The sequence below is a fragment of the Clostridium sp. MT-14 genome (assembly GCF_042436595.1).
In the GTDB taxonomy this organism is placed as follows: domain Bacteria; phylum Bacillota; class Clostridia; order Clostridiales; family Clostridiaceae; genus Clostridium_B; species Clostridium_B aromativorans.
The window spans coordinates 1-57,671 of sequence record NZ_JBHMIY010000026.1 but is presented as its reverse complement, the minus strand read 5'-3'; the positions used below and the strand labels follow the sequence as shown (position 1 = coordinate 57,671).

General features: G+C 33.1%; 49 protein-coding genes, 1 tRNA gene, 1 pseudogene, 1 riboswitch and 1 other annotated feature (1 of these 53 running past the window's edge). Of the genes and pseudogenes, 20 read left to right on the top strand and 31 right to left on the bottom strand.

Going from position 1 to position 57,671, the window contains the following annotated elements:
• Positions 1 to 299: part of an exosporium glycoprotein BclB-related protein coding region (locus ACFHWD_RS15695; RefSeq protein WP_378062658.1), annotated on the top strand (this coding region is incomplete at its 5' end). 421 nt of the annotated region lie to the left of the window's left edge; the window shows 299 of its 720 annotated nt.
• An 81-nt stretch (positions 300 to 380) separates the two neighbouring features.
• On the opposite strand, the gene ACFHWD_RS15690 is transcribed toward ACFHWD_RS15695, so the two are convergent.
• Positions 381 to 1,637: a hypothetical protein gene (locus ACFHWD_RS15690; RefSeq protein ID WP_378062657.1), complete on the bottom strand. Its 1,257-nt coding sequence runs from the start codon at positions 1,635 to 1,637 to the stop codon at positions 381 to 383.
• A gap of 641 nt (positions 1,638 to 2,278) precedes the next feature.
• Between ACFHWD_RS15690 and ACFHWD_RS15685 the strand changes: the two genes are divergently transcribed.
• On the top strand, positions 2,279 to 3,082 hold the full coding sequence (locus ACFHWD_RS15685) for a hypothetical protein (RefSeq protein ID WP_150356787.1): 804 nt from the start codon (positions 2,279 to 2,281) through the stop codon (positions 3,080 to 3,082).
• Between the two features lie 349 nt (positions 3,083 to 3,431).
• On the opposite strand, the gene ACFHWD_RS15680 is transcribed toward ACFHWD_RS15685, so the two are convergent.
• From ACFHWD_RS15680 to ACFHWD_RS15665, 4 genes are all read right to left on the bottom strand, one after another.
• Positions 3,432 to 3,644: a hypothetical protein gene (locus ACFHWD_RS15680; RefSeq protein ID WP_150356788.1), complete on the bottom strand. Its 213-nt coding sequence runs from the start codon at positions 3,642 to 3,644 to the stop codon at positions 3,432 to 3,434.
• A 161-nt stretch (positions 3,645 to 3,805) separates the two neighbouring features.
• Entirely contained in the window at positions 3,806 to 4,570 is a 765-nt protein-coding gene (gene aroD / locus ACFHWD_RS15675) for a type I 3-dehydroquinate dehydratase (protein WP_179978423.1), read from the bottom strand.
• A gap of 66 nt (positions 4,571 to 4,636) precedes the next feature.
• Positions 4,637 to 5,152: a GNAT family N-acetyltransferase gene (locus tag ACFHWD_RS15670; RefSeq protein ID WP_179978422.1), complete on the bottom strand. Its 516-nt coding sequence runs from the start codon at positions 5,150 to 5,152 to the stop codon at positions 4,637 to 4,639.
• An 11-nt stretch (positions 5,153 to 5,163) separates the two neighbouring features.
• Positions 5,164 to 5,550, bottom strand: a complete 387-nt coding sequence (locus ACFHWD_RS15665) for a MarR family winged helix-turn-helix transcriptional regulator (RefSeq protein ID WP_150356826.1) — start codon at positions 5,548 to 5,550, stop codon at positions 5,164 to 5,166.
• Positions 5,551 to 5,825: 275 nt separating this feature from the next.
• Between ACFHWD_RS15665 and ACFHWD_RS15660 the strand changes: the two genes are divergently transcribed.
• Positions 5,826 to 6,500 (top strand): NAD(P)H-dependent oxidoreductase, encoded by a 675-nt coding sequence (locus ACFHWD_RS15660; RefSeq protein WP_150356791.1) that lies wholly within the window; start codon positions 5,826 to 5,828, stop codon positions 6,498 to 6,500.
• A gap of 74 nt (positions 6,501 to 6,574) precedes the next feature.
• On the opposite strand, the gene ACFHWD_RS15655 is transcribed toward ACFHWD_RS15660, so the two are convergent.
• Together ACFHWD_RS15655 and ACFHWD_RS15650 are read right to left on the bottom strand one after the other, a co-directional pair.
• Complete coding sequence (locus tag ACFHWD_RS15655; protein WP_150356792.1) at positions 6,575 to 7,348, bottom strand: SDR family oxidoreductase; 774 nt, start codon at positions 7,346 to 7,348, stop codon at positions 6,575 to 6,577.
• A 53-nt stretch (positions 7,349 to 7,401) separates the two neighbouring features.
• Entirely contained in the window at positions 7,402 to 7,728 is a 327-nt protein-coding gene (locus tag ACFHWD_RS15650; protein WP_150356793.1) for a helix-turn-helix domain-containing protein, read from the bottom strand.
• A 109-nt stretch (positions 7,729 to 7,837) separates the two neighbouring features.
• On the opposite strand from ACFHWD_RS15650, the gene ACFHWD_RS15645 reads away from it, so the two are divergent.
• Positions 7,838 to 8,626: an amidohydrolase family protein gene (locus ACFHWD_RS15645; RefSeq protein ID WP_150356794.1), complete on the top strand. Its 789-nt coding sequence runs from the start codon at positions 7,838 to 7,840 to the stop codon at positions 8,624 to 8,626.
• Positions 8,627 to 8,870: 244 nt separating this feature from the next.
• Here the strand turns inward: ACFHWD_RS15645 and ACFHWD_RS15640 are convergent.
• Together ACFHWD_RS15640 and ACFHWD_RS15635 are read right to left on the bottom strand one after the other, a co-directional pair.
• Positions 8,871 to 8,946, bottom strand: a tRNA-Trp gene (locus ACFHWD_RS15640).
• Positions 8,947 to 8,992: 46 nt separating this feature from the next.
• The gene (locus ACFHWD_RS15635; RefSeq protein WP_236035277.1) at positions 8,993 to 9,931 is read right to left on the bottom strand and encodes a metal ABC transporter substrate-binding protein; all 939 of its coding nucleotides are present in this window, start codon (positions 9,929 to 9,931) and stop codon (positions 8,993 to 8,995) included.
• 230 nt (positions 9,932 to 10,161) lie between these two features.
• On the opposite strand from ACFHWD_RS15635, the gene ACFHWD_RS15630 reads away from it, so the two are divergent.
• The 4 genes from ACFHWD_RS15630 to rimI are packed head-to-tail and all read left to right on the top strand — an operon-like array spanning position 10,162 to position 13,097.
• Entirely contained in the window at positions 10,162 to 11,481 is a 1,320-nt protein-coding gene (locus ACFHWD_RS15630; protein ID WP_378062656.1) for an HD-GYP domain-containing protein, read from the top strand.
• Positions 11,482 to 11,937: a tRNA (adenosine(37)-N6)-threonylcarbamoyltransferase complex ATPase subunit type 1 TsaE gene (tsaE, locus tag ACFHWD_RS15625; protein ID WP_150356816.1), complete on the top strand. Its 456-nt coding sequence runs from the start codon at positions 11,482 to 11,484 to the stop codon at positions 11,935 to 11,937.
• A 4-nt stretch (positions 11,938 to 11,941) separates the two neighbouring features.
• Positions 11,942 to 12,655, top strand: coding sequence for a tRNA (adenosine(37)-N6)-threonylcarbamoyltransferase complex dimerization subunit type 1 TsaB (tsaB, locus tag ACFHWD_RS15620; RefSeq protein WP_150356817.1), 714 nt, complete (start codon positions 11,942 to 11,944; stop codon positions 12,653 to 12,655).
• Positions 12,648 to 13,097, top strand: coding sequence for a ribosomal protein S18-alanine N-acetyltransferase (gene rimI, locus ACFHWD_RS15615; RefSeq protein ID WP_150356829.1), 450 nt, complete (start codon positions 12,648 to 12,650; stop codon positions 13,095 to 13,097). Before tsaB ends, rimI begins: the two co-directional genes overlap by 8 nt.
• Before the next feature lie 79 nt (positions 13,098 to 13,176).
• On the opposite strand, the gene tyrS is transcribed toward rimI, so the two are convergent.
• The 3 genes from tyrS to ACFHWD_RS15600 all read right to left on the bottom strand — a co-directional run bounded on the left by tyrS (position 13,177) and on the right by ACFHWD_RS15600 (position 16,342).
• Entirely contained in the window at positions 13,177 to 14,397 is a 1,221-nt protein-coding gene (tyrS, locus tag ACFHWD_RS15610; RefSeq protein ID WP_150356818.1) for a tyrosine--tRNA ligase, read from the bottom strand.
• 252 nt (positions 14,398 to 14,649) lie between these two features.
• A complete protein-coding gene (locus ACFHWD_RS15605; RefSeq protein ID WP_150356819.1) occupies positions 14,650 to 15,060 on the bottom strand; it encodes a hypothetical protein in 411 nt (136 codons plus the stop codon).
• 133 nt (positions 15,061 to 15,193) lie between these two features.
• A complete protein-coding gene (locus tag ACFHWD_RS15600; protein WP_150356820.1) occupies positions 15,194 to 16,342 on the bottom strand; it encodes a helix-turn-helix domain-containing protein in 1,149 nt (382 codons plus the stop codon).
• 302 nt (positions 16,343 to 16,644) lie between these two features.
• Here ACFHWD_RS15600 and ACFHWD_RS15595 point away from each other — a divergent pair, with 302 nt between their 5' ends.
• On the top strand, positions 16,645 to 16,806 hold the full coding sequence (locus tag ACFHWD_RS15595; RefSeq protein WP_150356821.1) for a zinc-ribbon domain-containing protein: 162 nt from the start codon (positions 16,645 to 16,647) through the stop codon (positions 16,804 to 16,806).
• A 70-nt stretch (positions 16,807 to 16,876) separates the two neighbouring features.
• Here the strand turns inward: ACFHWD_RS15595 and ACFHWD_RS15590 are convergent, their stop codons facing one another.
• A complete protein-coding gene (locus ACFHWD_RS15590) occupies positions 16,877 to 17,437 on the bottom strand; it encodes an ECF transporter S component (RefSeq protein WP_150356822.1) in 561 nt (186 codons plus the stop codon).
• A gap of 441 nt (positions 17,438 to 17,878) precedes the next feature.
• Between ACFHWD_RS15590 and ACFHWD_RS15585 the strand changes: the two genes are divergently transcribed.
• Positions 17,879 to 18,865 (top strand): phosphatase PAP2 family protein, encoded by a 987-nt coding sequence (locus tag ACFHWD_RS15585; RefSeq protein WP_150356823.1) that lies wholly within the window; start codon positions 17,879 to 17,881, stop codon positions 18,863 to 18,865.
• 116 nt (positions 18,866 to 18,981) lie between these two features.
• Positions 18,982 to 20,574 carry a peptide chain release factor 3 gene (locus ACFHWD_RS15580; protein ID WP_150356824.1) on the top strand — a complete coding sequence of 531 codons (1,593 nt, stop codon included), beginning with the start codon at positions 18,982 to 18,984 and terminating at the stop codon, positions 20,572 to 20,574.
• Between the two features lie 89 nt (positions 20,575 to 20,663).
• Here ACFHWD_RS15580 and trpS read toward each other — a convergent pair whose 3' ends face one another.
• From trpS to ACFHWD_RS15555, 5 genes are all read right to left on the bottom strand, one after another.
• Positions 20,664 to 21,677 carry a tryptophan--tRNA ligase gene (gene trpS / locus ACFHWD_RS15575; protein WP_150356825.1) on the bottom strand — a complete coding sequence of 338 codons (1,014 nt, stop codon included), beginning with the start codon at positions 21,675 to 21,677 and terminating at the stop codon, positions 20,664 to 20,666.
• Between the two features lie 418 nt (positions 21,678 to 22,095).
• A complete protein-coding gene (locus ACFHWD_RS15570) occupies positions 22,096 to 22,470 on the bottom strand; it encodes a desulfoferrodoxin (protein WP_150358134.1) in 375 nt (124 codons plus the stop codon).
• A gap of 80 nt (positions 22,471 to 22,550) precedes the next feature.
• Positions 22,551 to 31,169, bottom strand: a complete 8,619-nt coding sequence (locus ACFHWD_RS15565; protein ID WP_378062655.1) for a GH36-type glycosyl hydrolase domain-containing protein — start codon at positions 31,167 to 31,169, stop codon at positions 22,551 to 22,553.
• Positions 31,170 to 31,266: 97 nt separating this feature from the next.
• Positions 31,267 to 32,562: a diaminopimelate decarboxylase gene (gene lysA, locus ACFHWD_RS15560; RefSeq protein ID WP_378062654.1), complete on the bottom strand. Its 1,296-nt coding sequence runs from the start codon at positions 32,560 to 32,562 to the stop codon at positions 31,267 to 31,269.
• Between the two features lie 33 nt (positions 32,563 to 32,595).
• A complete protein-coding gene (locus tag ACFHWD_RS15555) occupies positions 32,596 to 33,798 on the bottom strand; it encodes an aspartate kinase (RefSeq protein ID WP_150358137.1) in 1,203 nt (400 codons plus the stop codon).
• Positions 33,799 to 33,878: 80 nt separating this feature from the next.
• Positions 33,879 to 34,094, bottom strand: a riboswitch (Lysine riboswitch).
• A gap of 158 nt (positions 34,095 to 34,252) precedes the next feature.
• On the opposite strand from ACFHWD_RS15555, the gene ACFHWD_RS15550 reads away from it, so the two are divergent.
• Entirely contained in the window at positions 34,253 to 35,323 is a 1,071-nt protein-coding gene (locus tag ACFHWD_RS15550) for an ATPase (protein WP_150358138.1), read from the top strand.
• 68 nt (positions 35,324 to 35,391) lie between these two features.
• On the opposite strand, the gene ACFHWD_RS15545 is transcribed toward ACFHWD_RS15550, so the two are convergent.
• The 3 genes from ACFHWD_RS15545 to proS all read right to left on the bottom strand — a co-directional run bounded on the left by ACFHWD_RS15545 (position 35,392) and on the right by proS (position 41,051).
• On the bottom strand, positions 35,392 to 37,533 hold the full coding sequence (locus ACFHWD_RS15545; protein WP_150358140.1) for a UvrD-helicase domain-containing protein: 2,142 nt from the start codon (positions 37,531 to 37,533) through the stop codon (positions 35,392 to 35,394).
• 22 nt (positions 37,534 to 37,555) lie between these two features.
• The gene (gene ftsH, locus ACFHWD_RS15540; RefSeq protein WP_179978414.1) at positions 37,556 to 39,439 is read right to left on the bottom strand and encodes an ATP-dependent zinc metalloprotease FtsH; all 1,884 of its coding nucleotides are present in this window, start codon (positions 39,437 to 39,439) and stop codon (positions 37,556 to 37,558) included.
• 172 nt (positions 39,440 to 39,611) lie between these two features.
• Entirely contained in the window at positions 39,612 to 41,051 is a 1,440-nt protein-coding gene (gene proS / locus ACFHWD_RS15535; protein ID WP_150358820.1) for a proline--tRNA ligase, read from the bottom strand.
• Between the two features lie 71 nt (positions 41,052 to 41,122).
• Positions 41,123 to 41,348 (bottom strand) — a binding site (T-box leader).
• Positions 41,349 to 41,499: 151 nt separating this feature from the next.
• On the opposite strand from proS, the gene ACFHWD_RS15530 reads away from it, so the two are divergent.
• Complete coding sequence (locus ACFHWD_RS15530) at positions 41,500 to 43,107, top strand: GxGYxYP domain-containing protein (protein ID WP_179978413.1); 1,608 nt, start codon at positions 41,500 to 41,502, stop codon at positions 43,105 to 43,107.
• Between the two features lie 76 nt (positions 43,108 to 43,183).
• Here the strand turns inward: ACFHWD_RS15530 and ACFHWD_RS15525 are convergent, their stop codons facing one another.
• Positions 43,184 to 45,001: a cell wall-binding repeat-containing protein gene (locus ACFHWD_RS15525; RefSeq protein WP_150358818.1), complete on the bottom strand. Its 1,818-nt coding sequence runs from the start codon at positions 44,999 to 45,001 to the stop codon at positions 43,184 to 43,186.
• 380 nt (positions 45,002 to 45,381) lie between these two features.
• Here ACFHWD_RS15525 and ACFHWD_RS15520 point away from each other — a divergent pair, with 380 nt between their 5' ends.
• From ACFHWD_RS15520 to ACFHWD_RS15510, 3 genes are all read left to right on the top strand, one after another.
• Positions 45,382 to 45,885: a hypothetical protein gene (locus tag ACFHWD_RS15520; RefSeq protein ID WP_179978412.1), complete on the top strand. Its 504-nt coding sequence runs from the start codon at positions 45,382 to 45,384 to the stop codon at positions 45,883 to 45,885.
• 170 nt (positions 45,886 to 46,055) lie between these two features.
• Positions 46,056 to 46,703, top strand: a complete 648-nt coding sequence (locus ACFHWD_RS15515; protein ID WP_150358432.1) for a hypothetical protein — start codon at positions 46,056 to 46,058, stop codon at positions 46,701 to 46,703.
• 391 nt (positions 46,704 to 47,094) lie between these two features.
• Positions 47,095 to 47,484 carry a cell wall-binding repeat-containing protein gene (locus tag ACFHWD_RS15510; RefSeq protein WP_326839075.1) on the top strand — a complete coding sequence of 130 codons (390 nt, stop codon included), beginning with the start codon at positions 47,095 to 47,097 and terminating at the stop codon, positions 47,482 to 47,484.
• Between the two features lie 215 nt (positions 47,485 to 47,699).
• Here ACFHWD_RS15510 and ACFHWD_RS15505 read toward each other — a convergent pair.
• From ACFHWD_RS15505 to ACFHWD_RS15495, 3 genes and pseudogenes are all read right to left on the bottom strand, one after another.
• Positions 47,700 to 47,939: pseudogene (locus tag ACFHWD_RS15505) on the bottom strand (integrase core domain-containing protein); the annotation flags it as partial.
• A 38-nt stretch (positions 47,940 to 47,977) separates the two neighbouring features.
• Positions 47,978 to 48,454 (bottom strand): ISAs1 family transposase, encoded by a 477-nt coding sequence (locus ACFHWD_RS15500; protein ID WP_190972252.1) that lies wholly within the window; start codon positions 48,452 to 48,454, stop codon positions 47,978 to 47,980.
• 153 nt (positions 48,455 to 48,607) lie between these two features.
• Entirely contained in the window at positions 48,608 to 49,366 is a 759-nt protein-coding gene (locus ACFHWD_RS15495; RefSeq protein WP_150358436.1) for a Fic family protein, read from the bottom strand.
• Positions 49,367 to 49,582: 216 nt separating this feature from the next.
• Between ACFHWD_RS15495 and ACFHWD_RS15490 the strand changes: the two genes are divergently transcribed.
• The gene (locus ACFHWD_RS15490; protein ID WP_179978409.1) at positions 49,583 to 50,275 is read left to right on the top strand and encodes a GDSL-type esterase/lipase family protein; all 693 of its coding nucleotides are present in this window, start codon (positions 49,583 to 49,585) and stop codon (positions 50,273 to 50,275) included.
• Positions 50,276 to 50,289: 14 nt separating this feature from the next.
• Here the strand turns inward: ACFHWD_RS15490 and ACFHWD_RS15485 are convergent, their stop codons facing one another.
• Both ACFHWD_RS15485 and ACFHWD_RS15480 read right to left on the bottom strand, forming a co-directional pair.
• Positions 50,290 to 51,312: an acyltransferase family protein gene (locus tag ACFHWD_RS15485; RefSeq protein ID WP_229981349.1), complete on the bottom strand. Its 1,023-nt coding sequence runs from the start codon at positions 51,310 to 51,312 to the stop codon at positions 50,290 to 50,292.
• A gap of 187 nt (positions 51,313 to 51,499) precedes the next feature.
• Positions 51,500 to 52,417, bottom strand: coding sequence for a dual specificity protein phosphatase family protein (locus tag ACFHWD_RS15480; protein ID WP_179978408.1), 918 nt, complete (start codon positions 52,415 to 52,417; stop codon positions 51,500 to 51,502).
• 153 nt (positions 52,418 to 52,570) lie between these two features.
• Between ACFHWD_RS15480 and ACFHWD_RS15475 the strand changes: the two genes are divergently transcribed.
• Both ACFHWD_RS15475 and ACFHWD_RS15470 read left to right on the top strand, forming a co-directional pair.
• The gene (locus tag ACFHWD_RS15475; protein ID WP_179978407.1) at positions 52,571 to 52,723 is read left to right on the top strand and encodes a hypothetical protein; all 153 of its coding nucleotides are present in this window, start codon (positions 52,571 to 52,573) and stop codon (positions 52,721 to 52,723) included.
• A gap of 15 nt (positions 52,724 to 52,738) precedes the next feature.
• Entirely contained in the window at positions 52,739 to 52,870 is a 132-nt protein-coding gene (locus ACFHWD_RS15470) for a hypothetical protein (RefSeq protein ID WP_378062653.1), read from the top strand.
• A gap of 94 nt (positions 52,871 to 52,964) precedes the next feature.
• Here the strand turns inward: ACFHWD_RS15470 and ACFHWD_RS15465 are convergent, their stop codons facing one another.
• On the bottom strand, positions 52,965 to 53,381 hold the full coding sequence (locus ACFHWD_RS15465; protein ID WP_378062652.1) for a winged helix-turn-helix transcriptional regulator: 417 nt from the start codon (positions 53,379 to 53,381) through the stop codon (positions 52,965 to 52,967).
• A 128-nt stretch (positions 53,382 to 53,509) separates the two neighbouring features.
• On the opposite strand from ACFHWD_RS15465, the gene ACFHWD_RS15460 reads away from it, so the two are divergent.
• Positions 53,510 to 53,911, top strand: coding sequence for a pyridoxamine 5'-phosphate oxidase family protein (locus ACFHWD_RS15460; RefSeq protein WP_378062651.1), 402 nt, complete (start codon positions 53,510 to 53,512; stop codon positions 53,909 to 53,911).
• A gap of 161 nt (positions 53,912 to 54,072) precedes the next feature.
• On the opposite strand, the gene ACFHWD_RS15455 is transcribed toward ACFHWD_RS15460, so the two are convergent.
• The 3 genes from ACFHWD_RS15455 to ACFHWD_RS15445 form a co-directional block, all read right to left on the bottom strand.
• Positions 54,073 to 55,182 (bottom strand): 4-hydroxybutyrate dehydrogenase, encoded by a 1,110-nt coding sequence (locus ACFHWD_RS15455; protein WP_378062650.1) that lies wholly within the window; start codon positions 55,180 to 55,182, stop codon positions 54,073 to 54,075.
• An 85-nt stretch (positions 55,183 to 55,267) separates the two neighbouring features.
• On the bottom strand, positions 55,268 to 55,768 hold the full coding sequence (locus ACFHWD_RS15450) for a GNAT family N-acetyltransferase (RefSeq protein WP_150358442.1): 501 nt from the start codon (positions 55,766 to 55,768) through the stop codon (positions 55,268 to 55,270).
• 46 nt (positions 55,769 to 55,814) lie between these two features.
• Entirely contained in the window at positions 55,815 to 57,191 is a 1,377-nt protein-coding gene (locus tag ACFHWD_RS15445; protein ID WP_378062649.1) for an APC family permease, read from the bottom strand.
• Between the last annotated feature and the right edge of the window lie 480 nt (positions 57,192 to 57,671).

The following is a 57,671-nucleotide window of genomic DNA, read 5'->3' as shown; positions in this document are numbered from 1 at the left end:
TCAGCACTAGCAATTCATTTTCATTAGGAGATGGCTCAGCAACTATTAAGGCACAATTATACAGTTCAAATACTCCAAATAATAGTTTTGCACCAATTCCAGGTGCCAGCGTTATACTGCCACCTATAACTGGGCAAGTTGTTGATATTGATACTATTACAAATAATATTAATACTAATTTAAATATACCAATTGATTCACAAGCTCGTTTATTAATGGTATTTTCAATAACAACATCAGGTATTTTCTGCAGTAGTATAATAGAAGGTTATGCAAGCGCAGGTATTACTATAGAGTAAGGTAACATTTTTAAAACCATCAATAAATTTATTCTTCAAAAATTTAGGGAAGTTTGTTCTATTCAAACTTCCCTTCAACATTTATAAGCCATGATCTTTTTTCCCAAATAATTTTGCCACGAATGACTGATTCTTTTCAGTTTCCAATTGATCCTTAAGTTTTTTATTCTCTTCAATCAGATAATCCACCTTTTTCTTTAGTAACTGATTATTTTTTTCTTTCTCCTCTAATTTATCCTGTACACTCTTTGTAATTATTTGCTGACTTGAAAACTGACGTTTTACTTCATCCATTTGTTTTTCGATATTTTTTTTGACCTCCATAAAAAAATTTAAATTTTCTTCTAATCTCTTTTTCTGTTCAATAATTCTAGAAAGTTTATTTTCATATTCATCTGCAACATGTTTTTTATTTTGTAAATAAACACTAAAAGAATCAATCTTCTCCTTAAGGATAATATTCTCATGACAAATACTTTTAAATTTTTCCTTTATTTCTTCAATGCTTTCATCCTCTTGGCCAATATTCAAGCTTTCGCCGCTTACCTCTTCTTTCAACAACTTTATAATATTTTCTGCCAAATCTGCAGGCGAAAAAACAAATAATCCATCTTTTTCTGTTCCATAAACTATATATGACTGTTTACTTTCTCTAATATTAATAAAATTATATATCTTAATTTCAGTTTTTGAATCTTTATTGAAGGGAATATGTCGACTCCATTTTCCAAATCTGTAACTTGAGCAAAGCACATTATTATTTTCTTGCCAACAAATAAAAAGTTTATTATTTTCATAAAATATGATTGGTTCAATAGGTTTTATTTTGCTTTTATAAACTTCACACTTTTTCATATAAATGTCACTTTCAATACAAACATGTTCAAGTAAATATGTTGATCCTTCTTTAGTCCTATTAATTATATTAAACATACCAGAATCACTCGCCACTTTGAACAATATATTATCGCCTTGTAATCCATAAAGCCTCTTATCCGAAGTCCATAAATTGCTTTCATATTTACAATAAGATAATGATATTTCATCTCCACTATCTGAAAGGAAAAAGACATTAATGCAATCATTATTGCCTATTTCTATATCATAGTATTTGTCAACTTTACTCGATAAAACTATATTCTGAATAGTGTAAAATTTTATTTCTTTTCCATCCCATATGTAATGCTTTAAAATTCCATGTTTACTACCATCAAATGCTTTAAGCAAATAAAAAAAATTTAATTTACCCTTTAAAATTACAGCTTTTAAGCTTTCAATTTTAAACTGATTTTTATCTATATGATAAAGTAACCTTCCGAACCATTTACCATCCTTCATAGTACAATATCTCATCTCATATTTCTTGTTAACATATATAATATGAATCATTTCATCTTCAACACAGACAGCGAATTCAATTACTTCCACATCAATAAATTTCTCTTTTGTCCATTTCCCCTGATCATGTATCAATTTATACATCAATACATCAGTATCGTTTAAATAGATTTTCCACATATCATTATTGATATTAAATATCCACGGATATATATTTGCCATAATATCTTTCACCCCTTTAAATTATATTTTTGTTAATATAATTTATAACCCACATTTTATAAAATTTTATTAAATATATTATGTTTGGATATCACAACTATGATACTCAAACATAATATATAATGTAAGACGATATAACTTTTTCTGTACAAATCGTTCAACTTTTTACATTAATGAAGAATATTAAAAATTCTCAAATAAAAACAGAGACTTCATAAATCATCTGTGAAAATATTGATTACTTCATGTTGTTAAAACAAACTATATCTTTCCTCCCAATGAGTTATTACATTGTATCGTATCAATTTATCTTCTCATAGTGGAGAAAAATATAAAAAACTAATGGTAAAAAACAGATAAACAAATGCCTACGGTATACCGCGGACAGTTAAATTATAATATTTAAAGGAGGAAAATCTATGTCCATAAATTTTAATAAATTTGTGCCCCGTCCAGGCCTCGTAAACAAACAAGGGCATTTACCAGATCCTTCAGAATTAGTTTGTGTAGAAGTTCCTAAAGTTTTTGATCAATGCTTGATTAAAAGATGCATTTCCTATTGTGAAGGGCCCGATACAGCTACAACAGATTATGAATTGAGAAGCAATCCATTAGATAATCCAAAAATATACATTGGCTGTAGAGATTTTAAAATTACATTGACATCAATAGAAAAAATACCACTTTCATGTGAGAATGGCTTCAAAAAATTAATCATTTGTTATACTATTTCATTTTATGCAGATTATATCGACTGTAATGCAGTAAATAAAAGCGAGCTATTCGAAATAAACAGACAAGATGTAATTGGCAAATTCTATTGCCCAGATTCATTGTCTAAAGTATCCTGCAACCAATCAAACAGTTCAAAAGATGAAATAGACAACATTATAAAACTCGAAATGGTGGCTGATGTACTTCAAGCCGTATTGCATGAAGATGAAAATAATTGCAAAGTTTTAGATATCACTTTGGGATACTATATAATTGTAAAATGTGAACTTATAGTACAGCTGCTAATACCAGCTTACAGCTACTGTCCAGTTCCTAAGGAACCATGCGAACCTGAGCCTGAAGAAAATGTATGCGACAAATTCAATAGATCACCAGTGCCAAAGTTTTATCCAGATCAAAACTTGAGTCCATTATTCCCTGATTCTGAAACAGATTATGAACCAGAGCACCAGACAAATTCCAAAGAAGATAATGGGTGCAATAATTGATTATAATCACAGATATATTTAAATTAAGTGCTGTACTTTATCATTTAAAACAGATTTCATAATTCTCGTTATAAAATTTTGAATAAAAATGGCCTCAGGTCTCAGTAAATTTTCTACCTTAATAGAGAAGCATATTAGTCAAATTATTAAATATTTATCTTATGGCTGTTATTGCCAATTCCCCCAGATTCCCGAGAGTGGAAGATGATAAATAATGTTACATTTATAGATAAATTTCTATAGGCTTCAGATGATAAAAAATATTCTATACGTACAAAAATTTCATCCGAACCTGAGAATCACTTGATATGCTTCTCTATTTAAGTACATATTATCTTTAGTTTTATATTTATTCTTCCAGTGTAACTACGTATTTTTTGTATTTACAAGGTTCAATTGAAGATATATTATTTATATTAATGATTACTCTATTATTATTCCTACAATCTTGAATTTCCAAAAACTTATCTTCTATACACCCATAATCCGAAATAACTCGTTGGGGATCTTTATCTACAAAATACTCAGTACCGCTGTTCATAATTATTTTAGATCTATCCATTTCAAATTTCTCCTCTGTCAATTATTTTTAAATCAACATAAAAAAATGATTTAAGAATAATATACCCTATCTGGCGTCTATATATTTTATTGTAGATATCTGTATCCTATCAATCTTCATTAAAGTGATAACATACACAATTATGCCAATCCTATAGTTACCTATTTGCAGGCAATAAGTCGAAGCACTTTATATAACTCACCTGCTTCTAATTGTCCCGGAGCAGAGGCGGATTTAGCTGATCCAAAAGTAACTGCTGAACCAAAAATTTCACCTGCTATTCGGCTGATGATACCTAATGAGCCCATAGATATAGTGATAACCGGAGTTTGGCCATGACAGCATACCATCTCATTAGTAGCAGCTAATAAATCAAGCACATCTTGGGCACTGGAAGGCATTACCGCAATTTTAGGTAAGTCCGCACCTAGATACTGCATTCTGCACATCTTTTCCACCAACGTATTCTTCTCAGGTGTATTTTCAAAATCATGGCTGGAAATAATAACTTTTATACCATGTCGGTGCACTGTACCCACCATTTCCCTCACCAATTCATCACTTCCAATGGACAATTCAATATCAACAATGTCAACATCGCCAGTAGCTGCAATTGACTCTATAAGTTTTTTATAGTATTCCACTGTAATTTTCTTTTTTCCACCTTCTTTGGCAGTTCTAAGAGTAAAGATCAGAGGAATATCACCTAAAACTTTCCTAATCTTTGCAAGGATTTTTTTCACTTTTCGAATATTATACACATCCTCATAATAATCAATTCTCCACTCCGCCAAGTCCAAATTGATTGTTTTTAAATATGTTATTTCCTCAACAATATCTTCATCATTAGAACCCATAAAAGGTACTGCAATCTTAGGAATTCCGTCTCCCAACTTCACATTTCTTACTCTCATTACATCTTTCATTTTTCTTTCCCTCTCTGTCATTATTAGCAAACTCCATCTGAACCTGAGAATCATTTGATAATTATTTTAAATAACATACTTATCCGGATCTAATATCTTTTCATAACAGTTAAATGGCTTTTCCTTTCCTAAAAAATTAATCTCCCCAATAAATTTGTAATCACACTTTTTAAATAATGAATTCATCTTTGTATTTACTGAATATGTATCAGTTTTTAAATATCTGACATTGCTTTTGAGTGCAAGTCTCTCAGCTAATTTCAGTAATTCAGTGCCAATGCCAATTCTTCTATAATTTGAGTTAACAGCCATTCTGTGAACAATCGCAGCCTCTTCATTTAATGTCCAATTTAAATCACCATATTCAGCTGGTTCCACTTTATTAATACATACAAAACCAGCTAAATGCCTTTCTCTTTCCAACACAAATAAACTCTCTTTTTGAATGTCATTTATAAAATCCTCTTTCCTTGGATAATTTTCATCCCATTGAGTATTATTGTAGGTATGCATTTCCTCAACGGTCCGTTTTATAATTTTCATTATATCCTCTATATCCCTCACATTTGCCTTTCTTATCATAATACCACTCCTTAAAAATTTTTTGATTTTTCCCAGACACTCTCAACATTTTCCCTCATTTTTTTTACTAATTTATAGGCTAACTTTTTTTCTCTTTCATCAAGATTGCAGAAACAAATTTGGATATATTTATTTTCTTCATCAATAATGAAAGAATATATATCCAATGCCCTTTTACTTGGATAAAGTCTCCACATTCTTTTATCCACATCGTCTCTTTTTCTATCTATATAATCAGCTTCAACGAGTTTTTGTATGGCTTTTGTAGTAGTTGTTTTATCTACTTTCAAAAGATTTGATAAATCCACCTGATTAATTCCAGGATTCTCACATATCCTGGTAAGAAACATAAATTGGCCTTTTTGCAATTTTATCTCCTTGAATTTAACATCACTCATAAAATGAATACAACGTGACAAAGCTCCTATCTCTCTCAATATACAGCTATATAAATTTGTTATATCTTTCACCTCTCATAAATACAATTGAAGTCTTCACTATAATCAGTTTATCATTTTTTAGTTGAATGTTCAACTATATTGTTCTACAGTTATAAATTGTTTAATATTACAATTATATTTTCTTAATATTCAAAATCTTATTTTCTTGCTAATAAAATAAAGTATAATAAATATATAGAATGCATTAAATTTATATAAAAAAGGTGATCATTATGGATAAAGAAAATATTAAAGAACAGGTATTAAAAGCATATAAATTCAGACACGCTTGCAAAGAATTTGATGGTACAAAAAAGGTTTCAGATGACGATTTCAATTATATACTTGAAGTAGGCAAATTATCCCCCAGTTCTTTTGGGTTCATACCATGGAAATTTTTAATACTTCAAAATAGAGAAATCAGGCAAAAAATATCTCCTGTAAGCTGGGGTGCAAAACTCAAACTCCCTGATGCAAGTCACTTTATAGTAATACTATCGAGAAAAACACCAGATCTGATATACAACTCCAAATATATATCACATATCATGGAAGATGTCCAAAAACTTCCTCAAAATGTAATTGATCAAAGAAAAAGGGGATATGAAAACTTCCAGAAAAACGATTTTAAATTACTGGAAAGTGACAGGGCCATGTTTGACTGGGGATGCAAGCAAACTTATATAGCTCTTGGAAATATGATGACAGCAGCTGCCCTTATAGGAATTGACTCTTGTCCTATAGAAGGATTTAACAGAGATCAGGTAGAAGAAATTCTGGCAAAAGAGGGGTTACTGAACAGAGAAAAATTTGGAGTTTCCTGTATGGTAGCTTTTGGATACAGGAAAAAGGAACCAAGGCCCAAAACCAGGCCGTCCTTGACAGATTTAGTTCAATGGATCAAGTAACATCATTTGGTATCAAAACAGCAGATTCTAATAGGATCTGCTGTTTTGATCAATCACTATTTTTATCCAATTATCTATAGTCTTCTTATCAACTCCCACAACCATATCATGATCTCATGGGGAATAAATTTGGCCACTATTCTGTGAATAAAACATACTGGTCCCGGAGTAGATACCGGCAGCCCAATCCTGCTGTCATTAAGTGCTATAGCTGCCACATTTTTTGCCCTACCTGCAAATATAAAATTTCTTATTTTTCTACCATCCCTGCTATGTTTGGCTTTGGGAATAAATTCAGTATCTTTAATCCAGTAAGGGCAGACTGCTGTCACATGAATGCCTCTCGGCAGTAATTCTATTCTCAGAGCCCTGCTGTACCTATAAAGAAATGCCTTGGTAGCAGCATATACATTCAGGTATTGAAATGGCTGAAATGCAGCTGTTGAGCATATTTCAATAATACGACTTCTCCTTTTCATGTATGGCAGCACCGCTACAGTCATATCGACGGCAGCACGACAATTCAAATCTATCATATTGTCACTGTCCAGAAGACTTATATCACTATAACTTCCAATTTTACCAAATCCAGCTGCATTTACTAGTATATCCACCTGTGGTTTTTGAGCTTTCAAATATTCTATAAAATAATCAATACTTTCTCTTTTAATAAGGTCAAGGGGCAAAAGCTCAATTGGAACGTCAACTCTGGCAGTCAATTCCTTAAGGCGTTCTTCCCGTCTGGCAATGACCCAAATTTCACTGATATTTTTCTCTTTAGAGGCAATCTGATAAACAAACTCTCTGCCAAGCCCACTTGAAGCACCGGTTACTATGGCAATTCCCATTTTATCCCCTCCTCATGATTAATATATTCTTTATTATTCTTAAAAAATTCCTGTTAGATACCATGATTCCTTCCCCATTGACACATGACTTTTACAAGGGGTATGAGACTTTTTCCCTTTTTGCTAAGAAAATATTCTACTTTAGGAGGAATCTGCATATACTGCCTTCTCAGTACAATACCTTTATTCTGCAGTTCTTTTAACTGTGAACTCAGCATTTTATGGGTAATTCCATCAATATTTTTTTTCAATACACCATATCTTACAGTTCCCATGCAAGCCAGCAAATAAATTATCTTCAATTTCCATTTCCCATTTATAATTGACAAAGTGTACTCAAAGGGCTCCTTATTTCCTACATAACAAAGCTTTTCTGACATATCATTACTCTCCTTTATGATAGTATAACACAAAAAAGTGCATACTATTATTTGTATTTATACCGGATATAATAGAGATAATCAAATTTTTAAAACTAGGAGTGATACTATGATTATCGATGGACATTCTCATCTTACTTTACCTGTGGAAGAACATATAAAAATCATGGATTGTGCGGGGGTGGACAAGACAGTGTTATTTTCCACGTCATTTCATCCTGAATTGGATAAAAATACACAGGAGGTAAAAGCCTCAATGAATTATCTCAATGAGCTGTTGGCCGGTAAAAAGGGAAATATGACAGAAATACGTAAAAAATCAATTGAAGAACTGGTAAAAGCTATTAATTTGTATCCTCATCGCTACATTGGATTTGGTGCTGTACCTCTAGGATTGGATTTGAGCACTACAAGGCAATATATCTCAGATAATATTGAGAAAAATCATCTGGCAGGAATGGGTGAATTCACCCTTGGAAGTGGACAAATTCCTCTTTTGAAAAATATCTTCAAACTATCAGGTGAATTCGGAAATCTTCCAATTTGGATACATGCTTTTTTCCCACTTACATTACAGGATATTAAAGAAGTATCCAATTTTGCACGGAAATATCTCTCTACTCCTGTTATTCTCGGACACCTGGGTGGAATCAACTGGCTTGAAACAATGGATATTGTAAAAGAAACCTCCAACTTATTTCTCGATACCTCTGCATATTACTCCACACTTGTTTTAGGAGCTGTTATCAACGAATTACCTGATAAATGTATTTTTGGAGTGGACAGGCCTTTTGGTGACCTTGATCTATCCAAGGAAACCATATTGAAGGTTGCCAAGTCACAGTCCATTGCAAAAGCAGTATTGGGAGAAAATATAGCACATATACTGAAAATTTAATTTAAAGCACAAGGTACATATATGAAACATGGCTCGGTATCAAAGTAAAAATAAATAATTCTGAAAAAATAATAGACAGCCCTTCTCACAAGCTATCTATTATTTAAACAAATAAATTTTATAAAGCAGACTAATTCACCCTGTCTATTACTAATAGTGCACCATTAAAAAAAAGAGCCTATATTAAATTAGCTCTTCAACTTTTGCACCTTGTGCGATTTCTGTACGGTTTTCATTTTAAAAATGGCAGGGGTAGAAGGCTTCGAACCCTCAACCAACGGTTTTGGAGACCGCTACTCTACCAATTGAGCTATACCCCTAAGACGTTATTTATTATATAATATAAAATAGTAAATTGCAAGTTTTTTATCTCTTGTAAATATTTCCCAAATTTTTAATATTGTATTTGAGAGTATCTTCATATGTAAGATCTCCGTCATAAATTTCTATTTTTACCGCCTTTATATTATAATCTTTCAATATTTCAGCATTATCTTTTAATATAGCTTCATCATTATATAAAAATATTATATTACTATTTTTTAATTTTTGCTCTAAACTTTGCTTTTCATCTGGATCTTTGGGAATTATACTGCCATTTTCCCCGGGATTTATCTCCAGAGCATTTAAATTGTTGTATTTTACAAAATAGCTCAGTTGATCTTCAGCCACAATAAAATTATAGTCACTCAGTTGATCATCTACAGATTTTAAATCATTTTTATAACTATTAAGATTCTTCAATGCTTCAGAAAAGTTCTTCTCATAAATATCCCTATTCTGTGGATCCTTATCTTGAAGTGCATTTTTTATATTCATAAGCATTATTCTATAATTATCAATATTAGTAAAATAATATGGATTATACTTTAAAATCCTGCCATCATATTTTACTGTTTTATTATAAGTTAAAAGCTGCACTCCTCTAGAAACGTTAGTTACTCCAACTTTGTTCTTATTTAATTTATCTACAAAACTATCTATCCAAGGTTCAAAACCTGCTCCTACGTAAAAAAAGAGATCTTTTTTAGATATATTGTTTACACTATCTTCTGTAAATTTAAAATTCATTTCACCTGACCTATTATTAAACATGTATTCAACTACATGTCTATCTTTAACTATGGATTTTACCATATTGTACAAAAGTTTGTCAGTAGTTACTATATTTAATTCCACATCTTTTCTCACAGCCAATTTATTAACACTTTTATCTGTTTCATTATAATTCTTGCCACTACAGGATGCAAAAAATATTATCAAAAAAAGCATAATTAAACTTACTAATCTTTTCAAGTTTTTCACCTTTCTCCCTACATTTTAAAATAAAATAGTAGTACCTTGATCAAGTGATTCTCAAGTTCGGATAAATTAGATAATAACAAATATATTTTACATAAAGTGATCTAACATTGCAAATTACTTTTATAATTCATAAATCACTCTTTATGTGCTTAACTATAATATGTTTATCAGATCATTTTATTGTGATAGAATTATATATAGTTAATATACCACTAAATGGAGGTTTAACCATGAAAGTTAGTATCGATAAAACAATAAGATCTATGGCAATAGCTCTTGATTTAGCCCAGATAAGCTCCAATTATAACAATTTTCCGGGAAATGATCCTATTATTGAAAATATAACCAATGTAAATTATTCCGATCATAAGTTCATGCATCATTCCCAGAGAACTACATACATAGCACTTGAAATTGCAAATCAAATAAATCTAGACCAAAAATGCAAAGATAGAATCTACGTATCAGCATTATTGCATGATATAGGGGCAGCAAACTTTCTTTATGACAAAAGCCACTCTGCCAATCTTTTTATAAAAGAGCACTGTAAAATTGGAGCCAAAATAACAGAACACTTTCCCATATTCAAGAATCTGTCCACTATAATATTATATCATCATGAAAATTTTAATGGCAGTGGACCTATGAAATTATCTGAAAATGAAATTCCCATAGAAAGTCAAGTAATAAGAATCTCCGATTTAATAGAAATATTATATAATGAAAATTTGTCTAACTTTCAACAAAAGGATAATATTATAAAATGGGTTAAAAATAATTGCAACAAAATTTTCTCCGAAACAATCGTAAGTGCTTTTTTAAAGAGTGCAATGCACGATATATTCTGGTTAAATCTTCAAAACATATCTTTTGCCAGTTTCATATTAGATAAAATGCATCCAAACCTAAACATGTTTATGGGCATAGATGAATTTGAGGATATATCCATGATATTTGCAAATATAATAGATAATAAAAGTAAATTTACTGCAACTCACTCCAAGGGTATAGCAAGTTTAGCCTACAGGGTCTCAAAACACATTGGATATCCTGTAGAAAAATGTCGTGAGATGAAAATTGCAGGTCTTCTTCACGATATAGGTAAGTTAGCTATTCCCCTATACATATTGGATAAAAACGATTCTTTGACAGATGAGGAATTTAATATAATAAAATCCCATGCTTATTACACCAAAATAATTTTAGACAGAATAGAGGATATACCCAACATAAGCGAGTGGGCATCAAATCACCATGAAAAATTAAACGGCAAGGGATATCCGCGTGGTTTAAAGTCGGATGATCTATCTGAAGAATCCAGAATTATGGCGGTATGTGATATATATCAGGCACTTACGGAAGATAGACCTTACAGAAAGGGCTTATCTTCTGTGAAAGCTTTTAGTATAATGGATAATATGGCACTTGAAAATTTTATATGTTCTAATGCACTAAATTATTTAAAAGAAGTTATATATATTTCCTCACATTCTTCTAAAAAATATATAGCAGCTTCTTGTAAGAAGAAAGATACTCGGGAGATGAAATAATTGGAATACGTTTCAAAAAGTGTGGAAGATACCATGGATTTGGGAAAAAGATTGGGAAATTTATTGAATGCCGGTGACATAATCTGTCTTAAAGGTGATCTTGGCACTGGTAAAACCTACTTTACCAAAGGTATAGCATCGGGTCTTAAAATAAACACCACTATAACAAGCCCAACTTTTACTATAGTAAATGAATATGAGGGAAGACTAAAACTCTTTCATTTTGACGTGTACAGGGTGAACGATATAGACGAAATATCATCTATAGGATTTGATGAATATATTTTCAGTTCTGCTGTAAGTGTTATAGAATGGGCTGATTATATTAAAGAACTAATACCAGAAGAATGTATATGGGTAAGTATTTATAAGATGCCAGAAAAAGGTCTTGACTTCAGAAAAATAATAATAAAATACCATGGAAATAGATATAATTATATAAAGGAGTTAAAATAGAAATATGAAAATTTTAAGTTTGGATTCTTCTACCGAATCAGCAACATGTGCTATACTGGATGAATATAAACTATTTGGTGAAATTACTTTTAATTATAAGAAACAACATTCTACAGTTCTAATGCCTATAATAGATAGACTTTTGAAAGACTTAAACATAGACATAAACTCCTTAGATGGATTTGTTGTTTCCAAAGGGCCTGGTTCCTTCACAGGTCTCAGAATTGGAGCCGCTGTAATCAAGGGACTAAGCCAGGGTACGGGAAAACCTTTTATTGGGGTATCTTCTCTAGATGCTCTAGCCTATAATTTATGCTATACTCCAGGTATTATATGCCCAATACTGGACGCTCTCAGAGGAAATGTATACACTGCAATTTATAACTTTGTCAATGATAATTTAAATATTATGAGCAGATATATGATTATCTCCATTGATGATCTAATTGATCTGCTAAATCGCCATAATAAACCTATATACTTTATAGGAGACGCCATACCAAAATTTAAGGAGAAATTAACTTCAGAGGTAAAAGATTCTCATTTTGCACCTGTGCACTTAAACTTAGTAAAAGCCTCTTCCTTAGGCGAACTAGGGTTAAAGCTCTTAATTTCTGGTCTACAAGATGATCTTTACAAATTTGCCCCTTTCTATTTGAGAAAATCCCAGGCAGAAAGAGAATATGAAAAAAAATTGGGGTCTTTTAAAAATGATTGATGTGGAAATATGTCCTTTAAAGCCAGAATATATTGACAGCGTACTTGCAATAAACAATATGTGTTTTCCCACACCCTGGTCAAGGGAATCTCTTGAAAGAGAAATTAAAAGCAATACCCTTGCTAAATACGTAGTTGCTAAAAAACTTGACATACTAATGGGGTATGCAGGTATGTGGCATATATTAGATGAAGGACACATAACAAATATAGCAGTCCATCCTGAATACAGGGGATTTGGTATTGGAAGTGCTCTGCTAGATGCACTCATAGAAATATGTAAAATTGAACTCATAACCAGCATGACTTTAGAAGTAAGAAAGTCCAACCTAATTGCTCAAAATCTCTATAAAAAATATGGATTTGTAGAAGAAGGTATAAGAAAGTCATATTATATGGACAATAAAGAAGATGCCATAATAATGTGGAAACATAATATTTAAAGGCTCATCCAGGACAAAATTTGTTTAATATGATTTACAAATCTATTAAAACAGCTGTCCTGGATAAGTTATATCCTATTTATTTAAGTGCAATTCTATTATAATTTTTCTTACCTTTCCTTACAAGCATATATCCATTTTTAAAGTCATCTTCTGTAACAATAAAATTAGGATCCCCGACTTTCTTATCATTTACAGTCAGACCATTCTGATTTATAAGTCTCCTGGCCTCACTTTTAGATGGCAATATGTGCAGTTCAACTAAAAATTCCACTATAGAACACCCTAAAGAATTTTTAGTTGTTTCCACTGTAGGTATATTTCCCATATCATGACCACCAACAAACAATGTCTCTGAAGCCTTTTTAGCTTTTTCAGCCTCATCCTTTCCATGTACAAGCTTAGTAACTTCATAGGCCAAAGTTTTTTTAGCTTCATTTATCTTCTCTCCAGGAAGTGCTCCAAGTCTTTTAACTTGATCCATTGGAAGGAAAGTTAAAAGCGTCAAGCATTTTTCAACATCAGCATCATCTATATTTCTCCAATACTGATAGAAATCATAAGGTGATGTTTTTTCCTTGTCTAACCAAAGTGCTCCACCTTCAGTTTTACCCATTTTCTTGCCATCGCTTTTAGTCAAAAGCGTAAATGTCATTCCATAAGCAGGTTTATGCTCTTTTCTTCTAATCAGATCTACTCCTGCAATAATATTTGACCACTGATCATCTCCTCCAAACTGAAGTACACAATTGTACCTTCTGTTTAATTCTAAAAAATCATAAGCCTGCATTAACATATAATTGAATTCAAGAAAAGACAGTCCCTTTTGAAGCCTCTGTTTAAAACATTCCGCTGTAAGCATTTTATTTACAGAAAAATGAACTCCTACCTCTCTTAAAAAATTTATATAGTTCAGATTCAAGAGCCATTTGGCATTGTTCTCTATAATGGCCTTTCCGTCTTTTAAATCTATAAGTCTTGAAAATTGTTTTTTAAAGCATTCAACGTTATGTTGTATCTGTTCAGGAGTCAACATTTTTCTCATATCAGTTTTGCCGGTTGGATCGCCCACCATACCTGTGCCTCCACCAAGCAGAGCTATAGGTCTATGCCCTGCTTTTTGCATATAAGACATAACCATCATCTGTAAAAAATGTCCTACATGAAGGCTATCTGCGGTAGGATCAAATCCTATATAAAACGTTATTTTTTCTCTTCCCAATAATTCTCTTATCTCTTCTTCATGAGTAGTTTGTTTTATGTAACCACGTTCTAATAATATGTCATAAACATTAGTCAATCAAAATCACAACCTTTCAAATAATAAGTACAGCTGTTATAATGTATAGTATATATTCAAAGCTTATCTTTTTCAATATTTTACCCAGATATTGCAATTTTACAACATTGGCATTATTTATCACCTGATGATTTCAAAAAATTAGAGACAATAGCAATGATATTTGTCAGATAAAATATTAAGACTGGAAACCTTTCCAGTCTTAAGTATATTATAAAGATTAAATTGTTTTCGCATCAATAAGCAGCTCAATTAGGCCACATACTTCATAATAAATTCTGGTATTTTTTCCTCTTCTTCATTTATGCTTATATAAAAATTCACTCTATATTCTGCCGATAATTTTTCAATATTATAAAACAAATGCGACATATCTTCAAGATTCCCATCTATAATATTAAACAACCCATCAACAAAGATTGTATCAATATCATAGTCCTCTGAAAGTATGCCGCACAAAAAACCATAAAAAGTTTCCATCTTTTTTAATTTAAAATCACTTGTAGCTATAAACCTTATTTCCCTGTTTAATTGAAATGACGGTCGTTTGTCATCATCTACATAAACAATATGCCCCCTTCCTATATTTGCTTTTTCATTAGCCAAATTAATCAGCTCTTTTGTTTTTCCTGAACCTCTTTTGCTGCAAAACACATGAATCATTTCTATCACCCCTTAATTTAATATTTAGGTGCCATCCTTATACATAGATTATATAATGTTCAGAATATTTTTTCAACAGCTATATAATAATTTATAATAAAAATCACTACATTTTTTGCATTACCACCTCACATCATTTGAAATTTTTAATGCCGGGATAAATTACTTTAAAATTATAATTCTTCATAGAATTTATAAATTTAACCTTTCCCTTATTTTTAAACTTTTTCCGCATTCTATTAAAACCAGATGAAATATTCACAGATCTCTCTTTAGTATCAAGAGCTATTATCTTTTCATATATCCACATATTCCTATTTAAATAATTATAAAAATTTGCATTCCTTCTATTTATTAAAATACCCGGACTGGTTACCACCATGCTATTATACCCTAACACAACCTCTATTCCCCTGGAAAAATCCGAATAATCTCTATACACTATAGCTTCTCTTATTCCTTCATTTACCGCTTCCACAGGATATGATTTCACATTTATAATCTCCTTAACTGTCTCCTCTGCTTTGTCCATCATAGAGAGCAAATCCCCTTGAATTACAACAACGGATTTAAAATTTTTATTAACCTTATTGACTATTTTTATCATGTTATGGGGCACACATATATTATTAACTCTGGAGAATACCAGCAGCCCACCCAAGGTGGCCATATATTTCCCCGAATTTTTGTCCATATATATTATTGAAGCGTTCTCCATTAACTCTATTTTATTGTCATCAATAATCTCTATTCCCTGGGATAAAAAATATCTGCGTACTATGTTATCATCTATGCAGTTCAAATCACTGTGGGGTATTGGACAAAGTTCCACATCTATAATTAGATTTTCCTGAAGAGCAGAGATTATTTCCTGTTTGCGCATAGTATCATTAGTTGAGCCTCTTCTTATATAAAAAGCTCCATTGTCTCTCATCTGGTAGGGTCTTTGGGGACTGTTATATATATTTATAACAGCTATATTTTTGTTATTATACTTTAGGATTTGGAGTGACACCGGTATTGGAGGATCAATTCTAGAACTAATTATCTGTTGTATTTTTTCCTCGCTAAAATTTATTTTATCAACACCAAGTATTCTTTTTGTTTTATCTTCAATTCCTATTATGAGGTAGCCCCTACCCCCTCTAGAATTAGCTATAGCACATATATCCTTGGCCAGTTCTTTTCTTCCACTATCATTTTCAACATTTATGCACTGTTTAAAATCCAATTTAGGTCCTTCTGATCTTTTCAACAAACTAAGAAATTTTTTTATATCCATAAAAACAACCTCAATTTTAACATATGCCTTTTATTTTTTATTATATATTACTCTTGTTAAAATTCCAAATGACTCTTACTGCTATATATTCTGTATTTCAGTTATATCAATAAATTGGGGAAAGCAATATTCTTCTAAAACATTGCTTTTTTATTAGAATATGGTATAATGTGAATAGAGTTTTACTCTAATTATAATTTATGTATATTAGGTCAAATTTTTTCAAGGTACTATATTCTCCTTAACCCTAGGAGGTAGATTATCAAGAATAAAATTAGTCCTGGTTAAGGAGGTTTATTTAAATGGCAGATAAGACAATCATATGTAAGGACTGTGGAAAGGAATTCGTGTTTACTGAAGGTGAACAGGAATTTTATAAAGAAAAAGGATTTGAAAATGACCCTGTAAGATGCCCAGAATGTAGAAAGAAGAGAAAAGCGGAGAAAAACAGAATGAGAAGATAAATAAAGAGAGGTTTATCCTCTCTTTTACTTATTTACCGTCAGCAACTTAGCTGCATAATTCCCAACATTTCTATTTTACCAAATTTACTCTTTTTAAAACTTTTGCCAGTGGAAGTGCTATAGCCATTCCCACAATGCTCTGTGCAATATTTCCCGGAATTTCTGCCGCTGATAATACAAGTGCCTGGGAGAAACCTATATTGGTTATGTAATGCATCATTAAAACTCCGGCTGTATAATACGCTGCTATCATCCAGACGCAAGCCATAGCAAATGCTAGTACATTATTCCACAGCTTTTCCCCATTATATTTTCCTCTATAGGCAATTGCTGCCGCAATCCACGCCATAATACCCTTTATAAAAAAAGTAAAGGGCGCCCAAATAGCATAAGGTGAAAGAATATCAAATAAACTCATTCCTATAGCAGCTGAAAAAAAACCTTTTTTTCTTCCCAAAAGTACTGCTGCTAAAAGTACCATGCTGTCTCCCAGATGTACGACTCCCCTAAACACAACTCCTGTCGGTATATTGATTACAGCTGTAGCAATATAGGTTACCGCTGCCATAAGTGCTACTTGAATGATATCTCGAACTTTTAGATCACTAATGCTTAATTTTTTTTGTTCCATTACGGTCAATCCTTTCTCTAATTATAAGTTAGTACTATTATATTTTTGTTTACAAAAAAGTCAAAATGTATGGGTACAATTTTATTTTATAATAACTTTGCTCAATAAGGGTAATAATATATATTGAATAATAGATTTAAGAGGAGGAAACAATGACATTTTTCAAATGGCTTTGTAATCTTATAGTTATATTATTTTTCATAGGATTAATGTTAAGAATAGGAGCAATATCTATAAACATTTTGCTTTTAATATGTATCTCTGTCTTTACATTGGATCTATTAGTTACCAGGAAAAAACACACATAAATTTACAATTTTTTATGATTTTCACCAACCTCTCTATGTACTTTAAAAAACAGTAAGTATATGCGAATATCTTATATACTTACTGTTTTACTCATGATATAATTTATCTTGTACATAGGGAGGTTATAATTTTATGCAAAAATTAGTAGAAAAAAAAATATGGAGAAGAGCAAAATATATATGCCTAGAACTTCTGGAACTATTAAAAAGGTACTATTTTGTGCTTATAGGTTTATTTTTTTTACACAGAGCCCTGCACATAGCACCTTATTCATCCATCAGTCTAACCAGCAAAATATATTTATTTATGCTTGCTTTAATATGTTTTACTGTTTATAAAGACATTAGACACGATGTTAAATTAATTCCATTTCTATTAATATGTACTGTTTTTTTCCTGTTTATATTTTATATAAATAAACATGGATATGGATTCTGGGGTAAAATGTTACGATGGCAGATTAAAAAAGATATAATAGTAAATCTAAATCCCATTTTCAGCAGTATACCTTTTAATGACGGAAGTTTTGCAAGAGTATACAAATCAGAAACTCTAACCTGGTTCTTCAGAATAGTATACAACAATGGTTTTGTACTTCCCGTTCTATTGGCATTATACAGATCTGCATTAATTATGGATTTAAAAAAGATGCTTCGTTATACATTATCCGCCCATGTTCTGCAAATATTCTTGATAACTCCATTTTACCTTACCTTTCACCTGCAAGAGGTATGGTATGTACTTGGACAACCTGATGGACTGGCCAGACACTTAAGTTCTAAAGCTGCTGCTGGAATTACACTCAATTGTTTTCCTTCTATGCATACATCTATATGCTTTGCCATGTTCTTATTGGCACTTAGGGAAAGAAATAAAATATTCAAATTTATCTTTGGATTTTTTTGCCTGAGCGTAATATATTCAACCCTGTATCTTGAAATTCACTGGGTAATAGACATAATTGCCGGTATGATTTTGGCATATGTAACTGTAAAATTGTCAGATTTTATATTGGACAAGGCTAAAATATTATTTGAAAAACCTTTAAATATATTCTACTACAAAAATAGAAAACCTATTTATGTTAATAATTATTATTTGTACACCATGAAAAACTAATTTGTTTTTAAAATACACTTGTCAACACTATATTTATCTGAAGTTGACATTAATATATAATAAAGTTAAAATCAGTAATGGAACTAACTAATAGAGAGAATAGGAGAGAAAATGTAGTGGCAGACTTAAGAAAAGAGATAGAAAAAAGAAGAACTTTCGCAATAATATCTCACCCGGACGCTGGTAAAACAACCCTTACTGAAAAGCTGCTATTATACGGTGGTGCCATAAGACTTGCAGGTTCAGTTAAGGCTAGAAAAGCTACAAAACATGCAGTATCAGACTGGATGGACATTGAGAAAAAGAGAGGAATTTCTGTAACTTCATCGGTAATGCAATTCAATTACGATAATTACTGTATAAATATACTGGATACACCAGGACATCAGGATTTTAGTGAGGATACATATAGAACTTTAATGGCCGCAGACAGTGCTGTAATGGTTATTGATGCTGCAAAGGGAGTTGAAGCCCAGACTAAAAAACTTTTTAATGTATGCAGTTTGAGAGGAATTCCCATATTTACATTCATAAATAAGATGGATAGAGAAAGCAAAGATCCTTTTGAACTAATGGAGGACATAGAAAATGTACTTGGTATAAAATCTTACCCAATGAACTGGCCCATAGGATCCGGTAAAGATTTTAAAGGTATATATGACAGAAAAAAAAATTTAATAGAAGTTTTCAATGGAGGCAATCATGGTCAAACTGCAGTAACATCTGTAGAAGGTACGGTGGAAGATGCCGTATTTAAGGATCTTCTAGGAGAACCTCTCCACAAAAAGCTTCAGGAAGATATAGAACTTTTGGATATAGCTGGAGATAAATTTAATATGAAAGAAGTTAGAAAGGGTATGCTTACTCCCGTGTTTTTCGGCAGTGCCCTTACAAATTTCGGGGTAGAGCCCTTCTTAAAAGAATTTTTAAATTTAACCTCACCGCCATTGCCCAGAAAATCTGACATTGGGGAAATAGACGCTTTTGATCCCAGGTTCTCAGCCTTTGTATTTAAAATACAGGCCAATATGAATCCCTCTCATAGAGATAGAATTGCATTTATGAGAATATGCTCTGGGAAATTCAAAAAAGGAATGGAAGTATTTCACATACAGGGAAAAAGTAAAGTCAAACTCTCCCAACCACAGCAATTTTTAGCTCAGGACAGAGAAATAGTAGAAGAAGCATATGCCGGGGACATAATAGGTGTATTTGATCCAGGGATTTACAGTATAGGAGATACCCTCTGTTCTCCTGATAAAAAATTTAAATTTGAAAGTATTCCCGTTTTCGCACCCGAACATTTCGCCAGAGTTAAAACCATAGATACCATGAAAAGAAAACAGTTTATAAAGGGAATAACAGAGATCTCACAGGAAGGTGCAATTCAAGTATTTAAGGAATTAAATATAGGCATTGAGGAAATCATCATAGGTGTAGTGGGATTACTCCAGTTTGAAGTATTAGAATATAGGATGAAAAGTGAATACAATGTGGATATAAAAATAGATGTCTTACCTTACAGAGCTATAAGGTGGATAGAGAACTCTAAAACAGCATTAGAAAATTTAATTTTAACAAGTGATACAAAAAAAGTAAAGGACTTAAAGGGAAGAGATATATTGATATTTCAAAGTGAATGGAATATCAGCTGGGCACTGGAACACAACAAGGGCCTTGAACTGTCAGATATAGGAAAAGTAGAATAAATAACTTTTATCAAGGGCAAATTAGATGCTGTTTTACAGCGGTAATTTGCCCTTAATTTATTGTACCTAAAATTCATATACCAGATCTTTTATTTTGACACAGGTATGAATCCTATTTTTTTCTGCATTTTCCTCAAGACTTTACTGGACACATAGTATGCTTTTTCTGCACCCTTCTTATATATTTCCTCCAGATATTTTTTATTCTCAAGAAATTCATTTACTTTGTTCTGTATGGGAGAAAGTTCTCTTATCAAGGCTTCTGCTACATCATTTTTAAATTCGGCATAACCTTTTCCCTTATATTTAGCTTCTATTTCACCATGACTCATTCCAGCAGCTGCAACCAATATATTTATGAGATTTTTCACACCCGGCTGATCATCTGTGTATTTCACCACACCTACACTGTCCGTAATACACCTACTTATCTTTCTTCTTATCACTTCAGGAGGATCCATAATCAGTATGTAACTGTTAGGATTGCTGGATGACTTAGACATTTTTTTTGTAGGATCCTGCAGATCCATTATCTTGGATCCTCCTTCTGGTATATACCCCTCCGGTAAAGTAAACGTAGGACTATAGGCATTATTAAATCTTTCAGCTATATCCCTAGTAATTTCAATGTGTTGAGTCTGATCTTTTCCTACAGGTACAAGATCTGCATTGTAAAGCAATATATCTGCGGCCATCAGTACAGGGTAATTGAGGAGTCCTGCACTTACACCCTCTGCCGTATCCCCATACTTTTTGGCCTTGCTTTTATACTGAGTCATTCTCTCAAGCTCTCCCACATAAGTAAAACAGTTTAAAAGCCATGCTGCTTCACTATGAGTAGGAACATGAGATTGAATAAATATGGTATTTTTCTCAGGGTCTATGCCTGCAGCCAGATATATGGCCAGTACTTCAAGTGTCCTTCTTCTCAAATCCTTTGGTTCCTGCCTTACAGTTATGGCATGTAGATCCACCACACAAAAATAACAGTCGTATTTATCCTGAAGCTTTACCCAGTTCTTCAAGGCTCCAAAATAATTTCCTATGGTTAAATTTCCCGAAGGTTGAATTCCACTAAATATTACTTTTTTCTTATTTTCCATAATTTTACCTCCAAATATTACAATATTTTTGATTGATAAAAAGCGCCCTATGATTTAAATCATAGGGCGCTTTTAACGCTGTACCACCTAAATTCAAGAAGCTCAAAGAACCTTCTCCTCAAAATGGATCACAAAATCCTATCTCATAACGCAAGAATTACGGTTAAAACTACTAAAAATTAATTTAATTCATTTTACTCCTCTGGAACCCATTCAATTTAAGCATAATTATTGTACTTTCACCATATACAACTCTCTATAAATCTGTTTTTAAATTTACTTGCTTCCCTTCAAAGGATTTAATTTATATTAAATATTATTATATATTTTACTATAAATATTCTAAAATTACCATAGTAATTTATTTTATTATAAAAACCTCCCCAAATTTATGGGGAGGCTGGAACAAAATACGGTATTATTTTTTCCAAAGTCCATGCAAATTACAATATTCTCTTGCCATTACAACTTTTTCATCCAGTTTAAATGTAGCTTCCGGTTTTTCACCTGGTTTCAAATATTTTCTATAGATTTTATTTTCAGTATGGACTTCGATCCACTGAATATAATGTTCTGGTGTCATAGGATGTTCAACTGATCCAACTTTAACTTTTACTCCGCCATCTATTTCTTCAATTACAGGTACATGTTTTTCAAGAGCAGCATCCACAGTATTCTCCTCTATCAATTTCATGGGTTTGCCACAACATACTAAAGTTCCACCACCTTTATAGAGAACCTCCACTATATTGCCACATACTTCACATTTGTAAACTTGTTTGACTTCTATCATGATCAATTCCTCCTATTAATATTATTATATAATATAAATTCTCTATACATAGTAGAAAACCCTTCTAAAAATTTTATATTTTATATATTTATTTTAACACTATGCTGTCCATGCTTAAAAAATGGTATTATTCCATCCTCAATTTTATCACCATCAACCCATGTTCCCTTTTCCTTTTCCCTGATCACCTGTATATCATAGACACAATCATCTCTGTTATATCGTATGCTGTAATCTTTCCATTCCTCTGGCACGGAAGGCGTTATGACAAAGCCTCTGTTTTCCTTAAATGTCATTCCGAGTATGGTCTCTACACCTGCTCTATAAAGCCATCCTGCCGCCCCTGTATACCAGCTCCATCCTCCTCTCCCCACATAGGGCTCTACTGCATACACATCTGCTGCCACCACATAAGGTTCTACCTTATAGACATGACAATTCAAATAATCTTTAGCATGGTTTATAGGGTTTATCATAGAAAAAGTTCTATAGGCTTTCTCCCTATCTCCTATTTTAGCAAAAGCCATAATGGACCATATGGCTGCATGGGTATACTGTCCTCCATTTTCTCTTACTCCAGGTATATATCCTTTAATATATCCTGGTTCCAGAGAGGATTTGTCAAAAGCCGGTGTAAGCAGCAATATGATACCCTTATCCTTTTTTATAAGATTCCTGTCCAGGGCATGAACTGCCTCTTTAGCTCTGGATTCCTTTGCAGCCCCGGATATAACTGCCCAGGATTGAGAAATTGAATCAATCTGACATTCTTCATTTTTCACAGACCCAAGCGGAGTTCCATCGTCAAAATAAGCTCTTTTATACCAGCTTCCATCCCAGGCATTTTTCTCTAGATTTTCCTTTATAAATTCCTTTAATTTAGAGTATTTTATGATCTTTTCTTCATCCTTCATAAATTTGCACAGCGGAATGAGCTTATCCAATATACTGTATAAAAACCATCCCAGCCACACACTTTCTCCCTTTCCTTTATTTCCCACGGTATTCATTCCATCATTCCAGTCTCCTGAACCCATGAGTGGAATATTATGCTCTCCAAATCTACATGATTTTTCAATAGCTCTTATACAGTGATCATAAATAGTTCCACTTTCCTCGGATACGGGGGATATACTGTATCTTTCATATTCATCATCTTTTAACTGACTGTCATTAAGATATGGTACCGCTTCATTCAATATGCTATAATCTCCCGTATTCTTTATATAATCCTCCACTACATAGGGCATCCAAAGCAAATCATCGGAAAACTTGGTCCTAATGCCACTTCCTACATACGGGTGCCACCAATGCTGAACATCCCCTTCTAGATACTGTCTGGATGCACTGTAAATTATGTGCTCCCTGGTTATATCAGGACGTATATATGATATAGCACTTACGTCCTGAAGCTGATCCCTAAAGCCATAGGCACCCCCAGATTGATAGAATGCAGTCCTGGACCAGTACCTGCAGGATATCACCTGATACATAAGCCATCCATTTAACATTATATTCATTGAATCGTCAGGAGTATTGACCTGTATAGTTTCAAGTGTACTTTTCCAATAATCCTGGCTGTTTTTTAACTCCTGCTGAATGCTTCCGGCATTACTGTACTTCTCTATGACTCTGTTGATTTCCTCAAAATTATCCTCCTGCCCAAAAAGAACAATAATTTCCCCTTCTGAGTTGGCATCTAATTCCACTTTTACATTTTGAGCCATACAGGGATCAAATCCAGCTCCCACCGTATTAGAAAGGTTTTTAAGGCAGAGTCCTTCAGGCCTCCACACGTTCCCCTGGCGCCCTATAAATTCCGTTCTAACACCTGTATAGGACATCTGCTTGCCGCCCAATATCTTCAAATAACATATTCCATCTTTGAAATACTGGCTATATGGATTCTTAGCATATATATACTCATGCTCCTTGTCAACTCCAGTATATATATACTGCGCAGTTTGCTCATGGCAGACCCCTAATACCAATTTTGCATAGTAGATTATTGAAAGTATCCTTTTCCTCTTACCTATGTTATGCAGTTTTATCCTGCACACCTTCACACTGTCCTCTATGTCTGCAAACACAGTCATTTGACCCACTATTTGGTCTGCTTCATGTTTAAAAATAGAATAGCCAAAACCATGCTCTATTACATATTGTCCCGAATCCCTTACAGGTCCAGGAGATATACTCCATATATGTCCCGTTTCTTCATCTTTTACATATAAACTTTCAGCCTCGCCATCCATCACAGGATCATTTGACCATTCTGTAAGTTTGTTTTCCCTGCTGTTTTTATTCCAGGTATAGGATATACCACTTTCAGAAATATGAAATCCAAATCTCCTATTAGAAATAACATTTATCCACGGCGCAGGAGTATTGCTATAATTTTTCAACACTATTATATAGGACTTTCCATCCTTTGAAAAACCACCTATGTCATTAAAATATCGAAGAAGAGGAATTTCAAAACTGTAGGAGGAAATTACCTTTCCATTTTTATTATAGACAAAATCACCAAGATTTCTCACCCTTTCATCTTCTAGAGAATCCATACTACACATAAACTGCTTAAACAATTCTCCCTCTTGACCGTCTATTACAAATCTGGACACAGCCTTTAGAAAATTCACATCTTCCTCCTTTACTTCACTTTTATTTAAAATGAATACCCTTCCATCCTTATTTCTTCTGATTCTAGATAAACTATTATTTACAATATCTCTCAATTTGTTTTGGAGAGGCTGCATATAAGAGCTATCTTCCAGATTTAATAAAACCAAATCCACTGATAGGTTTTTCAAAGTCCAATACTCCTGAGCACGCAAAAGCTGTCTTACAAAATCTATATTGCTCTCATCTCTTATAATAAGAAGAACTATAGGTAAATCTCCTGAAATTCCGTAAGGCCACAATGCAGACTGACTTTTTTTCATATTGACTATATATTTGTATCTATTTTGAAATAGATCACTTAAAAACAAAATTTTTGAGGCTATCTTCTGGTACACATTTATCTGGTTTGATGTTATTCCAAGATATTTCATCTCCAGCTGAGCTTCAGTCCATGAAAGTTGAAACATTCTATTCACATTGCACATATCACCATATTTATTTGCCAGTTTAACTGCATTTTCCTTAGAATCTGCCAGCATAGTGCTATAAGCTACCTTCCCAGTCCTACCAGGCTCTATCCTTATTCTAACTCTCAAACTTATTATAGGATCAATCACCGCTCCTACCGATTTTGTAAGCTGTACATCATTATCCATTGCCCTTGGATTCACGAGATTTCTACCCCTCCCTATAAAATTATCCCTATTGGTTTCATATTGAATGGTACCTGCCCGTTCACCTTCTACTGCTATAGTTTGTACAAGCCATTTTTTCTGTTCTCCTGCATTTCTGGATCTTCTACCGGCAATAATGCAGGTTGGATTTTGGATGAATTCAGTTTGTATAAATAATTTTCCAAAAGCAGGATGAACCAAATCCGCATTGTAAGAAGATAGAGTCACTTCCAAATAACTGGTTATCTCCACTTCCCTTACAGAATTGCTCATATTTGTGATAGAAATCTTTCTTATTTCTCCACTGTCCTCATGGGATACGGTGATCTTCATATGGGTTCTTAAATTTCCATCTTTCCTTTTAAATTCTGATTTATCTGGCGAAAACACAACCTCATACTCCTCAGGTATACCTTTGCAGGGTTCATAGGCAGCACTCCAGTATTCATTGGAATTTATATTTTTTATATAAAAAAACATTCCAGTATCATTCGTAACCACATCTTCACGATATCTATATAACATAGTATCTTCCATTTTGCTGTATCCGCTGCCGCTGTTCGTTATCATTAAAGAATATCTTCCACTGGAAATTACATTTACCTCCGGTACATCTGTCTTCGCATTATTATATTTTCTTGTAATTACGTTCTCATTTTGAAAAACTGTCTTAGGCTTTCCAGTATCCTGCTTCCTATCATAAATAACATTCTTAGAACTTTTTTCCTGTAGTAAAAGTTCCACAGCTCTTACCCTCGGCACTCTATGAAATCTTTCTTGAAGTATATTCTCCCTTAGAATATTGTCCAATGACATAAAACTCATGCCTTCATGATGTACCATAAAACACTTCACCAGTTTATTTTTTTTGTTTTTTGAAAATCTTTTTCGAGTATAATCTATAGCATCATAAAAGCCATATTTCCCCTCGGCCTTCAATTTGATAATAGATTTTACATTATTTAAGGCATTTTTAAAATCTACCTGAAGGGCCATAATAGAAGCATAAGGTGCAATCACCAATTCATTAACAAGACCCCTCTTTAGTCCGATGCCCGGAACGCCAAATGCCTTATACTGATACACAGAATTCAAATCAAAATCATAATAGGCAGATTCTGAAATGCCCCAAGGTACATGCTTACTATCGGCATACCTTTTTTGTGCTTCAACTATATATTTATAAGTGTCACTCAATAAAGTTCCTGGAAAATTTTTCATAATTATCAGCGGCATCAGATACTCAAACATAGTTCCAGACCAGGATACCAGAGCTTTACCTCCTCCAGCATAGGTCATAGCCCTTCCTAAGTTAAACCAATGAGATTTTTCTACCTGACCTTTAGCTATAGCTACAAAGCTTGCTTGCCTGGCTTCTGATGCAAGAAGATCATAATAATTATTACCTATAATATTATTTTCCACATCGTAACCAATGGCAAAAAGACGCCTTTTTTTATCATATAATATACTAAAATCATGCTCTTCACCCATCTTTACAAGTTTTTCTTTTACATCCTTGAGTCTCAAAAGAAGATCATCTGCTTTTAGCTTGGTGATATTCAGCATGTTTTTCAGATCACCTATGTTCTCATTCATGTTTTTATCGTGATTTTCAAATCCAAGGTGAGCTAATCTATCAATTGTACTGGATAATTCTTTCAATGATATTTTATTAGCTAGTTTATCTAATTCTCCCTTAAAAGCTTCAAATCTTTCATCTCCGCTTACAAGATCAATCCAGGGGAAAAATTCATCTAATTCTTTCTGAAAGTGTGAGGCCATATATTTAACCTTCTCATTCCAATACAGATCGCCATAATTTTCATTGATTTCACAGGATTTTTTTATAATGGATCTCAAATAATCTTTAAGAGAATATATATTAAATTCATTTTCTGACTCCATAAAATTTTCATATATTCTTGGAACCTTAAATTCTTTAGCTATTTCCTCCTGAGCCAACCTCAAGGTATCCTTTAGCCCAAAGCTTAAATTCTTATTTACAAGTGGGCAATTCAAATACTCCTCCAGAGCTTCTATCGTAACCCATATATACCCTACCAAATTCCCACTATCTACTGTGGATATATATCTGGATCCAAGAGGTTTCTTAGTCTTTATATCATACCAATTGTAAAAATGTCCTCGATGCTTTTCCAGAGATCCCATATTTAAAATTATATTTTCAAGTCTGTATTCAACTTCTTTTATTCCCACATATCCTAAATCGTAAGCTACTATATTTGATGTAATGCCCATAGCCATATTAGTGGGAGAAGTTCTATAAGCCAGGCCTTTATACGGCTCTTCTTGATAATTATCTGGAGGAAGCCAATTATTTTCAGGCAGTGTGAAATCTTCAAAATAAGCCCAAATCTTCCTGCTTATCCTCCCCAGCAGTTTCTTTTCCTCATACTTCATCTGTATTTTTTCATCATTTTTTTCTTCTCTGCTTACACTAAATGCCATCCAGGGTGCTAAAAACCAGATTATACAAAAAGGCAGCATAAAAAATAAAGTATCAACACCTCTTCTAAAAGCTAGAAAAGCTATAATTACGCTAATGGCACTGCAGATCCACATTGATCTTAAATACCCCTTAAATGTTTTTGAAGAGGCAGCTTCCGCATCTGCTGCCGTTTGCCACTGAAGTAAATTTCTCTTACTTATAGACATTCTGTAAATTGTCCTTATTATGGCATCTAACATCAAATAGGCCTGATAGGGTAAAAAACTCAATATAAGAAAGAATTGTTCTACCGCATTTCTGAAATTTACCATATTACCTGATAGACTTATCCCCTTTACAGGAGATACCACAGCCTCTGATACATCAAAAAATATAGGACACAATAGTGAAATCAACGCCATAACCAGTAAATTGTCCGGGGTTTGAAATAAAGTCAAAGCTGCTGCAATAAGTATCATTATACCCGGCTGCACAGTACTTCTCCTCAAATTGTCAAATATTTTCCACCTGGACAATTTATTCAGAGGACTTTTTTTAAAAATCCATGGTATCAATTGCCAGTCCCCTCTGACCCACCTGTGAAGCCTTTTACAACTTGAATTATAATAAGCAGGATATCCATCAATAAGCTCTATATCAGTCACAAGGGCCGCCCTTACGTAAGAACCTTCTAACAGGTCATGACTCAGTACTGTATTTTCAGGTATTTCATCCTTCAGAACTGTATTAAAAATATCTACATCATAAATTCCCTTTCCCGTAAATATGCCCTCATCGAACAGATCTTCATACACATCAGAGATAGCTGTAGTATATACATCTATGCCAGTCTGCCCAGAAAAAATGCTTGAATAAAAAGTTTTATTTGCACTTACTACGCCTACACTTATCCTCGGCTGCATCAGTCCATGCCCTCTTATTATTTTTTTATTATTCAGATAGGGAACATTTAGAGGATGTGCCATAGCTCCTATAAGCAATTTAGCCGTATCTTTTGGAAGTATAGTATCTGCATCCAGGGTTATTACATATTTTACCTTATATAAATTGCCTATATCTCCGCTTACAATATCATAACTAGTAGTTTTGTCACCCCTTATGAGAGCATTGAACTCCATTAATTTGCCCCGTTTTCTCTCCCATCCCATCCACTTTTTTTCTCTTTCATTGTATTCTCTGCACCTGCTCAAAAAGTAGAATTTATCTTTTCCCTGTTCTCCATATTTTTCATTGAGTTTTTTTATTTCATCCAGTGCAGTATCCACTATAATTTTATCTCTATAATCTTCCTTTTCAGTACTATCCTTAAAATCTTCAAGAAGTACAAAATACAAATTTTTTTCTTTATTTGCCAAATAGTACACTTCCAAGTTGCCAATAAGCTCCTTCATCCTATGAGCCTTGCTTGTAAGGGTAGGTATTACTACAGCAGTGCTGAATTCTTCCGGTATGCCCTGCTTAAATTCTATTTTTGGTATAAACCTGGGTTCTGAAAGCTTATTTATACTCCAATTAAATATAGATATAAATATCTCACTGCTTGGTATTAAAAGAACAAGCATTTCTATTATGTATTTCCACAAAGGCAGATTTTCAAAATAAAAATTTATTCCGCTAACTAAAACATCTAAAAAAATAGTTCCCAATACTATGCTTCCTATATAAAAGTTAGGAGTCATATTATTGGCGATCTTAAAATCAACTTCTCTATACTCCTCGCCGCTGGATTTTATTTTTTTCTTTAAACAATATGTGCCGCTATCTATTAAATAATATCCTACATGCTTCTCATACTTTTTTGCAGTTTCAAGAGCTTCTCCAGCACATTCCACTGCCTTTTTTGCTATGAAAGATTCCGGTACGTTTATAGCCTTGGATAATTTTTCTATTCTATGTCTATAATAATCTTTCGAGCAAAAATCCATTTTACTATAAATTCCCGCAGGATCCTTTTTTAAAATCCGTTCCACATAACTTAAGCGTTCAAAATTTTCTTTCCAGTTCAGACCACATACTTCTCTTATTCCCTTAATTGAATTTTCCATTAAAACCTGATATATTCCCTGTTTCTGATGATCGATATTTACCATTCTCTTCACGCTGCTGTCTTCTTTATCCAGCGCTTCATCTATCCAATTATATACTTCAATGTACCCTATAAAATTATCTCTCAATACCCTTATAAATTTTTCTGTAAAATGAGAGGTAAATCTTATTTTTTCTCTCTTTAACTTTTCTATCTCCTCATTGACGTTTTTCCCTGAGTTCATAATTCTTTCTGCTACAACTTCAGCTCTATTTCTCTCTTTTTGCATGAAAACTATACTATCCGTTATATTACTGATATTTTGAAGCAGGGCTATTCTTATCATTACAGGCAGTGCCCAGAGTTCAGAATTTTTCAATACTTTATTTTCTTCATATGAATTTATAAAATCCTCTATGGTATCTTCATCCACAGCGCCATAAGTATGAGATAACATTTCTTTGGCAATATAATATATCCTGGGATATCCTTTCATAATGCCTTCCTTTATTACCGGAAGATTTCTATAATAGCTTTCCGTCATATTTGCCTTTATATCTTTATATTCCTTTTTTATCAGATATAAATTATCCAAGAGCCATTCAGCACAAGAGGCCACTTCTATTTTCCCCTTAATCTCGCTCTCAAAAAAATCACATCCGTCTAAAATACTTTTATATTCTCTATTCAAACTTCGCATCAGCTTTTTTTTACAGCTTCTTTTTCTATCAGCTGCTGGAATAACAGCTATTTCCCTGGCATATTTTTTTAATTCCTCTTTACTCATATTAAAAGCAAGGACGTTATCCCCTGCATTGTGATCTGTATTTTCACATCTATTTAAAACTCTATAAATCATTACAATTACCATAATTATAGCTATACTTATAATATAAAGCATAAAAAAATCCATCCTTTCCTGCGAAAAAGAATTTATGTAATATTTATTGTTTCCAATAAAACACAAAATATTAATTCACAGAAGGGATAGATTTAAATTAAATCATTATTTCATTCTCTATCATTTCATCAAAGCTCTGCCTTTTGGAAATCAGCCTGGCTTCTCCATCCTTTACTAAAACTGCTGCCGGAATCGGAACTTTATTGTAATTACTTGCCATGGAATAACAATATGCCCCTGTGGTAAACACCGCCAGAATATCCCCTGTTTCAGGCTTTGGAAGCTTCACGTCCTTTATTAATATGTCTCCGGACTCACAGCACTTTCCTCCTACGGTCACAGTTTCCTCACAGCTATCCTGAATCCTATTTGCTATGGCGCATTCGTAGTGAGCCCTGTAAAGAGCCGGTCTTATATTATCCGCCATACCTCCGTCTACAAATATATATTTTCTTATACCCGGAATATTTTTTATAGCGCCTACAGTATAAAGAGTAGTTCCAGCATTACCTATTATGGATCTCCCGGGTTCTATTATCAGTGCTGGAAGCTTTATATTAAGTTTTTTGGAACCCGCCCTAGCTTTCACCAATATGGCATTACAAAAATCCTCTATAGATTTGGGGTTGTCCCCTTTATTATAGTATACTCCAAACCCTCCCCCTAGGTTTAATTCTTCTACTTCATAACCCGTTTCGTCTTTTATTCTTTTCACTAAATTCAACATGATTTCAACTTCATCTTCATAGGGCTTTATTTCAAATATCTCAGAACCAATATGACAGTGAACGCCTGCAAATTTTAGATTGGACATATCCATGGCTTTTTTTATAAATTCCATGGTTTCACCATTTAACATGGTAAATCCAAATTTAGAATCAACCTGCCCAGTTTTTATATATTCGTGGGTATGGGCTTCTATCCCCGGAGTCACTCTGAGGAGTACCTTTTGTACTCTATCTTTTTTCTGTGCTATAAAATTTATTTTTTCCATTTCACAGAGATTATCCACCACAAATTTTCCCACTTTAAAATCTATTCCCATTTCAATTTCCTCTGGTGTTTTGTTATTTCCATGAAAATAAACCTTTTCCATTGGAAAACCACTTTTAAAAGCTGTGTAAAGTTCTCCACCTGATACTACATCCAAATACAATCCTTCACTGTCTATTATCCTGCACATGGCCAAAGTTAAAAATGCCTTTCCAGCATAGGTTATCTTATTATTCCTATCTCCTTCAAAAGCTCTATAATATCTTCTACATTTATCCCTGACTAAATCTTCATCTATTACATAAAGAGGAGTTTTAAACCTCCCTGCCAGATCCTCTGCACTTATTCCTCCAATATACAAAACATTATCCTTGACTTTCATGTTCCCAAATAACCTCATACTGGCTTCCTCCTAAAAGTTTTCGCATAACCATTATAAGTTAAATTCCCTGGCTATAACATTTATTGTCTTGAGCTTATCCTTCTGCTTTATAGCACAAGTAATTCTTATCTCAGAAGTAGTTATCATCTTTACCGCTATGTTATTTTGTCTAAATAGTTTAAACATTTTGGCAACCACTCCTGATGTGGTCTTCATTCCTATACCAACTATAGAAAATTTAGTTATGTCTTCATCTATATCAACTTGTACCTTGCCCTTCGAATAAGACTTTAAAATACTCAAACATTCCTTTAAATCTTCCTTAGGTATAGTAAAAGATACGTTCACCTTGTTATCTATAGGTGCTGTCTGGCTTATCATATCCACATTTATTTTTTTGTCAGCTACCTTTTCAAACAAGTTGGCAATAATATTTATATCATTGTCAATGTTTCTCACTGTAACCGCTACATCATCATCACTAGTAGCCAGCCCCGTCACTGGCTTGCTTTCCAAATTCATATCATCTACCCCCTTAATAACTGTTCCTCTTATATCACTATTACTTAATCCCACATATACAGGTATATCATATTTTTGTGCAAGTTCTATGGATCTAGAATGCATGACCCTGGCACCCAGACTTGAAAGCTCAAGCATTTCCTCATAATCTATTTCATCCAATTTTTTAGCATCCTTATATTCCCTCGGATCCACACTGTATATTCCATCCACATCAGTGTAAATTTCGCATGTCCCATTTAATTTTACCGCTATAGCTACAGCTGTAGTGTCAGAGCCTCCCCTTCCAAGAGTAGTGACATCGCCTTCAGTATTTACACCTTGAAATCCAGCTGCAATTACAACTTTCCCATTATCTAAAGCTCTTTTTATCTTATCCTCGTCTATATCATCTATAAGAGATTTGCCATATTGTCCGCTGGTTTTTATACTGATTTGATAAGCCGTATAACTTACAGCATCATATCCCAAATCCTTGATAGCCATAGCAAGCAGTGCGCAAGATCTCATTTCTCCTGTAGATAAAAGCGCATCCAATTCTCTTTTATCCGGATTTTCCGTAATTTTTTTAGCCAGCGCTATAAGATTATCCGTAGTATCTCCCATTGCTGATACTACAACTACCAATTTATTGCCTGCTTCAACTTTATTTACTACCGACCTGGCTACAGCTTTTATTTTTTCCGGAGTTCCCACAGAACTACCTCCATATTTTTGAACAATGATTGCCATAATACTCCTCCCTAAAATTATTATAAAAAATAAGTACAGCAAAGGGACACACCTATACTGTACAGATATACATGGTTGTGTACCTTTGTAGCTCTCCACTAAAATAGTCTTACCCAATTCCATCAATGAAAATACACCAATTATTACATATTTTAGTGACAGCTTTATATATATTTTATACAAAGCCAAAATCAGTTCCGCCAAACTAATTTTTCGGCTGTAATTCCTTTCTTTATCTCTCAAATGTCTGCCAACTAAAAATAAATACTATTAATTACAGCGCCTCCACCCTAGGTATCTAAATATTAAATTGTTCTAAGTTTATCATAAATATCTATTCATTTCAACTATTTTTTGACTAAAATTCAATCAGTGCAATATATGCCCCCAGATGGAACTCATAGAAAATATTAGCATATCATATTAATGACTGTAATAAGTAGGAGTGTATATAATGAGTTATAAAATAAAGCATTTCTTTACAAACGGAAATACTTGGGGAAATTCTGACTTATTCTTAAACTTTATAGAAAGCCAGAAAACATCTAAAAAAATATTTCTCTTAAAAAGCAAATCTATGTTTTTAAAATCATTTCTAATGAAAAAAATAAGTGAATATTTTATTAAGGATGGATATGATATGGAATATTATCACTGTCCCTGTGATGAAAATTTCTTACATGGAATAATCATAAAAAAATTAAACATAGTATTGTTAGACAGTAGTTTATTAAAAACAACAAGTTCCCCATTGCCCTATGAAATACTGGATTTGGAGAAAAATCTTGATAAAGTGAATTTCAAAAAATATATAAAAAAAGAATCATATATAACCACAAAAATTAAAAATGCATTAAATAGATCCTACAGATTTATAAAGGCTGCGAAACTTATGCAGGAAGATTGGGAATACTATAATAAATCTGCCATTGATTATTCAAAATTAACTGTAACAATTGAAAATTTAAAATCAAAAATATTATCCAGGGTTAAAGTTGAATCTTCAGGGAAAGCCAAACACCTATTTGCCACAGCTCTTACTCAAGACGGCATAGTATCATTTATAAACACCTTATACGATGAAACCGGAAACGTATATGTGTTAAATGGTGATCCAGGCACCGGGAAAACGACAACTCTCAGAAAAATTTACAAAGAAGCCTTAAAAAAAGGCCTGTATGTGGAAGTATACCACCATCCCTTCATAGTAGATAAATTGGAACACGTTATAATTCCTGAATTAAATACCGCTGTTATAACTTCCAATGAAATCAATAAAGCTCAATTTAACGGCATGCAAATATACATGAACAACTTAATTGACTACAGCAAGATAAACAAGATAGATTTAAAGGAGGATAAAAAAAATTTCTATCTTTTTCTCAATAAAAGTCTGTCTATAATGGCTTCCACTAAAGCTCTCCAATATGACTTGCAAAAATATTTTTTTGAAGATATAGATTCAAATACCCTGAATACTGCCTGTAAAAAACTTCTAGGCAGATTAAGAAAATGTGAAAAATAAAAGGCATAATGAATTCTACATTATGCCCTTATTTTAAATTTCAGAAGCAAAAATATATTTCATATGCATCACCCAGTTACAGAAAAAATCCTGTATACATGCAGCTCATGCAGTGCCCTGGTGGCCATTATATATTTTAATGTGTTCTCATCTTCATCACGACAATAAAAAGTATCTATCATTATAACGGCGTCAAATTCCAGACCTTTGGCAAAATAACTTGGGAGTATAACTTCTCCACTGGAATAAATCATATCTTCCCCGCTGATTACTTTTATATATGCTCTTTTTTTAATTAGATTTCCCAATGTCACTGTATCTTTCAAATCCCTACATATCACGGCAATACTTTCATAAGATTTTTCTTTTAATTTCTCAATGTCCTTCAATATCTTATCTACAAGTTCCTTTAAGTTATATACCTGCTCTTCTATAACTTTTTCTCCCTCTCTTATCAAAGGTATAATTTCACCCTTTTTTAAATACTGGTTGGCATAATTGGTTATTTCGTTTGTAGATCTATAGCTTCTGCTCAAGGAAAAATTTTTTACTTTCAAATCCGAAAATATGTTATTCAAGTCCATCATAGCAGGAATTTCATCTGAAGGTATAATTCTTTGATTAACATCTCCAACTATAGTAAAAGAGCTGCAGTGGGTGAGTTCTTTTATAACCTTGAACTGCAATGGAGAATAATCCTGGGCTTCATCTATGACTATGTGTTTTACTCTGTCTTTATATCTTGAACCATCTAATTTTATTTTCAGATATAAAATAGCAGCCAGATCATCGTAAATTAATTTTCTATTATTGTTGAAGGTATTGTACATTGATATTACATCCGGCTTCTCCAGCCATTTAAGCTTATATTTTTTTATTCTTATTACTTCTTTTATGACTTCTTCTATTTCATTTCTCTCTCTATACTCTAAATTTGTCCCATGTAGATTCAATTCTTCCTCTGTCATATTTTCAATTTTATCTCTATACTTTTTCCGTATGGCTCTCACTATTATGTTTCTCTCATCCTTTATTCTGGAGTATATGACCTTTTTTAGCCTTATTGCTCTCTTAAACAGAGGCATATCCTTAAAATAATATCCCAGCATTTTTTCCGCTTCTTCTTTAGCAACTATTACCTTATCATAAAAAAATACATCTTCTGCCGCAAAACAATTTTCCTCTATACGGACAATTAATTTGTCTACATCACTGACATATCTCAAAGAATTCTTATAAATTATTTCCTGAATAAACTCTTTATCCCCGTTTAAAATATTCTCCATATATTCCCTTAAAGTCATCACATCCGGCAAGTTTAAAATGCTTTTAGCAAATTGACCAAATGTAAGCTGGGTAACCTCTTCTTCTCCTAAACTGGGCAGCACAAGAGAAATATAATCTATAAATATACTATTAGGTCCTAATATAAGCACTTTCCTCTGAAGTAATTTTCTATAATTGTACAACAAATATGCCACTCTGTGTAAAGCTATAGTAGTTTTGCCGCTGCCAGCTATTCCATTTACCACAACAACCCCTTCCCTGGGCTGCCTTATTAGATCATCCTGTTCTTTCTGTATAGTCATCACTATATCTTTTAGCTTTTTCCCAGCATTCTTACTCAGCACCATCTGTAATATCTCATCTTTTACATCCATATTGGAGTCAAACATCCCGACAAGATTTGATTTCTTTATGATAAACTGTCTCTTGCTCAATATGTCTGCTTTTATTTCTCCCATAGGGGAACTATAACTGGTCTGTCCCAGGCTGCCCGAGTAGAATAAACTGCATACAGGTGATCTCCAATCCACTATAATTGGCTCATAATCTTCTCTGCTGCTCATTCCAAATCTACCTATATATATTTTTTCTCCACCAAATTTATCTTCAAAAATCACTTTTCCAAAATAAGGTGAATCCTTTAGTACAGTAAGTTCTTTTATACTCTTATTTACCAGTCTAAATTGTTCTTCTTTTGTATATACTTCATGATCAAAATATTCAACTATTTTATCTTCATCATCTTCATATTGGTCAAGATTTTTTTTCCTTAAATCTAAAATATAATTGATTACCTTTTTTCTAAAGCTTATACACTCCATCATCCTTGTATTTATCTGGTTTAATACTTCTTTTAATCTTTCTTTTTCAAGGTTTAATTGAATTTCTTTATCCAATTCATTTTCTAAATCATCTCTCCACATATACATATCTCCATTCCACAGCCTATACATCCTCCAAATGAGAGGTTAAAGCCTTGTTATCGGAAGATTCTTTTCCTTTTTTTTCATTGTAATCCCTTATAATGCTCATAAACTCATCTCCCATTAAAGTTTCCTTTTCTATAAGTTTTTTAGATATGCCTATGAGCAGATCCATATTATCTTTAAGAAGTTTCCTGGACTTTTTATGAGATTCCTTTATTATTTTTAAAGTTTCTTCATCAATAATAGAGGCTGTTTCTATACTGCAATTTTGAACTGGCCTTCCATTAAGATATTTATTTTGTATAGACTCCAGTCCCATCATATCAAATCTATCCGTCATTCCATAAATGGTTACCATTCTTCTAGCAGTTTGAGTGGCCCTTTCAATATCATTAGCTGCTCCTGTAGATATACTGTTAAATCTGACCTCTTCTGCCGATCTTCCTCCCAGCATAACACATATTTGATCCATCATCTCTTCTTTTGTATTTAAATATTTTTCCTCCTCAGGGAGCTGCATAGTATACCCTAATGCCCCCATAGTTCTAGGGACTATAGTTATTTTATGAACAGGATCAGTATGCTTTAAAAGAGCTGCCACCAATGCATGACCGACTTCGTGGAAGGCTACCTGCTGTTTTTCTTCAGGCGAGAGTATTCTATCCTTCTTTTCCTTACCTGCTATAATCACTTCCACTGCTTCTTCTAGATCCTCCTGATTTACTTGAGATCTATGATTTTTAACAGCTCTTAGTGCCGCTTCATTTATCATATTTGCCAAATCTGCACCCACAGCTCCCGGAGTAGCTTTTGCTATATTATTTAAATCAACGTCCGGTGAAACTTTCACACCCTTTATGTGCACTTTTAAAATATCTTCCCTTCCCTTTAAATCAGGCCTGTCAACTATAACTCTTCTGTCAAATCTGCCAGGTCTTAAAAGAGCTTTATCTAAAACTTCCGGTCTGTTGGTAGCTGCCAATATAACTACACCTTTGGAAGAATCAAATCCATCCATTTCCGCTAAAAGTTGATTCAGCGTCTGCTCTCTTTCATCATTTCCCGATATATTTCCCTCTCTGCTTTTTCCAATGGCATCTATTTCATCTATAAACACTATACAGGGAGCTTTTTCCTGAGCTTGTTGAAAGAGATCTCTCACCCTTGCAGCACCCATACCTACAAACATCTCTACAAAGGCTGATCCTGATATTGAAAAAAAAGGCACTTTAGCTTCACCAGCTACCGCTTTTGCAAGAAGAGTTTTGCCTGTCCCTGGAGGTCCCACAAGAAGGGCTCCCTTAGGAAGTCTGGCACCTATCTCCACATACCTTTGAGAATTGTGTAAGAAGTCTACAATTTCCACAAGTGATTCTTTTGCCTCTTCCTGACCTGCTACATCTTTAAAATTTACACCAGTTTCATTTTCCGCATATATCTTAGCTGTATTTTTCCCGAAAGACATCACTCCACTGCCCATCTTTTTATTCAATTTTCCCAAAAACAGTTGAAGTAAAAATGCAATTATTATAAATGGGAGAACCCAGTTTATGAAAAATCCCCTTATGGCAGTGTTCTCTTGAGGTATTCCTCCATATTGGATCTTGGCGTTATCAAGCTTTTTAATCAAATCTGGATCTGTTATTCTCTCAGTATAAAGGACTTTGCCTCTATCTGCTTCATCTTGAGATTTTGGAATTATAATCAATTTATCCTTACTTATCTGCACTTCAGAGATTTTATTTTGGTTTATATCATTTATAAAATCACTGTACTTTATATGTTGGGATTTCAGCCCATTCATATATTCATTTGCTACAAATATAATCATAGCTGCCAATAATGCATAATAGATAAGATATCTCCACTTTTTATTACTATTAAACTTTTTATTATTAAACATATTATGGCCTCCACTTTATTTCAGCTTATAATTCTATTTATATTATAACAATAAATATTCTTTTTCCTAATAATATTTACAAAATATTTTCAAAGTTATTTTTAACCATTGCAAAAATAAAAAATGATATGAAAACTTTCGTTTTCATATCATTTCTAATTTTAGCTGGTATTTAATATGCCCTTCCCCAATATACTAACTTGTCGGCCTTTTTGCCGCAGCAAACGCAGGTATCCGAAATGTGTTCCTGATCAAAGGGGATACATCTTGAAGTTGCCCCTGTAACCTCCCTGATTTTTTCCTCACATTTGGCATCTCCACACCACATAGCTCTCACAAAACCCGACTTATTTTCCTCAATATTCTTAAATTGTTCCATATTTAGAGCATCACGGGTATTATTATCTCTAAAGGATTTTGCTTTTTCATACATGGAATTGTGAATTTTATCCAAAAGCTCCGTTACCTGGCTTTCCAGATCATCTATTGATACTGTGAACTTTTCTCCCGTATCCCTTCTTGCCAGTACCACCTGATTTTTTTCAATATCCTTAGGTCCTATTTCAAGTCTGATTGGAACACCTTTCATCTCGTATTCGCTGAATTTCCAGCCCGGTGTTTTATCGGCATCATCATCAATCTTGACTCTTACAATTTTAGACAGCCTATCCTTCAATTCATTTGCCTTTTTAAGCACACCTTCCTTGTGCTGCGCTACAGGTATAACAATCACCTGTATAGGTGCTATCCTTGGCGGCATGACCATACCGTTGTCATCACCATGTATCATTATTATTGCCCCGATCAGCCTTGTAGTTACAGCCCAGGTAGTATAATGTACATACCGCTGTTTACCTTCCTTATCGGAATACTGGATTCCAAATGCCCTGGCAAAATTTTCACCAAGATAATGTGATGTACCTGCCTGCAGGGCCTTTCCATCGTGCATCAAGCTTTCAATGGTATAGGTATCCACAGCACCTGCAAATTTTTCGCTCTCGGTTTTTTTGCCCTGAATTACCGGCATAGCCAGAATATCCTTACATAAATCGGAATATAGATTCAATATATATCTTGTTTCTTTCTCCGCCTCTTCTTTAGTAGCGTGTATTGTATGCCCTTCCTGCCATAAAAATTCTGCTGTTCTCAAGAACGGCCTGGTGGTTTTCTCCCACCTTATTACTGAACACCATTGGTTATACAGCTTAGGCAGATCCTTATAAGAGTGGATTATCTTAGCAAAATGATCGCAGAACAGTGTTTCTGAAGTCGGCCTGACACACAATCTCTCCGCAAGCTCCTCATTTCCACCTTCAGTTACCCAGGCCACCTCCGGAGCAAATCCCTCAACATGTTCTTTTTCCTTTTCCAATAAATGCTCTGGAATAAATATAGGCATATATACATTTTCATGCCCTGTTTCCTTTATTTTTGTATCTACGTATTTCTGAATGCCCTCCCATATTGCATAACCATAAGGTCGTATTATCATACATCCTCTTACACTGGAATAATCTGCCAGTTCTGCTTTTCTCACAATATCCGTATACCATTGAGCAAAATCTTCACTTCTGGACGTTATCTGTTCCACCAACTTCTTTTCCAATTTAATTACCTCCAAAATAGAATTATAGTTTAAAATTCATATGATTAAATTTAAATATAAAAAAACCTCCCATCCCATAAAGGGACCGAGGTTACATTCGGCGGTACCACCCTGCTTTAATATATTCAAATATCAAACATACTCACTTACTTACAATCTTAACGGCAATTACCGCTGTATCCTACTACTGTTTCAGTACAGAGCTCTAAGGCAGGTTCAGTATGGCTCTTTTGAAAACTTCCACCTTGCATTTTCTTCTCTTAAAAAGGTATCATACCTACTAATCCTCTTCTTAGCATTTTAGCATCTATTTAATTTTAAACTTATTTTATATGATAGAATATAAAAAATTTATTGTCAATAGTTTTTATATTTATTTTTTTAATTTCATGCCCAGAGAAAGTACAATAAATTATATAAAAAACCACATACTAAGATCAGGAGGTGAATCCATATGAAATTAAAGAATCTGATCCTAGGAATTATTTTTATTTTTTTAAGCACCTTAATCTGTACAGATGCAAATGCCTTTTCAGCCCATCAATACTATGTAAAAAATTCCAGAACACCTAAATATCTCTACGTAATACAGCAGAACGATTTAAGTTCCGCTGAAAATACCATGATAGCCACACTGCAGGGGGTAATATCAAATAAATCCGATTCCCAGATATATACTTTAAATAAAAATCAGCCGGATTATAGAATATGGCTGGAGGATCTAAAAGAAAATTACGGTGTCAATTACAGCATGGTGGAGGATCCCTGGTACCTGCTGGATAAATTTAAAAGCTTTGTAAAAGGCTATGTACTCTACGACAACTCCTCCAAGAAAGATCCTTCCATAAACAACGCCTGTTCCCTGGCAGCTTTAAAAGATTCCATAGCTGTAGACAAATCCCTTGAAACCAAAGTCAAAAATATGGGTATAAAAATGCAGCAGGACTGCAGAAACACCGATAAATACTGGGCCTACGATAACCTATGGAATAGGGGGCTGAATCATTCAACGGTAATTGAGCTGTCCCCCGGAAGAGATTCCGCCCTCAGAGATTACGGTATAATGAGCAGATCCCTGGTATTTTATGAAGATGACCCGAAGGATTTCTCCCTGAGAAACAAGGTATTTGAATCCATGGAAAGTGACTCCACATGTCTTGGATGGGGTCCTGACGAAAAGGGTAACATAAGTACAGCTTCCAAAAACGGAGTGAGCCTGGTTCCTGCAGACTGGTCCTATAATCTGACGGTGTTGAGCGCTTTTCCCTCTTCTCCTCTAATTCAAAAAAATGGATCAGATTCCACAAAAAATTCAGCTTCAAAAAACACCCACTATGTGACCTTCATTATGTCAGACGGAGACAATCAGCAGTGGAATCTTGGAAGCAATTTCGGCTCTTCCAAATGGTACGGTTCACCTGAAAGGGGCAGCTTCAACATGGGCTTCAGCATAAGTCCGTCCCTGTATGAACTGGCACCAACTGTTTTAAAGGCCTATTATAAAAATGCCTCTTCAAATACCTTTAAAAACTACTTCATTGTATCACCTTCCGGAAACGGATACATGTATCCCAGTGAATTCAAAACAGATTCCCTGAAGCCTTTTTTGAAAAGATTAAACAACTACATGAAAAACTCGGATCAAAAATACGTGTCCGTTTTAGACAACTGCTCCCTCTATAACAGGGATCTCTGGGATAAATACACCGCCTGCTCAAATATCCAGGGCATATTCTATTTGAATTACCACAGGCAGGATGATTACAAGGGTGAAATAGTATGGAGCCACGGCAAACCCATAGTTTCCTGCAGAAATCTGCTCTGGTCCAAAATAGAGGAAAATGAAGATCTGGTAAGGGATATAAACGGCTACATAAAAAACGGCTGCACGGATACAAGCAGACCTGAGGCATACACCTTCGTATACGTGCATGCCTGGAGTAAAAGCATGAGTGACATAGACAAAGTTGTAAAGCAGCTGAACAAAAATCCCGCAGTAAAAGTAGTGGCACCGTACACCTTTATGGAATTTATAGTGGAAAATGTAAAACACAATGAATAAAAACTTTTGTAGTATAAATATACCAGCTATAAAAAGCATCCGGTATATTTATTGGCTGTATATTAGATAACATACATTACTTGGAGAGGGAGGTTTTCACACTGTCTGGAAGTACCCCGGTTCCTCCCAACAATAAACCACTAGTTATTGTATCATTGTCTGCAAGGAAATTCTTTATTCCAGATAGATTATCGGATGGAGTAAGCAGAGTGATTGAAGGAGTTCTCATTGCCAGAACACTTCCCGATATTGCATCCGGGTAATCCTCACCATTTACGATTATGGCGTTTGTCACACCATCTTTAAATTCATTTGCAATTGCCTGTGAGGTTTCATATCGGATTGCCCCACCGAGCCTTTTTACACTATCTTTATTTCCTAACTGGGTAGCAATTGCCGATTCTTGCTCTGTGCTGATTACCCCGCTTCCACCGAGTAAATAAACCTTTGATGGCTTATTCTTTGAAAGGTAATTGCTAAGGTAAGCAGACTCATTATTGGCTGTAGTAAGGAATATCCTGTATCCCCTTGCAGCTGCCACAGAAGATGCCGAAAGTGCATCTGGAAAATTCTCCCCACTGGCTATAAATATAGGGGCAGTTGACGAAGCTGTTACAGCATTTACTATCTTGCTTGCAGTTTCAAACCTGTCTGCACCACCATATCTCGTTATATGAGAAGCGTCTACACCGTTCGCAATAAACCATTCTTTGAAACTATCTGGTACTACACCTGTACCTCCGAGAAGTACGATATTTCCGTTGTTTGCAAGTGCGCTCTTTACATACTTCAACACATTTCCACTATCTTGATATGCACCAACCAATACTATGGGGGCATTTAACTGTCTAGCGAGTGGTGCTCCTGCAAGTGCATCTGCATAGTTATAACCGTATGCCACAATTATTGTCTTTGGCTTAGTCTCATTTATAAAGCTACTAGCTATATTAGTTGCAGTTTCCTTTCTATCTTGTCCAGCTATTCGGGTTACGTCTATTCTTTTAAAATTAGGATTTGTTGGATTGGTAGGAGTAGTTGGTGTGTCCCCTGAACCACTTTTTAAATGCCCGAATTCATCATACTTACTTGGGTCATATGTGGAATTGCTAAAATTAGTTGGCTCATCACCCGTTATAGTTCCGTAATGCACAAAGCCACTATCTTCGTTTGTAGTACCTATATGGACTGTATTTACTGCTGAGTGTATTCTATCTGAATAAGCTTCATAATATCCATTAGAATCTGGCTTAACAACCTTACCGTCTACATCTACATACTTGCCATCATTATTTATATGAATATTTCTATCTATAAATGGCTTTGGATTCATAAGGTCTACATTGTTAGTAGTGTACTTTACTAAATATGGATACAAATTATAATCTGATGTTGCTGACGAACCGATTGAATATTGGTTAAATTTATGGTCTGAATCTAAGAAAGATACCATTGAATAAACCCTAATTATTGCACCCTGTTCGCCTACATACATTTTTCTTACTTCAATAAACCGGTTACATAAAGTTGTTCCAAAACTAAATTGGTAGTGATATATCTTACCATCTACATTTAATTTTTCCATATCTATTCCAGCAACCTGACCATTACTTTCCTTAGTTAAAAAACTATCAGGCATTTCTACTTTATATGGTGAAGCCATAAGCTCGTCATAGGTTGAGGACTCAGACAATTTGTCTTCTGCTACAATGCTATCTCCAACTAGTCCTGTGTCTGTCTGCAAAGGCTCTTTTTGCACCTTATTTCCATTTTGTATAGTGCCGTCATATGCATAAACCTTGTTATTTAGATTTCCTGTAGCATACTGTGGTACCACAAGTGGTGTAGCTAATATTCCTAAAGTTAACAGTAAGCTAACTACTTTCTTTCTATTCATCTTATCCTTTGCTCCTTTTTAAAGTTTTTATTTTCATCGTTTTCTATATCGTAATACTTTATTAACAGTTTGTCCATTTATTTTAGATTATGGAAAGTACATTTTTTATGTAAAGCAGATATAAGATGAAGATTTTTATAAACTCACCTGGGTGCTATTATTATTAATACTCCCAACTTCCTAAAGTTGGGGATAAGTATTACTATATGAAATGTAGACTTTATATAATCATCCTCCGTATAAGTATGGGAGATGGTAACAACTCCAATTCTTATTATAGAGAAACAGATAAAATTTACTTTAAATTAAGTTTATTACTTTACAAATTCAACTTAAAGTATTATAATTAAATCATACAAACAAATTAGGAGGTTGATTTTATGTTTAAATATGAAATGGAACTTAGCTTGGCATTTCCAAGTAAAAATGGAATAAACTTTTTAGAAAATTCCAGAGATAAAGCTATAAAAGAGAGTATTGAAATTTTTAATCAGCGTTTCAAAGGGAAAAAACAGATAAATATTACAGATGGAGATATAAAATCAGATAAAATAACAATAACTCTAGTATCAAATAATGAATTAAAATCACCTGGAAGAGAATTAAGTGCCTTCTCAAAAGAATTATATCATAATAGAGGATTTAAAGAGTTAACCAGCAAACCATCAAGACTATTTGAAATCAGAGTATTAAATGCACCTAAAGATTATAATTGTAATAATACTGAATCATTGGATAATAATATAGATTATTTAATTAAAAACATAACTAATCAAATTTTAATAAATGATGATGAAGAAATATTAAATAAATTAAAAAATAAGTTAGAGATGTTAATTGGGTTTTTAGATGTAAAATTAAATCAAATATCTAAATCTAAATAAGTTTATAAATTTATATTGACTTATAAACTAAGCTATGGTATTATTAATAATGTACTTTCCAAGAAATATGTATTACAAATATTTTACAAAATGGAGGAATTAAGTATTTTTCAAGTAGGTAATATAACTAAAGTTAATTTAAATTTATGTCAATTAAGGGGAGATAATTTGTGGGAAGTTCTCAAATTGTAGATGCTATCGAGGATAAGTTTAAAAAGAACCACTTATATTTCAGTCCAATAAAAGGTTTTGATGTAATGGCAGCTATGGAGGATGCATCAGTTGGTGCAAATGCGACAAAGATCAGTTCACAATTTTTAGCTTATGGAATTTATGGGGATTTTGGTGTCCAAAAGGTTAACACAACATTTGTGTTAAAAAGACTGGATAAAGGTGGAGATCATAAATTCCAATATAAATATCTATATCGTCCAAGGAATAAAGAGATTATAAATTTGGAATCATCAATGCGTAAAAAAATGCAAATTAATGATTCTAAAGACGGATTTTATTGGTGCAGGTGTGAACACTTTGGTGTAGAGAATGTGCAAACTAAAGCTGGATTAAGGAACTGTACATCGCGAAAATATTATGATCTGTTTTTAGATTATGTTGTAAACTTTTATGGAAATACTTTAAGCTTAGAGGAATGGAATTCAATTAAAAAATATATAGGAACAGTTGAATTTGATCCTCAATCTTTACAAGAAGATAATGATATAAGGAAAGTATTTAACCAATATTTTACAGGCAATTTGTTAAATAGTATTATACCAAATGACTATGTAAAAAAACATATAAAGAACTATATAATCTAATACCAATATATCATAAAAGGATTCGGGAATGAGTATGGATTTGTGTAAAACCAAATCTATACTCATTATTTTTGTATAACAAAATGTTAGATTTGGGACAATATTCTTAAATAAATTAAAGAATTCAATTAAATATATGGCTTCCAAGGATAAAAAAGAATTTATGAAAGACTTGAAATATGTACACAAAGCACCGACTGATTTAAATATTCTTCACGATACCTCAGCTAACCATACATATTGCTCCGATTACATCTCCCAATACTTTTTATTGTCTTATAGTTTATGTTTAATATTTCCTGAATCCGCAGCTTATTTAATCTTATGGACTTATATTGTTTAATTTCAGCAAACATATTTTACCTATTCAATTTACCATCTGCTCTGATAAATTAACGCTTCTATTTCATCAGAGCATGGATTATTATGGGATCATTATGAAACTTCCCTAAATATAGCAAAACAGTTCGGCATGGATTCTGATACGGTGACTTTTGCAAGTGGCAGTGGTTTTGCGGATGCTCTTTCTGATTATGCACTGTCAGCACAGAAAAATGCACCCCTGATACTGGTAAACAATGTAGACGTGGCAAAGCAGAAAGAGTATACCGACTCCAGTAAATATACTAAAGAATTGGTTTATGGCGGAGCAGGAGTTATACCTGACAGTGCGGTTAGCTTATTGAGTAAGTCACAGTACACGAAATTGCAGTTTACCACCAGAAGTTACCAGCTTGACGTCAGTGCCAGCGGCTTTGACTACAATCCTGGATACAAATAATTATGGATCTATGTCAATAAAGTAGACACATTTTTTGAATTTTTGAACTGAATATATTTTAATTTTCAAATAGCCCTTAACTATTTTAATTCAATCCAAATATATATCAAGGATATACAGAGCAAGCCCATGGCTTGTCCTTGACATATATTTAGAGCGAATATATTTATCTTTAAAGCTGATTGAAAATTTAATTGCTGTAATTGATTCTTTTATCAGACAGCTGATTTCTTTCTTTCAATATCTTCACATTCCTGTGGAGTAATATATCCAATCCTGCTGTGTATTCTTTTTCTGTCGTACCAGCCTTCAATATATTCAAATATTGATATTTTTGCATCTTCGAGATCAATATATTTGTTCATCCTTGGTTCCTCTTTCTTAAGTGAAGCATGAAATGATTCCATCGGTGCATTGTCATAAGGGTATCCTTTTTTACTGTAAGAATGTTTTATACCCCTGCTTTTAATGCATCCATTTATATCAAGCAGTTTTAAAAGTTCTGGAATGCTGTTATTTCATTGCTTTTCTCGTCAGTTTTAACCTGGCCTATGACTATTCTATATTTGCTTGCCCAGGCACTAACTATATGGATTGGTGATTTTTCCTCACCAGAATTACGTGCCCCACATGCTGTTTTACCATCAATTGCTATGATGGATCCTTTTAGGCTTGCTGATATTTCTCCTATCCATTTCATGAAAGTATCCCGGAATTCTTTTGGATCAATCCATTCAAAAACTCTCTGTATGGTATCATGAGAAGGTATACCATAAGACAAAGAAAGATATTTCTTGAAAAATTCACTCCTGTCATTCACAAAATCTTCTATGGCAACCCAGCTATCGCAGTTTGCCAACGTACCAACTACAGATATAAATAATATATCTGTCAGCTTGTGCTTAATTTTTGCTTTCTGTCTCTGATCTGTTATAATCCCAAAATAATCTATCATTTTATTTTTTATCATAGCAGCATACCCCATATAAATTTATATGAATTATCATACTATAATAACTGACTTAAAGAAAGCCCTAAACCCTTAATTCCAGCCATGTTTACAATTTATTTACTCATGCGTTTGCCCTGACTTCACAACATTTCTCATTTTTTCGCTTTTAATTTAATCTAGAAAGTCTTTTAAATCTTTTAATTTAACATTATAGTCTTTAATCCAGGTCTTATAAGCTTCATCTTCCAAAAAATTAACCATTTTGGATATTTCCTGTGTTTCATTAAAATATTCCAGGGCAAGATAATACTCTTCTCTGTCGCTTTCAAATAAAACTACTGGCGGAAAGTCATTTCCCATAAGAAGATAATTGACCAGCATTCTGCCGGTCCTTCCATTTCCATCAGCAAATGGATGTATGGTCTCAAACCAGCAGTGAAAATATCCCACTACCACTAAAGCATTATCTTCATCTATTTTCACTTCATTGATTTCCTTAATCAGTGAATCAAGGTTTTCTTCCACCTCCTCAGGTGCTACCCCTACATCATGCAGACCTACTATATAATCGCCCTTTTTAAATTCTCCAGGTTTTTCGCCTTTACCCAGCAGTTTTTCTGAAAAACAGTCCTTCATTAATGAATAATGAACTTTTTTAATCAAATCAATTGATAGTTTTGAATTATATTTTTTACTTAATTCCAGGATGTTTTTACACAGCTCTCTATGGTTTTCTATTTCTACAAGTGTTTTCTTATCTCCCTTGAAATCTGTGACTTTTTCTCCTTTAAAAATAGTTTCAACATCCCTTAATCTGGTTTCATTATTTTCTATTTTATTGGATGCATACGTGAATTTAAGAAAAAATCTATCAAGTAAATCTTCACTTATACCTTTTCTCCAAATTTTAATACAATCCTTATAAGACATCTAAAAATCTCCTTATATAGAAAAATATATTTTCATTTAATTACATATATTATAGCATATCTATGGAGCAGATCATCTAATTATCTTTTACAGCCATAAATACTTTTACTGACCTTCTAAAATATATTGGACATTCACTCATATATTAGATATACTATAAAAAGTAAATTTTTTAAGTTATGTAATCAATATGGATATCAATTCGGAGGCACAGCGGTGAAAAAAAAGAATATCATATGTTTTATATCTATATTATTGAACATATTTTTCATATTTTCTGGTATATTTACAATTTATAAAAATCACAGAATTCAGGTTTTTCAGAGGGAGAATACAAATAAAAATTTTATAAAAAATGCTTACTATTTGGCAAAACAGAGCCAATTTGAAACTTTGAACATAAACGGTAGAGATATTGTATTTTTAGGAGACAGCCTTACAAACAGATCCCAGTGGGGGGAATTATTCAATAATCCCAATATAAAAAACAGAGGTATCGATGGAGACACTACGAGCGGTATTCTAAATAGATTAAACACAATTACCAGAGGGCATCCCCAAAAAATATTTTTGATGATAGGAATTAACGATCTTTTGCACAAGCAGGATCCAGCATACATATTAAGTAATTATAAAAAGATCTTAAACAAAATACGGACTGATTCTCCAGATACAATTATCTATATTGAAAGTATCCTGCCAAACAACAATATTAAATCCAACAAGGATGTAAGATTTTTAAACAATGAACTGCAAAAACTGAGCAGCAATAAAATTATATACATAGATCTATTTGATAGATTTGTAAAATATGATAAGCTGTCAGGTGAATATACTTATGATGGAACTCACTTAAACGGCCTGGGATATTTAATATGGAAACATGAAATAAACAAGTATGTTGACTAATGGTAAATCCCGCGTTAAATTTTGCTCAAGTTTATCTGTTCAAAAAACTTGGGGTGAATTATTATTTTAGTAATCTTATTCATAAATTGAGAAGAAAGCAGCATTACAATAAGCAGCGAGAGTATAATAATGGACACTTCACTTATAAGAGAATCTACATAATTAAAAAAATTGTATTTAACCAGTATTTTAATAATGAACCCGTGAAATCCATATACAGCTATGGTCCTGGAGCCTAATTTTGTAAAAAGCAGGTTTTTATCCGGAATTAAAATTAAAACAATAGTAGATATAGTTACAGCTATAAAATATGTAAATATACGCATTATATATTCAGGATAATTTAAGCTGTCTAACTGTGAATAGGAATAACTGCCATAGAACCATCTATAATCGATCTTATCGTTTAACAGATATATCAGCAGGAAAACAATTAGCAAGCCTAAAACAGCATATTTTTTTCTGATATATTTCCTCACAGTATCTATATGATATTCTTTGCAGAAGTAACCCATTAAAAAATATGGAAAAAAGGTTATAGTTCTCGATAAGCTCAAATAGTATCCAATATTATTATCGTATCCGCTTAATATGGAAATAACAAGCGTTATTATAACTGAATACTTTATTTTAGAAAAATAAGGCAGTATAAGACTCCATATAACAAGTGAAAGAAGATACCATGTAATCCAGTACGGATTGACAAAAGTGATTTTAAAATTTTCCTCTTTAAGCACATAGATATTGAATAGACAGTATAATAATTGAAAAATGATATAATACATAAGAATACCGGTGATTTTTGAAAAAAACTTTTTATCACTGCTGATATTCTTTGAAAAATAGCCTGAAATAAAAACAAATAGAGGCATATGAAAGGAATATATAAAATTATATATTAATTTTATATTAGGATTTGAACCAATCAATGGCTCAATGGTATGCCCAACTACTACTAAAGTGATTAGAAGAATTTTTAAATTGTCAAAATAACAGCTTCTGCATTTTGCTGAATTTATATTAAGCTCCATATCCATAAATAAACTCCGTTTCTACAAACTTTATTTATTTACTATATAGCTCTATTGTTACAATAAGGTGTTATATTGATTAATTAAGTTTAAATATTGTAAACATTTTTCGTTACAAATAAAAAAGAACGTTATTATGATTAAAAAGCTTTCTATGATATTTGGATTTTATCATAGAAAGCTTTTTCCCTCATCAGCTTTCGCCGGCCTTTAGCCATTGTGACCAGGTGGTATTGAAATCGTCCTTGTTCTCTTTCGTATACTCATAGAATTTTTTTATAAATTCAGATCTTTCCCCGGAAAAACTTTCAGGTTTATAGATGGGCTTTAAAAGATTCTTACCTCCCAGAAGCACCTGCCTTTCCATTATATCTTCAAGACTGACCTCCTTGGAATTTTTCATCATATCATACATGGCCATAAAAGTTGTAGTTCTTCCAATTCCGGCTTTGCAGTGGAAATGATACCAGGTATTCTTGGGCATATTTTTAACTACCTTTATAAAATAATCCACCATTTCATCTGCAGGTCTTTCATTGTCCGTAACAGGTATTCTAATGTAGGTCATGCCATTTTCTTCTACCAGTTCTTTCTCGCTTTGAACTTTAGCGGGAACTATTTCTTTCCCGTCAATATCAATTTCTTCATTCAACACAATACTCTTGAGTTTTTTACTTTCATCTTTCAAAACCTTTTCTCTACTCAGTCCCTTATTGGCTTTATTATTGTCTTCACCTACCCAGCTCACTGCCAGATCATTTATGAAGCCGTGGGATTCCTGTCTCAGGTCAACTACAGCTATGGGAGCATTACCTATCTGTTCTTTCATCATTTTTATGTTATTTCCTGTAAACTGTGCACTTCCCGAAGCATTTAACGTGGATAATCCTTTTAGATTTACATCTTTTTTATCCACATTATCCGTGGTTTTCCTGAACCTCTTAGGCATTTTAGCCTTTTTCTTGGAATCTATTTTGAGGTATGATTCACTATTTGTGGAATTAAAAACCTCCTGGGAATACACCCGTGGTATTTCTGCAATATTTGCAAATGACATAAAAAATACCGTAAAAATGAATGTACTTACCAATCTGGTAAATTTTTTCCTCATAAACATTTCGCCTCTCTTTCATGATTTTATCCATATATATCTTTTCAATTTTGTTCAAATAATATTACTTAAATTTAATTACAAAAAATATGCATACCATATTGAAATTGTGTAAAAAATAATATATATTTTAAAAGTTTAGGAGGATATTAAATGGCTAAAGCAGGGATGAGAAGACCAGATCCAAAACAGCCCCATGGAACTGAAAGCAATAGAAAAACCAAGTTCAAAAAAAACAGGGAAAAACCTATACCTGAAATCCAGGGCAAGGCCAAAACAGGAAAGAAAGATGCAGGATTGATATAGAGAGAGGTGATGAAAATGTCAAAGGACAGCCAGCCGGACAGTAAAAAGACCAGAATTAAAAAATCCAGGGGAAACACCCCTATTACGGAGGAAGCAAAAAATCATAATAGGAACAGCAAAAAACACTCCACAAAACATGGAGTATAACCAAACCTCAATTTTACTGGGAAACGGATACAGATTTGTGAGAAATCTATACCCGTTCCCGTCTTTGCAATAAAATTTTCTCAGCTGAAGTATTTTAGTGAATATCCTTTGTTCTGCACGATATACCAGTAACACTTCTATAGCACTCTTCACATGGAAATCCATTCAATATACAAACATCCATACTGCATTTTTTAGTTTTTTTAATATATTCTGTTCCCCACTTTATAATTTCAATCATTACAGGAATAAAGCTTCTGCCGATTTCCGTTAAAGAATATTCTACTCTAGGCGGCACTTCTCTATATACCTTTCTATTTACAAGTTTGTCACGTTCAAGTTCTCTTAACTGCTGCGTGAGTACTCCCCTGGAAATAGTGGTCATCAACTTTTGAAGCTGATTAAAACGCATTGTCTTATTATGAAGAGCCCATAAAATCGGCAGTTTCCATTTTCCCATTAATACATTTTGAGTCGAAGATACAGGACAAAATTTAATTTTATCATTCAATTCAAATCCTTGTCCTTTCATAATAGTCTATATTATATGACTATGTAATATAAATATGCGTACTTGTAATATTAAACATATGATTATATTATATTTATAATAAATAAAAAATCAAGGAGGAAAATTAAATGGACGAGATAATAAAACTTTTTAAAGAAAATGGATTTGGATTCCTGGCAACTGTGGATAATGGAAAACCCAGAGTAAGGCCCTTTGGATTTATGACCTGGGATGAAGGTAAGCTCTATTTCTGTACTAACAGCACAAAGAAAGTTTATAAACAACTAGTCGAATCACCGTATATTGAATACAGCACCACATCAAAGGATATGATCACAGGAAGAATAAGTGGAAAAGTTATATTTTCCGATGATAAGGACAAAAAAGAATTGGTATTAAATTCGTCAGAACTGGTAAAAAAATTATACAAATCTTCAGATAATCCTATTTTTAAAATATTCTATATTGAACACGGTACAGCAACAGTTTCAGATTTAACAGGAGAAAATTCTAAAGAAATAAAATTTTAATTCTACATAAGAGGGTATTACTAAAATCTGTGTAAAATGGGGATTATATCTAAAAGATAAGCATAGATGTCTACCACTGATGTGATAGATACCTATGCTTATTTTATACCTAATAAAAATAATGACATCCTGAACCCAACATGCTCATAACTTTAATTATACTAATATAATCTTCTGTATATGTTTATTATATCCTCTCTTGATAGGGGTTCATAATTATTTATCAGCAATCTTTGTTGTCCTTCAATTACTTGATCTGTAAAAATTTCAATTTCCTCTTTCTTCATTCCATACTCCCTCAATTTTTTCCTTGGAAGAAGTTTATCCAAAAGTCCTGACAGGCTGTCATATACATTGTTTCCATCACATCCCAATATGTTAATAAGCATTTTATTTATATTTCTTATATTACCATCAGGATTCTTTTTATAATAGGTTTTAAATATTTCTGTAAAAAATAAATAATTTGCTTCTCCATGAGGCACATGATAGTTACCTCCAATAGGATATGAAAGAGCATGAACAGCACCACACCCTGCATTTCCAAAAGCTATGCCCGCATAATTACTTCCCAGTACAAAATCATCAATTATTTCAGTCCTATAACTTTCTCCTCTGTCAACTATCTTAATATATCCATTCAAAATTAATTCTATTGCCTTTACACTAAACATTTTAGTATATGAGTTGGCTTTTGGTGACACATAGGATTCTGTCGCATGTATTAATGCATCAACAGAACTCGTCACAAAAAATTTATATGGCAGCCCCTTCACCATTTCAGGCACAAGTACTGCATGGCTGGCATATAGTTCATCAGAAGCTATACCTTTCTTTGTATGTTTGCTCTTAAGTTCAGCAACAGATACATTGGTAACTTCAGAGCCCGTGCCGCAAGTAGTAGGTACAATAATTAATTCTTTATCTTTTACCAAAGGAGCTTTCCCATCAAATAAATCCAGGGAATCATCGGTATATTTAAGACTAAGTATCTTAGATATATCTATTACAGTTCCTCCACCAACAGCAATAATTCTATTGTATTTTTTGTCTCCTATGTCTTTAATTATAGCATTTATCATTTCATCGGAGGGTTCACCAGCACCATATTTTTCTTGAAATATGCTGTCTGCACCCTCATCATATTTTTCTAAAAAAGGCTTGTATAAAAATTCATTTGTTACTATGCAGTCCCCTTTACCAATATGAAAAGATTTCATAAATTCTTCCGCTGTATCAAATTTATAAATATCAGGTACTAATCTAAACATTTTTAACACTTCTCCTTATCTATTTATTTTAAAACTCTGTAATAAGTTTTTTATTTATATAAAATTTTTAAACTATATCTTATTACTAAAATAGAGCCGCATTTTCCTTTAGCTTGTCTGGAGGAAGCCTATACACAGTCATGGTATCAACAGCCACGGCTCCCCTATCTTTATAAAATTTAATAGATGGAGTATTCCAATTTAGGCATCCCCACTCCAATCTCCTGCAGTCTGATTCAATTGCAAATCTAGACATAAAAGACATCATAATTTTTCCCAATCCCTTAAATCTCATAGTCTCATCAACATAGAATCCGTCTATATAAATACCTGCCTGCCCTATGAAGGCTGAAGAGTTACGGCAAAAATAGATAAATGCTACAGTTTTTCCATCATAATCTCCAAAAATCGCTCCGCCTTTTTTATCTGACAATAATTTATAAATATCTTCTTCAGTAGCTGTAATCTTATCAGACATTTTCTGATACGCACCGAGCTTTCTCATAAACTCCAAAACCATTTCAGCTTCCCCTGGTACTGCAAATCTAATTGTAAATCTTGGATTTTTTGTTTTTATGACTTCCATCTTTCAAATCCCTTCCCTAATCGATTAATACTTCCATCCTATAAACCTATTCCATTATTTCAGGTGGCAATTCTCTGAAAAACTTTGTCTTAATGGCTAAATAAGCCAGCCCCAATATTATCCAGCTAAAACCAACTATTTTGGATGGCGTATCCACCTTTGCCCAAATGAAAAAACATATAAGCGCTCCACAAAGAGGTGCAATCAGATATTTTATAATATCCATACCCTTTTTCTTATTATCTCTAATAAAATATTGAGCCACAACCGACAAATTAACAAAAACAAACGCAAGCAGCGAACCAAAGTTTACTGTTGCCGTAACATTTTCCAATGAAATAACTATTGCTATTAAGCCAAGCAACCCCATTATTAAAATACTGTACATAGGCGTTTTATATTTGGGGTGTACTTTCCCAAATATCCTATGTGGCAATATTCCATTTTTACCCATACCATAAAGTATTCTTGCGCCTGAGGCAACTCCCGTTAATGATGATATAAAAAGTCCTGCACCAAAAGTAGCAGTGAAAAAAATCTTCATTCCCATGGAGTGGGTGACCCTAGTTATTAATTCAACTGCTGCAGAATCTTTATTAGCTATTTCAAAAAATGCATTCGGCCAGGCAAGCTGCAGAAAATACATTGCAATTATAAAACCACATCCTGCACCAACACATGCTATTATGATAGCCTTGCCAACATTTTTTTCAGGATTAATTGCCTCTTCACTTAAAGTGGCAATAGCATCAAATCCGAGGAAAGAAAGTGCCAACATAGATGCGCCGGATAATATAGCAGGCATGCCAACACCTGGTTTAAAAAATTCTGTAGGATTGAAATAAGCTTTAGAATCCACCAGTGTACCAGTTCCTCCTCCCCTTAAAATATATTTGATTACCATAATGAAAAATACAGCCAAAAACACTAACTGAAGCAATACAAGAACGGTATCTACAATTGTAGCAAGTTTTATACCCCGGTAATTCACCCATGTAACAACAATTATTGCGGCTACAATAAATACTGATGCAGGAATCTGAGGTATCAAGTTTGAAAAATAAATTCCCATTACAACATAATTCAGCATCGGCAAAACCATATATGCAAGCAAAAGCACCCATCCTCCAAAAAATCCAACATAGGGATTCATGGATTTAGATACATATGTGTAAGCTGATCCTGCCATAGGATATTTTTTAACCATTTTTGAATAACTAAATGCCGTAAAAGCCATCCCTATTGTAGCAATTGTATAAGTGAACGATACCATTCCATGCGTTCTTGTGGTTGCAATACCATAGGTAGTAAAAATCGTCATGGGTATAATCATTGCTATTCCATAAAATACTAAAGATCTTAAAGGTAATATTCTCTTTAACTCATTAGTGGGTTCCTTTAATTTTATACCTTCATCGCTCATAACTTGGTACTCCTTTCAAATCTTTTATTGGAACTCTTATTTTAATTTCATAAATTTTCAATGCATTCACAATATTATTTAAAGCAACCTCTATGCCAAATTTTGAAAAATTATCTATCCCAACACTATCACCGCTAATACTGCCAATTTCTTAATAGTCTTCTAATTTTGTACATCTTAGTCCATCTAATACCTGACTTATTGATTTTGTCCTGTGTCCTTATTCAAATTTGAATACTCTTTTATCATGTATTATTACAATTTCACACTTGACGTTCTATTCATTTATAACTTTTTCTATTCATTTATGAATAGGTGTAACATAAACTAGAGTAATTGTATGTTACATATATAAGAAAGAAACAAATTCAATAAATTTGAATCTGTTTCTTTTTAATCATTCATAAACTGTTTAATTTCAAATCTCTGAAAAGCTAATTAGTATATTCCCTGTGCATACATTGCATCTGCCACTTTTAC

What these genes read in the sequence shown, in the direction of transcription:
- ACFHWD_RS15670 (WP_179978422.1), bottom strand. Translation starts at nt 5,152, where the DNA reads ATGATAAGAAAGGCAAATGTGAGGGATATAGAGGATATAATGAAAATT.
- ACFHWD_RS15685 (WP_150356787.1), top strand. Translation starts at nt 2,279, where the DNA reads ATGTCCATAAATTTTAATAAATTTGTGCCCCGTCCAGGCCTCGTAAAC.
- ACFHWD_RS15520 (WP_179978412.1), top strand. Translation starts at nt 45,382, where the DNA reads ATGTTTAAATATGAAATGGAACTTAGCTTGGCATTTCCAAGTAAAAAT.
- ACFHWD_RS15480 (WP_179978408.1), bottom strand. Translation starts at nt 52,417, where the DNA reads ATGAGGAAAAAATTTACCAGATTGGTAAGTACATTCATTTTTACGGTA.
- ACFHWD_RS15660 (WP_150356791.1), top strand. Translation starts at nt 5,826, where the DNA reads ATGGATAAAGAAAATATTAAAGAACAGGTATTAAAAGCATATAAATTC.
- ACFHWD_RS15585 (WP_150356823.1), top strand. Translation starts at nt 17,879, where the DNA reads ATGCAAAAATTAGTAGAAAAAAAAATATGGAGAAGAGCAAAATATATA.
- ACFHWD_RS15460 (WP_378062651.1), top strand. Translation starts at nt 53,510, where the DNA reads ATGGACGAGATAATAAAACTTTTTAAAGAAAATGGATTTGGATTCCTG.
- ACFHWD_RS15655 (WP_150356792.1), bottom strand. Translation starts at nt 7,348, where the DNA reads ATGGGAATTGCCATAGTAACCGGTGCTTCAAGTGGGCTTGGCAGAGAG.
- ACFHWD_RS15600 (WP_150356820.1), bottom strand. Translation starts at nt 16,342, where the DNA reads ATGGATATAAAAAAATTTCTTAGTTTGTTGAAAAGATCAGAAGGACCT.
- ACFHWD_RS15645 (WP_150356794.1), top strand. Translation starts at nt 7,838, where the DNA reads ATGATTATCGATGGACATTCTCATCTTACTTTACCTGTGGAAGAACAT.
- ACFHWD_RS15565 (WP_378062655.1), bottom strand. Translation starts at nt 31,169, where the DNA reads ATGCTTTATATTATAAGTATAGCTATAATTATGGTAATTGTAATGATT.
- ACFHWD_RS15665 (WP_150356826.1), bottom strand. Translation starts at nt 5,550, where the DNA reads ATGAGTGATGTTAAATTCAAGGAGATAAAATTGCAAAAAGGCCAATTT.
- ACFHWD_RS15690 (WP_378062657.1), bottom strand. Translation starts at nt 1,637, where the DNA reads ATGAAGGATGGTAAATGGTTCGGAAGGTTACTTTATCATATAGATAAA.
- tsaB (WP_150356817.1), top strand. Translation starts at nt 11,942, where the DNA reads ATGAAAATTTTAAGTTTGGATTCTTCTACCGAATCAGCAACATGTGCT.
- ACFHWD_RS15525 (WP_150358818.1), bottom strand. Translation starts at nt 45,001, where the DNA reads ATGAATAGAAAGAAAGTAGTTAGCTTACTGTTAACTTTAGGAATATTA.
- lysA (WP_378062654.1), bottom strand. Translation starts at nt 32,562, where the DNA reads ATGAGGTTATTTGGGAACATGAAAGTCAAGGATAATGTTTTGTATATT.
- ACFHWD_RS15550 (WP_150358138.1), top strand. Translation starts at nt 34,253, where the DNA reads ATGAGTTATAAAATAAAGCATTTCTTTACAAACGGAAATACTTGGGGA.
- ACFHWD_RS15555 (WP_150358137.1), bottom strand. Translation starts at nt 33,798, where the DNA reads ATGGCAATCATTGTTCAAAAATATGGAGGTAGTTCTGTGGGAACTCCG.
- ACFHWD_RS15530 (WP_179978413.1), top strand. Translation starts at nt 41,500, where the DNA reads ATGAAATTAAAGAATCTGATCCTAGGAATTATTTTTATTTTTTTAAGC.
- ACFHWD_RS15545 (WP_150358140.1), bottom strand. Translation starts at nt 37,533, where the DNA reads ATGTGGAGAGATGATTTAGAAAATGAATTGGATAAAGAAATTCAATTA.
- ACFHWD_RS15650 (WP_150356793.1), bottom strand. Translation starts at nt 7,728, where the DNA reads ATGTCAGAAAAGCTTTGTTATGTAGGAAATAAGGAGCCCTTTGAGTAC.
- ACFHWD_RS15455 (WP_378062650.1), bottom strand. Translation starts at nt 55,182, where the DNA reads ATGTTTAGATTAGTACCTGATATTTATAAATTTGATACAGCGGAAGAA.
- ACFHWD_RS15470 (WP_378062653.1), top strand. Translation starts at nt 52,739, where the DNA reads ATGTCAAAGGACAGCCAGCCGGACAGTAAAAAGACCAGAATTAAAAAA.
- ACFHWD_RS15570 (WP_150358134.1), bottom strand. Translation starts at nt 22,470, where the DNA reads ATGATAGAAGTCAAACAAGTTTACAAATGTGAAGTATGTGGCAATATA.
- ACFHWD_RS15590 (WP_150356822.1), bottom strand. Translation starts at nt 17,437, where the DNA reads ATGGAACAAAAAAAATTAAGCATTAGTGATCTAAAAGTTCGAGATATC.
- ACFHWD_RS15605 (WP_150356819.1), bottom strand. Translation starts at nt 15,060, where the DNA reads ATGATTCATGTGTTTTGCAGCAAAAGAGGTTCAGGAAAAACAAAAGAG.
- aroD (WP_179978423.1), bottom strand. Translation starts at nt 4,570, where the DNA reads ATGAAAGATGTAATGAGAGTAAGAAATGTGAAGTTGGGAGACGGAATT.
- trpS (WP_150356825.1), bottom strand. Translation starts at nt 21,677, where the DNA reads ATGGAAAATAAGAAAAAAGTAATATTTAGTGGAATTCAACCTTCGGGA.
- ACFHWD_RS15495 (WP_150358436.1), bottom strand. Translation starts at nt 49,366, where the DNA reads ATGTCTTATAAGGATTGTATTAAAATTTGGAGAAAAGGTATAAGTGAA.
- ACFHWD_RS15450 (WP_150358442.1), bottom strand. Translation starts at nt 55,768, where the DNA reads ATGGAAGTCATAAAAACAAAAAATCCAAGATTTACAATTAGATTTGCA.
- ACFHWD_RS15445 (WP_378062649.1), bottom strand. Translation starts at nt 57,191, where the DNA reads ATGAGCGATGAAGGTATAAAATTAAAGGAACCCACTAATGAGTTAAAG.
- ACFHWD_RS15680 (WP_150356788.1), bottom strand. Translation starts at nt 3,644, where the DNA reads ATGGATAGATCTAAAATAATTATGAACAGCGGTACTGAGTATTTTGTA.
- ftsH (WP_179978414.1), bottom strand. Translation starts at nt 39,439, where the DNA reads ATGTTTAATAATAAAAAGTTTAATAGTAATAAAAAGTGGAGATATCTT.
- ACFHWD_RS15500 (WP_190972252.1), bottom strand. Translation starts at nt 48,454, where the DNA reads ATGATAAAAAATAAAATGATAGATTATTTTGGGATTATAACAGATCAG.
- ACFHWD_RS15595 (WP_150356821.1), top strand. Translation starts at nt 16,645, where the DNA reads ATGGCAGATAAGACAATCATATGTAAGGACTGTGGAAAGGAATTCGTG.
- rimI (WP_150356829.1), top strand. Translation starts at nt 12,648, where the DNA reads ATGATTGATGTGGAAATATGTCCTTTAAAGCCAGAATATATTGACAGC.
- ACFHWD_RS15630 (WP_378062656.1), top strand. Translation starts at nt 10,162, where the DNA reads ATGAAAGTTAGTATCGATAAAACAATAAGATCTATGGCAATAGCTCTT.
- ACFHWD_RS15475 (WP_179978407.1), top strand. Translation starts at nt 52,571, where the DNA reads ATGGCTAAAGCAGGGATGAGAAGACCAGATCCAAAACAGCCCCATGGA.
- ACFHWD_RS15485 (WP_229981349.1), bottom strand. Translation starts at nt 51,312, where the DNA reads ATGGATATGGAGCTTAATATAAATTCAGCAAAATGCAGAAGCTGTTAT.